Source organism: Streptomyces sp. NPDC097617, assembly GCF_044761485.1.
In the GTDB taxonomy this organism is placed as follows: Bacteria; Actinomycetota; Actinomycetes; order Streptomycetales; family Streptomycetaceae; genus Streptomyces.
In genome coordinates this window covers 56,912-98,611 of sequence record NZ_JBIWCL010000033.1, presented here as the reverse complement: position 1 = coordinate 98,611, position 41,700 = coordinate 56,912, and the positions used below count along the sequence as shown (strand labels likewise).

The 41,700-nt window shown below is 71.3% G+C and carries 32 protein-coding genes, 1 tRNA gene and 1 riboswitch (1 of these 34 running past the window's edge); of the genes, 22 read left to right on the top strand and 11 right to left on the bottom strand.

Annotated elements, in window-relative coordinates:
• The first annotated feature begins 330 nt into the window (after nucleotides 1-330).
• Nucleotides 331-1,107, top strand: coding sequence for an ABC transporter ATP-binding protein (locus ACIQZO_RS36035; RefSeq protein ID WP_374774331.1), 777 nt, complete (start codon nucleotides 331-333; stop codon nucleotides 1,105-1,107).
• Nucleotides 1,104-3,686, top strand: a complete 2,583-nt coding sequence (locus ACIQZO_RS36030; RefSeq protein WP_403634867.1) for an ABC transporter permease — start codon at nucleotides 1,104-1,106, stop codon at nucleotides 3,684-3,686. Before ACIQZO_RS36035 ends, ACIQZO_RS36030 begins: the two co-directional genes overlap by 4 nt.
• A gap of 99 nt (nucleotides 3,687-3,785) precedes the next feature.
• Here ACIQZO_RS36030 and ACIQZO_RS36025 read toward each other — a convergent pair whose 3' ends face one another.
• Nucleotides 3,786-5,192, bottom strand: coding sequence for a DUF2079 domain-containing protein (locus ACIQZO_RS36025; RefSeq protein ID WP_403634864.1), 1,407 nt, complete (start codon nucleotides 5,190-5,192; stop codon nucleotides 3,786-3,788).
• Between the two features lie 214 nt (nucleotides 5,193-5,406).
• Here ACIQZO_RS36025 and mfd point away from each other — a divergent pair, with 214 nt between their 5' ends.
• The 3 genes from mfd (at nucleotide 5,407) to ACIQZO_RS36010 (ending at nucleotide 11,301) form a co-directional block, all read left to right on the top strand.
• On the top strand, nucleotides 5,407-8,949 hold the full coding sequence (gene mfd / locus ACIQZO_RS36020) for a transcription-repair coupling factor (RefSeq protein WP_403634861.1): 3,543 nt from the start codon (nucleotides 5,407-5,409) through the stop codon (nucleotides 8,947-8,949).
• Nucleotides 8,950-9,220: 271 nt separating this feature from the next.
• Nucleotides 9,221-9,796: a hypothetical protein gene (locus tag ACIQZO_RS36015; RefSeq protein ID WP_403634858.1), complete on the top strand. Its 576-nt coding sequence runs from the start codon at nucleotides 9,221-9,223 to the stop codon at nucleotides 9,794-9,796.
• Nucleotides 9,793-11,301 (top strand): protein kinase, encoded by a 1,509-nt coding sequence (locus ACIQZO_RS36010; protein WP_403634856.1) that lies wholly within the window; start codon nucleotides 9,793-9,795, stop codon nucleotides 11,299-11,301. Before ACIQZO_RS36015 ends, ACIQZO_RS36010 begins: the two co-directional genes overlap by 4 nt.
• Here ACIQZO_RS36010 and ACIQZO_RS36005 read toward each other — a convergent pair.
• Nucleotides 11,285-13,669 (bottom strand): YfhO family protein, encoded by a 2,385-nt coding sequence (locus tag ACIQZO_RS36005; RefSeq protein WP_403634854.1) that lies wholly within the window; start codon nucleotides 13,667-13,669, stop codon nucleotides 11,285-11,287. The two genes, ACIQZO_RS36010 and ACIQZO_RS36005, sit on opposite strands and share 17 nt — an antisense overlap.
• Before the next feature lie 275 nt (nucleotides 13,670-13,944).
• Here ACIQZO_RS36005 and ACIQZO_RS36000 point away from each other — a divergent pair, with 275 nt between their 5' ends.
• Both ACIQZO_RS36000 and ACIQZO_RS35995 read left to right on the top strand, forming a co-directional pair.
• Nucleotides 13,945-14,565, top strand: a complete 621-nt coding sequence (locus ACIQZO_RS36000) for a SurA N-terminal domain-containing protein (RefSeq protein WP_403634852.1) — start codon at nucleotides 13,945-13,947, stop codon at nucleotides 14,563-14,565.
• Between the two features lie 124 nt (nucleotides 14,566-14,689).
• Nucleotides 14,690-15,703: a MazG family protein gene (locus ACIQZO_RS35995; protein WP_403634886.1), complete on the top strand. Its 1,014-nt coding sequence runs from the start codon at nucleotides 14,690-14,692 to the stop codon at nucleotides 15,701-15,703.
• A 42-nt stretch (nucleotides 15,704-15,745) separates the two neighbouring features.
• Here ACIQZO_RS35995 and ACIQZO_RS35990 read toward each other — a convergent pair whose 3' ends face one another.
• Nucleotides 15,746-16,942 (bottom strand): globin domain-containing protein, encoded by a 1,197-nt coding sequence (locus tag ACIQZO_RS35990; protein WP_403634850.1) that lies wholly within the window; start codon nucleotides 16,940-16,942, stop codon nucleotides 15,746-15,748.
• Between the two features lie 130 nt (nucleotides 16,943-17,072).
• Here ACIQZO_RS35990 and ACIQZO_RS35985 point away from each other — a divergent pair, with 130 nt between their 5' ends.
• From ACIQZO_RS35985 to ACIQZO_RS35945, 9 genes are all read left to right on the top strand, one after another.
• Entirely contained in the window at nucleotides 17,073-18,347 is a 1,275-nt protein-coding gene (locus ACIQZO_RS35985) for a cytochrome P450 (protein WP_403634847.1), read from the top strand.
• 103 nt (nucleotides 18,348-18,450) lie between these two features.
• A complete protein-coding gene (locus tag ACIQZO_RS35980) occupies nucleotides 18,451-19,485 on the top strand; it encodes a transglycosylase family protein (RefSeq protein WP_403634844.1) in 1,035 nt (344 codons plus the stop codon).
• Nucleotides 19,486-19,761: 276 nt separating this feature from the next.
• A riboswitch (cyclic di-AMP (ydaO/yuaA leader) is annotated at nucleotides 19,762-19,934 on the top strand.
• A gap of 3 nt (nucleotides 19,935-19,937) precedes the next feature.
• Nucleotides 19,938-20,633: a transglycosylase family protein gene (locus ACIQZO_RS35975; protein ID WP_403634842.1), complete on the top strand. Its 696-nt coding sequence runs from the start codon at nucleotides 19,938-19,940 to the stop codon at nucleotides 20,631-20,633.
• A 285-nt stretch (nucleotides 20,634-20,918) separates the two neighbouring features.
• On the top strand, nucleotides 20,919-22,205 hold the full coding sequence (gene eno, locus ACIQZO_RS35970; RefSeq protein ID WP_403634840.1) for a phosphopyruvate hydratase: 1,287 nt from the start codon (nucleotides 20,919-20,921) through the stop codon (nucleotides 22,203-22,205).
• A gap of 99 nt (nucleotides 22,206-22,304) precedes the next feature.
• Complete coding sequence (locus ACIQZO_RS35965; RefSeq protein WP_403634837.1) at nucleotides 22,305-22,793, top strand: septum formation initiator family protein; 489 nt, start codon at nucleotides 22,305-22,307, stop codon at nucleotides 22,791-22,793.
• 56 nt (nucleotides 22,794-22,849) lie between these two features.
• Nucleotides 22,850-23,401, top strand: coding sequence for a DUF501 domain-containing protein (locus tag ACIQZO_RS35960; RefSeq protein WP_403634834.1), 552 nt, complete (start codon nucleotides 22,850-22,852; stop codon nucleotides 23,399-23,401).
• The gene (locus ACIQZO_RS35955) at nucleotides 23,398-24,339 is read left to right on the top strand and encodes an exopolyphosphatase (RefSeq protein ID WP_403634831.1); all 942 of its coding nucleotides are present in this window, start codon (nucleotides 23,398-23,400) and stop codon (nucleotides 24,337-24,339) included. The genes ACIQZO_RS35960 and ACIQZO_RS35955 overlap by 4 nt, the downstream gene beginning before the upstream one ends.
• Before the next feature lie 401 nt (nucleotides 24,340-24,740).
• Entirely contained in the window at nucleotides 24,741-26,126 is a 1,386-nt protein-coding gene (locus tag ACIQZO_RS35950; protein WP_403634829.1) for an NAD(P)/FAD-dependent oxidoreductase, read from the top strand.
• 169 nt (nucleotides 26,127-26,295) lie between these two features.
• Entirely contained in the window at nucleotides 26,296-27,699 is a 1,404-nt protein-coding gene (locus tag ACIQZO_RS35945) for a class I SAM-dependent methyltransferase (RefSeq protein WP_403634826.1), read from the top strand.
• An 88-nt stretch (nucleotides 27,700-27,787) separates the two neighbouring features.
• Here the strand turns inward: ACIQZO_RS35945 and ACIQZO_RS35940 are convergent, their stop codons facing one another.
• Together ACIQZO_RS35940 and ACIQZO_RS35935 are read right to left on the bottom strand one after the other, a co-directional pair.
• Nucleotides 27,788-30,340, bottom strand: coding sequence for an ABC transporter permease (locus tag ACIQZO_RS35940; RefSeq protein WP_403634823.1), 2,553 nt, complete (start codon nucleotides 30,338-30,340; stop codon nucleotides 27,788-27,790).
• A gap of 55 nt (nucleotides 30,341-30,395) precedes the next feature.
• Nucleotides 30,396-31,160 (bottom strand): ABC transporter ATP-binding protein, encoded by a 765-nt coding sequence (locus ACIQZO_RS35935; RefSeq protein WP_403634884.1) that lies wholly within the window; start codon nucleotides 31,158-31,160, stop codon nucleotides 30,396-30,398.
• A gap of 409 nt (nucleotides 31,161-31,569) precedes the next feature.
• On the opposite strand from ACIQZO_RS35935, the gene ACIQZO_RS35930 reads away from it, so the two are divergent.
• Together ACIQZO_RS35930 and ACIQZO_RS35925 are read left to right on the top strand one after the other, a co-directional pair.
• A tRNA-Leu gene (locus ACIQZO_RS35930) sits at nucleotides 31,570-31,651 on the top strand.
• Between the two features lie 147 nt (nucleotides 31,652-31,798).
• Nucleotides 31,799-32,647 (top strand): Bax inhibitor-1/YccA family protein, encoded by an 849-nt coding sequence (locus ACIQZO_RS35925; RefSeq protein WP_403634820.1) that lies wholly within the window; start codon nucleotides 31,799-31,801, stop codon nucleotides 32,645-32,647.
• Nucleotides 32,648-32,787: 140 nt separating this feature from the next.
• Here ACIQZO_RS35925 and ACIQZO_RS35920 read toward each other — a convergent pair whose 3' ends face one another.
• Entirely contained in the window at nucleotides 32,788-33,018 is a 231-nt protein-coding gene (locus tag ACIQZO_RS35920; protein WP_399746273.1) for a DUF4287 domain-containing protein, read from the bottom strand.
• A gap of 101 nt (nucleotides 33,019-33,119) precedes the next feature.
• On the opposite strand from ACIQZO_RS35920, the gene ACIQZO_RS35915 reads away from it, so the two are divergent.
• Nucleotides 33,120-33,467 carry a hypothetical protein gene (locus tag ACIQZO_RS35915; RefSeq protein ID WP_403634817.1) on the top strand — a complete coding sequence of 116 codons (348 nt, stop codon included), beginning with the start codon at nucleotides 33,120-33,122 and terminating at the stop codon, nucleotides 33,465-33,467.
• Here ACIQZO_RS35915 and ACIQZO_RS35910 read toward each other — a convergent pair.
• The 3 genes from ACIQZO_RS35910 to ACIQZO_RS35900 form a co-directional block, all read right to left on the bottom strand.
• Nucleotides 33,451-34,266 carry a hypothetical protein gene (locus tag ACIQZO_RS35910; RefSeq protein WP_403634881.1) on the bottom strand — a complete coding sequence of 272 codons (816 nt, stop codon included), beginning with the start codon at nucleotides 34,264-34,266 and terminating at the stop codon, nucleotides 33,451-33,453. The two genes, ACIQZO_RS35915 and ACIQZO_RS35910, sit on opposite strands and share 17 nt — an antisense overlap.
• 498 nt (nucleotides 34,267-34,764) lie before the next feature.
• Complete coding sequence (locus ACIQZO_RS35905; RefSeq protein ID WP_403634814.1) at nucleotides 34,765-35,985, bottom strand: acetyl-CoA C-acetyltransferase; 1,221 nt, start codon at nucleotides 35,983-35,985, stop codon at nucleotides 34,765-34,767.
• A gap of 279 nt (nucleotides 35,986-36,264) precedes the next feature.
• Complete coding sequence (locus ACIQZO_RS35900; RefSeq protein WP_403634811.1) at nucleotides 36,265-37,263, bottom strand: SGNH/GDSL hydrolase family protein; 999 nt, start codon at nucleotides 37,261-37,263, stop codon at nucleotides 36,265-36,267.
• A 128-nt stretch (nucleotides 37,264-37,391) separates the two neighbouring features.
• On the opposite strand from ACIQZO_RS35900, the gene ACIQZO_RS35895 reads away from it, so the two are divergent.
• Complete coding sequence (locus ACIQZO_RS35895) at nucleotides 37,392-38,774, top strand: cystathionine beta-synthase (protein ID WP_403634878.1); 1,383 nt, start codon at nucleotides 37,392-37,394, stop codon at nucleotides 38,772-38,774.
• Nucleotides 38,775-39,157: 383 nt separating this feature from the next.
• Here the strand turns inward: ACIQZO_RS35895 and ACIQZO_RS35890 are convergent, their stop codons facing one another.
• Both ACIQZO_RS35890 and ACIQZO_RS35885 read right to left on the bottom strand, forming a co-directional pair.
• Nucleotides 39,158-39,541: a hypothetical protein gene (locus ACIQZO_RS35890; protein WP_403634809.1), complete on the bottom strand. Its 384-nt coding sequence runs from the start codon at nucleotides 39,539-39,541 to the stop codon at nucleotides 39,158-39,160.
• A gap of 148 nt (nucleotides 39,542-39,689) precedes the next feature.
• Nucleotides 39,690-40,430 (bottom strand): SDR family oxidoreductase, encoded by a 741-nt coding sequence (locus ACIQZO_RS35885; RefSeq protein ID WP_403634806.1) that lies wholly within the window; start codon nucleotides 40,428-40,430, stop codon nucleotides 39,690-39,692.
• A gap of 93 nt (nucleotides 40,431-40,523) precedes the next feature.
• On the opposite strand from ACIQZO_RS35885, the gene ACIQZO_RS35880 reads away from it, so the two are divergent.
• Together ACIQZO_RS35880 and ACIQZO_RS35875 are read left to right on the top strand one after the other, a co-directional pair.
• Complete coding sequence (locus ACIQZO_RS35880; protein ID WP_403634804.1) at nucleotides 40,524-41,387, top strand: LysR family transcriptional regulator; 864 nt, start codon at nucleotides 40,524-40,526, stop codon at nucleotides 41,385-41,387.
• A gap of 174 nt (nucleotides 41,388-41,561) precedes the next feature.
• A protein-coding gene (locus ACIQZO_RS35875; RefSeq protein WP_403634802.1) for a MurR/RpiR family transcriptional regulator crosses the window boundary here: on the top strand, nucleotides 41,562-41,700 show its 5' portion. It continues 704 nt past the right edge of the window; 139 of the gene's 843 nt are visible here — the first part of the coding sequence; its start codon is at nucleotides 41,562-41,564; its stop codon lies beyond the right edge, outside the window.

Sequence of the window (41,700 nt, the reverse complement as noted above, 5' to 3'; positions counted from 1 at the left end):
GCTGTCGCGAGGGTGTCCAAGTCGGTCTTCACACACAGACTCTGGACGCCCTCGTCCTATGTCCGCAGGTCATCCCTTGGACTCATTCATCTAGGGGTCCCTCCGCACAACGGGCCAGGGGCCGTTCCTCCCGGCGGAGGAGGTGGGGCGCCCCGATGCCTCCTTAACTGGAACCTACGGAACAGAGGCCGGGGGGTGGGGTTAACCCCCGGGCGGATACGGCGATGGGCACCAGCGCGCCGCGACACCGCCCGGCGGAGACTTCATGACGGCGACGCGCACCCATCTGACGCACGCATTCGAAGAAGGAGAAAGACCGTGACAACGGCTATGACCGAAACCAGGCACGGGGGTACTGGAGGGCATGCAGCCGTCGCGGCCCGGGCACGCAAGGTCGTCAAGGCCTATGGCTCCGGGGAGACGCGTGTCGTCGCCCTCGACGACGTGGACGTGGACATCATGAGCGGGCAGTTCACCGCGATCATGGGTCCCTCCGGCTCCGGCAAGTCCACGCTGATGCACTGCCTCGCCGGTCTCGACACGGTGACCAGCGGCCAGATCCACCTGGACGACACCGAGATCACCGGGCTGAAGGACAAGAAGCTCACGCAGCTGCGCCGCGACCGGATCGGCTTCATCTTCCAGGCCTTCAACCTGCTGCCCACGCTCAACGCCCTGGAGAACATCACGCTCCCCATGGACATCGCGGGCCGCAAGCCCGACGCGGAGTGGCTGAACCGGGTCGTGGAAACCGTGGGACTCGCCGGCCGCCTCAAGCACCGTCCGACCGAGCTGTCCGGCGGCCAGCAGCAGCGCGTGGCGGTCGCCCGCGCCCTCGCCGCCCGCCCGCAGATCATCTTCGGCGACGAGCCGACCGGAAACCTGGACTCCCGGGCGGGCGCCGAGGTCCTCGGCTTCCTGCGCCGCTCGGTGGACGAGCTCGGCCAGACGATTGTCATGGTCACGCACGACCCGGTGGCCGCCTCGTACGCGGACCGCGTCATCTTCCTCGCCGACGGCCGGATCGTCGACGAGATGTACGGGCCCACCGCCGAGCAGGTCCTGGACCGCATGAAGGACTTCGACGCGCGCGGGCGGACCTCATGAGTACCGTCCTGAAGACCTCGCGGCGCAACTTCGTCGCCCACAAGGGGCGGATGGCGCTCTCCGCCGTCGCGGTCCTGCTCTCCGTCGCCTTCGTCTGCGGCACCCTGGTGTTCACCGACACCATGAACACCACCTTCGACAAGCTGTTCGCCGTCACCAACGCCAATGTGACGGTCACCCCGAAGGAGGCCGAGGAAGGGGAGGAGACCTCTGCCCGCGGCCGCCCCGAGACGCTGTCCGGCTCGGCCGTCGAGCAGGTCCGCAAGGCCGAGGGCGTCAAGAGCGCCGAGGGCGGCGTCGTGTCGATGTCCGTCACGGTGGTCAACTCCAAGAACGAGAACATGGGCTCGACCACCGGCGCCCCGACCATCGCGGGCAACTGGAGCGACAACGAGCTCAAGTCCATGAAGATCACCTCGGGCAACGCACCGCGCGGCCCGACCGAGGTGATGGTCGACGCCGACACCGCCGAGAAGCACCACCTCAAGCTCGGTGACGAATTGCGCACCATCGCCATCACCGGCGACATCCGCGCCAGGATCAGCGGTATCGCCACCTTCACCGTCACCAACCCGGGTGCGGCGATCGTCTACTTCGACACCGCCACCTCGCAGCAGGCGCTGCTCGGCTCCCCGGGCGCCTTCACGCACGTCAACGTCACCGCCAAGGACGGGGTGAGCGACGAGCAGCTCAAGCAGCACGTCGCCACGGCCGTCGGCGCGGACACCTACAAGCTGCAGACCGCCAAGGAAGCCGCGGACGCCAACCGCAAGGACGTCGGCTCCTTCCTCGACGTCATGAAGTACGTGATGCTCGGCTTCGCCGGGATCGCCTTCCTCGTCGGCATCTTCCTGATCTTCAACACCTTCTCCATGCTGGTCGCCCAGCGCACCCGCGAGATCGGCCTGATGCGCGCCATCGGCGCCGACAGCGGGCAGGTCCTGAAGTCCGTGGTCGTCGAGGCCTTCCTGCTCGGTGTCGTCGGCTCGATCCTGGGCGTCGGGGCGGGTGTGGGGCTCGCGATCGGCCTGATGCAGCTCATGGGGTCCATGGGCATGCACCTGTCGACCGATGATCTGACCGTCGCCTGGACCACCCCGGTCGTCGGCATCGTCCTCGGCGTCATCGTCACCGTCGTCTCCGCCTTCGTCCCGGCCCGGCGGGCCGGCAAGGTCTCCCCGATGGCCGCGCTCCGCGAGTCCGGCACCCCGGGCGACAAGAAGGCCGGCGTCATCCGCGCCGTGCTCGGCCTGGTCCTCACCGGCATCGGCGGCGCCGGCCTCTACCTCGCCACGGCCGCCGAGAAGGCCGGACCCGGATCGCTCTGGCTGGCCCTGGGCGTCGTCTTCAGCCTCATCGGCTTCATCGTGATCGGCCCGCTGCTCGCCGCGGGCGTGGTGCGGGTGCTCTCCGGAGCGGTGCTGAGGCCCTTCGGGTCCGTGGGCCGGCTCGCCGAGCGCAACGCCCTGCGCAACCCGCGCCGCACCGGCGCCACCGCCGCCGCGCTGATGATCGGCCTCGCGCTGGTCGCCTGCCTGTCGGTGGTCGGCTCCTCGATGGTGGCCTCCGCGACCGAGGAGCTCGACAAGTCGGTCGGCGCGGACTACATCATCAACTCCGAGACCGGTCAGCCCGTACTGCCGCAGGCCGAGCAGGCCCTGCGCGCCACCGAAGGCCTCGACCACGTCACCGCCTACCGCGAGGTGGCGGCCAGGCTCACCGCCCCCGACGGCACCTCCGAGGAGGTGGGACTCGGCGCCACCGACCCGACGTACGCCAAGGACATCCGGCGCAAGATGGTCGCCGGCGAGCACGCGGCGGCGTACGCGGCGAACGCGATGGCGGTCGGTTCCGAATACGCCACGAAGCACGGGGTCAAGCTCGGCGACGAGCTGACGGTCGCCTTCACCGGTGGCAGCACGGTCAAGCTGAAGGTCGCCGCGATCACCAGCGACGAGGGCAACCTCGACAAGGGCATGAAGTACATCAGCACCGAGACGGCCCGGGCGAACGTCCCGGCGGACAAGCTGCCGCTCCCCTTCATGCTGCTGGCCAGCGCGCGGGACGGTAAGGCCGACGCCGCGGCGTACCAGTCGGTCAAGACGGCGATGGCCGAGTACCCGCAGTACAAGGTGCGCAACCAGACCGACTACAAGCAGGCCCTGAAGGACCAGGTCGGCCAGCTGCTGAACATGGTCTACGGGCTCCTCGGCCTCGCGATCATCGTCGCGGTCCTCGGCGTCGTGAACACCCTGGCCCTCTCGGTGGTCGAGCGGACCCGCGAGATCGGCCTGATGCGCGCCATCGGCCTCTCCCGCCGCCAGCTGCGCCGCATGATCCGCCTGGAGTCGGTGGTCATCGCCCTCTTCGGCGCCCTGCTCGGCCTCGGGCTGGGCATGGGCTGGGGGATCGGCGCCCAGCAGCTCCTGGCGCTCCAGGGCCTGAAGGTGCTGGAGATCCCGTGGCCGACGATCCTCGGGGTGTTCGCCGCCTCGGCCTTCGTGGGCCTGTTCGCCGCACTGGTCCCGGCCTTCCGGGCAGGGCGGATGAACGTACTGAACGCGATCGCGAGCGAGTAGCCGCTCACGATCGTTCGGGGGAATGCCGGTCCGGGACCTCAGGGTCCCGGACCGGCGTCGTTTCCGGGGCGGCCCGCTCTCCCCGTCACTCCCGCCGCGTCACCCCCGCTGCATCAGGACGATGCCGCCCGCCTCACCCACCAGGGTGAACTGCTCGCCGGGGTGGAGCTGGCGGGCGTAGTCGGTCGGGTCCTCGCCGGCCCACTTGGAGGAGTTGTCGATGGTGATCCAGTCGGGGACCACGCCCTTGCTGCCGCCGATCCACAGCACGCGGCAGCGGGAGGTCAGCCGGGTCAGCGGGGTGGTGTCGGCCTCCACGGTCGCCCCGTCGGGAATCCGGTCCAGGAGCCGCTCGATGGCCGTGACCCGCTCGGGCTTCTGGTACGTACGGGCCTCCGCGAGCTTGGCCGTCGGCATGGCGGTCGCGCTCAGGGCGAGGGCGGCCGCGAGCACCGCGGTCGGCAGCTGGAGGGCGTACGAGCGCAGCCGGGGCCGCTCGCCGCGCCGGACGATGTCGATGGCGTCGACCAGCGCGAGAGCCACGACCGGCATCAGTACGGCGCTGTAGTGCCAGTCGGTGGACCAGTAGTGGTCGTCCCCGGACAGGAACCGCCAGCCGAGGGTGGGCGCGGCGACCAGGAGCAGCGGAGAGCGCAGGGCGAGCAGCCCGGAGGTGGGGATCAGTACCCACGCCAGGGTGGTCAGCTTGGTGCCGATGCCGCCCAGCGGCCCCGCGCCGTCGATCTTGTCCCAGTAGCCGTAGCCCGCCGTGGCGAAGGCCGGTATGAGGACGGTGAACACCAGGACGGCGAAGACGCAGGCCGCGGCGGCGATGCCGAGCGCGGTCACGGCGGTCCGCCGGTCGGTGGTCCTGGCCCGCCAGGTCACGACCACGGCGAGCGCCGCGAGGGTGAAGCCGAGGTCCTCCTTGACCAGGATCAGCGGCGCCCCCCACAGCAGGGCGGCCCGCCAGCGCCGGGCGAGCACCGCCTCCAGGGCGAAGGCCAGCAGGGGCACCGCGAAGGCGATCTCGTGGAAGTCGAACTCCACGGCCCGCTGGATGCCCCAGGACAGCCCGTACGCGATGCCGACGGCGAACCCGCGCGGCCGGCCGAGGAAGCGGACGGCCGCCCGGGTGACGGGCACGGCGGACAGCGCGAACAGCGCGGACTGCACGACCAGCAGGGTGACGGGCCCGGGGAAGACCCGGTAGACGGGGGCGACCAGCGCGATGATCGGGCTGAAGTGGTCCCCGAGGATGTTGGCCCCCGGCCCCTTCAGATCGACGACGGGCACCTGCAAGTGCGCGTAGGCGCGGATCGCCTGCTCGAAGATCCCCAGGTCCCAGGAGGACCAGTCCATCCGCCGGAACCGCCCGACGGACAGGGCGAGGTAGACGACGAACAGTCCGGCGGCCACCAGCCAGGGCGGTGCCCACGGGTACCGGACCGGCCGGTCGGGTGCCGGTACCACCGGCGCCGGGCGGGCTATCGCATCGCTCGTCACGGACTCGTGCTCCTCCGGGAAAAGTCGTCTCCCCGGCGGAAGACGACGCGGCGAGCTCGGACAGTCACAACACGAACATCGTAAAGCGGTGCGAGGGGCGTCGTCGTAGGGTGGGAACCCCCGGCCCGTGCGACGTGTCGGGCCCTTCGCGTTGCCCGCTCCGCACCCCCGCACCTTCACACCCGCAGACCTCCACCGGACGGAAAGCCTCTTCATGAGCCTGCACGGACTGCTCGACGCCGTCACCCGTGACGCCGCCCTCGCCGAGGCGGTCTCCGCGGCCGGGGACGGCAAGCGCATGCACGTGGACCTGGTCGGCCCCGGCGCCGCGCGGCCCCTCGCGATCGCCGCGCTGGCCCGCGAGACCGGGCGGACCGTGCTGGCGGTCACCGCCACCGGGCGCGAGGCCGAGGACCTGGCCACCGCGCTGCGCTCGCTGATGCCGCCGGGCCGCCAGGACACCGTGGTGGACTATCCGTCCTGGGAGACGCTCCCGCACGAGCGGCTCAGCCCGCGCAGCGACACCATGGGCCGCCGGCTCGCCGTACTGCGCCGCCTGGTGCACCCGAGCAAGGACGACCCGGCCGCGGGGCCGGTGAGCGTGCTCGTCGCACCCATCCGGTCCGTGCTCCAGCCGCAGGTCAAGGGGCTCGGGGAGCTGGTCCCGGTCAGCCTGCGCCAGGGCGGCGGCGCCGACCTCGGGGAGATCACCGAGGCGCTGGCGGCCGCCGCGTACACGCGGGTCGAGCTCGTCGAGAAGCGCGGGGAGTTCGCCGTGCGCGGCGGCATCCTCGACGTGTTCCCGCCCACCGAGGAACACCCGCTGCGCATCGAGTTCTGGGGCGACGAGGTCGAGGAGATCCGTTACTTCAAGGTCGCCGACCAGCGCTCCCTGGAGATCGCCGAACACGGACTGTGGGCCCCGCCCTGCCGCGAGCTGCTGCTGACCGACGCGGTACGGGAGCGGGCCGCGGCCCTCGCCGAGGCCCATCCCGAGCTCGGCGAGCTGCTGCACAAGATCGCCGAGGGGATCGCGGTGGAGGGCATGGAGTCCCTCGCCCCGGTCCTCGTCGACGAGATGGAACTGCTCATCGACGTGCTGCCCGCCGGGTCGATGGCCGTGGTCTGCGACCCCGAGCGGGTCCGGACCCGGGCCGCCGACCTCGTGGCGACCAGCCAGGAGTTCCTGATGGCGTCCTGGGCGGCCACCGCGGGCGGCGGCGAGGCCCCCATCGATGTCGGCGCGGCCTCGCTCCGCGGGATCGCCGACGTCCGCGACCGGGCCCGCGAGCTCGGCATGATGTGGTGGTCGGTGTCCCCCTTCGCCGCCGACGAGAGCACGGGCGGCAGCGACACCCTGAAGCTCGGGATGCGGGCCCCGGAGGCCTACCGCGGCGACACCGCCCGGGCGCTCGCCGACACCAAGGGCTGGATCTCCGACGGCTGGAACACCGTCTACGTCACCGAGGGCCACGGCCCGGCCGCCCGTACCGTCGAGGTGCTCGGCGGCGAGGGCATCGCCGCCCGGCTGGAGCCGGAGCTGCGCACCCTGGAGCCGAGCCTGGTCCACGTCGCCTGCGGCTCGATCGACAACGGCTTCGTCGACCCGGTGCTGCGCCTGGCCGTCCTCACCGAGACCGACCTGACCGGCCAGCGCACCGCCACCAAGGACCTCGGCCGGATGCCGACCCGGCGCCGCAAGACGATCGACCCGCTGACCCTGGAAGCCGGCGACTACATCGTCCACGAGCAGCACGGCGTGGGCCGCTACGTCGAGATGGTCCAGCGGACGGTCCAGGGCGCCACCCGCGAGTACCTGCTCGTGGAGTACGCGCCGGCCAAGCGCGGGCAGCCCGGCGACCGGCTCTACATCCCCACCGACCAGCTGGAGCAGGTCACCAAGTACGTGGGCGGTGAGGCCCCGACCCTGCACCGGCTCGGCGGCGCCGACTGGACCAAGACCAAGGCGCGCGCCAAGAAGGCGGTCAAGGAGATCGCCGCCGACCTCATCAAGCTCTACAGCGCGCGCATGGCGGCCCCCGGCCACACCTTCGGGCCGGACACCCCCTGGCAGCGCGAGCTGGAGGACGCCTTCCCGTACGCGGAGACGCCCGACCAGCTCACCACCATCGCCGAGGTCAAGGAGGACATGGAGAAGTCGGTCCCCATGGACCGGCTGATCTGCGGCGACGTCGGCTACGGCAAGACCGAGATCGCGGTGCGGGCCGCCTTCAAGGCGGTCCAGGACGGCAAGCAGGTCGCCGTCCTCGTACCGACGACCCTCCTCGTGCAGCAGCACTTCGGCACCTTCTCCGAGCGGTACGCCCAGTTCCCGGTCAAGGTGAAGGCGCTGTCCCGCTTCCAGAGCGAGACGGAGTCGAAGGCCACCCTGGAGGGGCTGAAGGAGGGGTCGGTCGACCTCGTCATCGGCACCCACCGCCTCTTCTCGCAGGAGACGAAGTTCAAGGACCTGGGCCTGGTCATCGTCGACGAGGAGCAGCGCTTCGGCGTGGAGCACAAGGAGCAGCTGAAGAAGCTGCGGGCCAACGTCGACGTACTGACCATGTCCGCGACCCCGATCCCGCGCACCCTGGAGATGGCGGTGACCGGCATCCGCGAGATGTCGACGATCACCACCCCGCCGGAGGAGCGGCACCCGGTGCTCACCTTCGTCGGCCCGTACGAGGAGAAGCAGATCGGCGCGGCCATCCGCCGCGAACTGCTGCGCGAGGGCCAGTGCTTCTACATCCACAACCGGGTCGAGTCCATCGACCGGGCGGCCGCCAAGCTGCGCGAGATCGTGCCCGAGGCGCGGATCGCGACCGCCCACGGCCAGATGTCGGAGCAGGCCCTGGAGCAGGTCGTCGTCGACTTCTGGGAGAAGAAGTTCGACGTGCTCGTCTCGACCACGATCGTCGAGTCCGGCATCGACATCTCCAACGCCAACACCCTCATCGTCGAGCGCGGCGACAACTTCGGCCTGAGCCAGCTGCACCAGCTGCGCGGCCGCGTCGGGCGTGGCCGCGAGCGCGGGTACGCGTACTTCCTGTACCCGCCGGAGAAGCCGCTCACGGAGACGGCGCACGAGCGCCTCGCGACGATCGCCCAGCACACCGAGATGGGCGCGGGCATGTACGTGGCGATGAAGGACCTGGAGATCCGCGGTGCGGGCAACCTGCTCGGCGGCGAGCAGTCCGGCCACATCGCCGGCGTCGGCTTCGACCTCTACATCCGCATGGTCGGCGAGGCGGTGGCCGACTACCGGGCCGCGGTCGAGGGCCAGCCGGAGGAGGAGCCGCCGCTGGAGGTCAAGATCGAGCTGCCGGTCGACGCGCACGTCCCGCACGACTACGCGCCGGGCGAGCGGCTGCGCCTGCAGGCATACCGTTCCATCGCCTCCGCCAACTCCGAGGCCGACATCAAGGCCGTACGGGAGGAACTCACCGACCGCTACGGCAAACTGCCGGAGCCGGTGGAGAACCTGCTGCTGGTCGCCGGGCTGCGGATGCTGGCCCGGGCCTGCGGGGTCGGGGACATCACCCTCCAGGGCAACAACGTCCGCTTCGGGCCGGTGGAGCTGCGCGAGTCGCAGGAACTGCGCCTCAAGCGGCTCTACCCGCGGACCGTGCTCAAGCCGGCCACCTCACAGGTCCTGGTCCCGCGCCCGAAGGCGGGCAAGATCGGCGGCAAGCCGGTGGTCGGCCGGGAACTGCTGGCCTGGACCGGCGAGTTCCTCACGACGATCCTCGGCTCGTAGCGACGACGCCCGGACGGGCCCGGGACCCGGAGGTCCCGGGCCCGTCCGGGGGGACGCGTCGGCCGAGGTCGTGCGGGTCGCGGCGGCAACCCCGCCCGGCACGGGCGCCGTGCAGCGAGCGTGCAACGGTTGCGCGCATCCCCTCACTCCTGGCCGGGAACGCTGTATACCCTCAGAGCCGAAACCTCTTCCGCACGGCCCGTCAGGAGCAGCGATGCACGGCCCCGGCCTTCAGCCGCAGCACGGCCCCCAGTCCAATTCCGGGGGTGTGATGGCATTGCGCGTGGTGTTCATGCTGCTGCCCATCCTCAGCTGCGGCTTCCTCGCCTGGGGGTCGATGCTGCGGCTCGCGCTGGTCACCCGCAAGTCCCGTGACTGGATGCTGATGGTGGTCAGCGGCATCCTCGCCGTCGTGTGGATGACGTTCATCCAGATCGACCCCACACCCGACGTCAACGGCTGGCAGAGCAACCTGGGCGCCGGTGGCACGATCTTCACCGGCTTCGCGATCTGTGTGTACTTCCTCGTCGCCGACATCAAGCACCACGAGGCGCTCCGGACGGCGCCGACCGCCCAGTGGTACCCGCAGCCCGCTCCGTACACGCACCCGCAGCAGTCCGGGCCCGGCTACGGATACCCGCCCGCCACGGCGACCACCGTGCCCTCCACCCCGATGTCCACCCCGGCGCCCCCGCAGGTGCCGCCGCAGGCCACCCCGCCCCCGCGCATCGGACAGGTCCGCGCCGAGCTCGACGAGCTCAGTGAGCTGCTGCGCAAGCAGACCCCGCCGACCGGGGGCCCGCGTCACGATCCCCATCAGACCCCGTTCCAGGATCCGCACCAGTGACCGAACGCCTCATCGGCGACCGCTACCGGCTCGCGAGCATCCTCGGCCAGGGCGGCATGGGCCAGGTCTGGACGGCGTACGACCAGCGGCTCGACCGGCGTGTCGCCGTCAAGCTGCTGCGCCCCGACAAGGTCGCGGGCCCCGGCACGGTCGCCGAGGAGCTGCGGCGCCGCTTCGTGCGCGAGTGCCGGGTCACCGCGCAGGTCGACCACCCCGGCCTGGTCACCGTGCACGACGCGGGCAACGACGGCGACGAACTCTTCCTCGTCATGGGCTACGTGGAGGGCGCCGACCTCGCCGACCACCTCGCCGAGCACACCCCGTACCCGTGGCAGTGGGCGGTCGCCGTCGTCGCGCAGCTGTGCTCTGTCCTGTCGGCCGTGCACGCGGTGCCGATCGTGCACCGGGACCTGAAGCCCCGCAACGTGATGGTCCGCCCCGACGGCACCGTGCTCGTCCTGGACCTCGGCGTGGCCTCGGTGATGGACACCGACACCACCCGCCTCACCAGCACCGGCTCGCCCATCGGCAGCCCCGCCTACATGGCGCCCGAACAGGCCATAAGCGGCGCCGTGGGCCCGTACACCGACCTCTACGCCCTCGGCGTGCTGCTCTACGAACTCCTCAGCGGCAACGTCCCCTTCGTCGGATCCACCGCCCTCGGAGTCCTGCACCGACACCTGTACGAGCCCCCGGCCCCGGTCCGTCAACTGCGCCCGGAGATTCCGCAGGAGCTCGAGAACCTCCTGCTGAACCTCCTCGCCAAGGACCCGCAGGACCGGCCCGCCTCCGCCCAGGAGGTCTACGAGGCCCTCGCCCCGCTGCTGCCCGCCCGCGACAGCCGCACTCCGTCCGGCCCGCTCGACCCGACCCGGCCCTTCCTGCGCCCGCAGGCACCCTGGCCGGACCGGGCCTCGGTCGTCCCGCCCAGGCCCAGCACCCCGCCCGCGCCGCCGAAGGCCGACGTCCCCGGCGCCGTGGACGAGGCCCGCAAGCTCCTGGACCAGGGGCGGCTCACCCAGGCCGTGGACATCCTCGGCGGGATCCTCCCGGCGGCGGCCGCCGAGCACGGGGAGCGCTCCCCGGTGGTCCGCTCCCTGCGCAAGCAGTACGCCGCCACGCTGATGGACGACGGCCAGTACCGCCGCGCCCTGCCGGAACTGCGCCGCCTCGCCGACGAGTTCCCGGCCGGCGACCCCCAGTCCCTGCGCTTCCGCTACGACGCGGCCCAGTGCCTGGAGCAACTGGGCGAGCCGGCCGCCGCCCTGGCGGAGTACCGCTCGCTGCTCCCGTTCTTCGAGAACCACTACGCCAACCCGGACCCGGGCCTGCCGCTGGAGGTCCGCCGCCGGATAGCCCACCTGCTGCTCTCCCTCGGCGACCGCCAGGCCGCCCACGACACCCTGGCGCGCCTGCTGTTCGACGCGGAACGGCTGCACGGCCCGGCCCACCCCTTCCCCGCCGAGGTCCGCCGCACCCTGCACTGGCTCAGCCAGGTCCGCTGAGCCGCCGTCGGCGCCCCGCCACCCACAGCAGGGCCAGGACCAGCGCCGCCGACCCCGCCACGGCTGCTCCCGCCACCAGGCCCGGCGGGCGGAACGCGCAGTTCACGCGGGTGGTGCCGGCCGGGAGCGGGACCGCCACCAGGCCCAGATGGCTGGAGGCCGGGCGGTCGTTGCAGGTCCAGCCGGCGATCGCCGGCACCGAGAGGACCGCCGTACCGGTCGAGCCCGGCGGGAGCGTGGCGTGCACCTCGGAGGGGCCGACCCGGACCGAGGTCGCCGCCGCGGCCCGCAGGTCGGCCACCGCCGCGTCGAGCCGCGCCCGGTCCAGGCAGGACAGGGTCCACCGCGGGGGCGGGGCCGCGTCGAAGACCAGGGCCGAGGAGTCCCCGCGCGAGTGCCCCATCGGCTGGAGCGCCGCCCGGTTGCGGGGGGCGTTGCCGTTCAGGCGGAAGGCGGGCCCGTCCGCGAGGCGGGCCGTCGCGTTGTACTCCGGGGCCCACAGGTAGGCCTCCGTTCCCGCGCGGCAGACGCCGGGCGTGAGCGGGTCCTCGTAGACCCGGGCGCCCAGCAGCAGCTCCTGGTTGGCGAAGGGGGAGTCGTCGGCGTAGGAGAGGGGGACGCCGGGCGGCCGGGTCGTCACCAGCGGCGGTACCTGGGCGCGCCGCACCGTGCCGTCGGGCTGGAGGCGGGCGCCGACCGCGAAGACGGCGTCCGTCACCGGGTTGTCGATGCTCTGGACGTTGCGTCCGCGCGAGGTCCAGCCGGCGCCGAGCGCGACCATCGTGCGGGTGAACACGTCCGGGGTGTGGCTGCTGTAGTACGAGCCGCCCTCACCCCCGAGCAGCAGCGGATCGTTGCCCGACAGCGCGGGCCGGCTCGGATCGGTGCGGTACGCGGGCCAGCCCTCGGCGCCGGCCAGGGCCTCGGCGCGCGCGGTGTGCGTCCGCCCCCAGGACGGGTAGTCGTCCAGGCCGCCGAGCTTGCCCCGGTGACCGTAGGCGGTGGTCGCGGCGGCCTGCGCCAGCAGGACCACGGCCAGCAGCCCGGCGGCCGGCCACGCGAGCCGGCGGTGGCGCAGCGCCCACCAGGCCGCGCCCGCCAGCAGCAGGCCGCCGCCGAACAGCGCGTAGCCCGCCGCCGTCACCAGGGTGCTGTCGTGCGCCCACAGCACGGCGGCGGCCAGCAGGCCCGCACCCGCCGCCAGCGCGGGCGGTTTCGGCAGGCCCGCCGCCAGCCCGGTCCAGGCGGCGATGACCGCGATGCCGGCCAGTACGAAGGTCTGCCGGTACGGGCTTCCGTTCGGGGTGGCGAACAGGTGCCAGGCCAGGTGCGTGGGTGCCCATTGGAGGGAGAGCGCCACGGCTACGGTCAGCCCGGACCACCACAGCCGGGTGCGCGCAGGGACCGCCCGGTGGAAGGGGAACGCGGCCACCAGCAGCAGGGTCCCGGTGCCCACGAAGACGGCGGGGGAGGAGAAGGAGTACGTCCCCGGCAGCAGCCGGGCGAACAGGTCCGCCCAGGACACCGGCAGGAACTCCTTGACCCACCCGGGGTAGGCCCGTCCGGAGCTGAGGAAGAGGGGCAGGAGCACGGGCGCCGCGAGCGCGATCCCGAGCACGGTCGTCCCGGCCGCCCGCGCGATCACCGGCAGCCGGGTCCGGACGCCCTCCCGGGTGAGCACCACCCGTACCAGCAGAACCAGCGCCGCACCCAGCGTCGCCATGTAGGCGGTGTAGAAGTTCGCCGTCCAGCAGACCGCGACGACCAGCGGCGCGAGCAGGAGCCGCCGCCCGCGCAGGGCCCATTCACCGGTCAGGCACAGCAGCGGGAAGGCGATCAGCCCGTCCAGCCACATCGGGTTGTAGGAGGCCTCGATCACCGACCAGCCGCACAGCGCGTACGAGGCCCCCAGCAGGCCCGCCGCCCACCAGGGGCCACGGCGCTGCGTGCGCAGCAGCCAGCACATCGCCGCCGCCGCGGCCGACATCTTGAGCACGGTGACGACGTACACGGCGAGGTCTATGTCCGCGCGCGGGAACAGCCCGACCAGGACCGCGAAGGGGCTGGCCAGGTAGGTGCCCAGGTCCGGCAGGAAGCTCATGCCGTATCCGGAGCGCCAGTTGAACAGGAGTCCGCCCTCCGCGCGGCCGTGCAGGAGGTCCCACAGCTGCGCGTGGAAGGGGACGAACTGGTTGCCGAGGTCGTTGATGCTGCGGTGGCGCGATCCGTACGGGAAGACGCGGGCGGCGGCGTCCCCGGCACACACGGCCACCGCCGTGAGGAGGGCGGCGAGCGCCGAGCCGAGCAGACTGCGGCGCCGCGGTGAGCGGGGCGGCGAGGGGGGCGGCGAGGGGGGCGTGGTCGACATGGTGGGCCGACCTTGGCAGCGCCGGGTGGCCGAAGGGTGGCCTCAGGGTTGCGAGCGGCCTATCCGGTCGCCCGGGCGGCGAGGTCCCCAGGATGGGTGACGGGTGGCGCGGCGCGTGCGCCGATGCCCGCCGACTCGCTTATGAACGGTGCGTGTTCGGTCCGCGCGTGAATCGTTGGTCGAACCGGTGGTCCGGATCACCGTGACCTCATAACATCGATCACCGCACGGCCCCTTGTGCACCGACGCACAATCTCCCGGCCCTGGAGGCTCCTTTGCACCGTCGCACAGCGCTCTCCGTCTCCGCCGCCCTGCTCGTGGCGGCGCCCCTGCTGTCCGCCTGCTCGGGCCAGCCACGCCCCGGCACCGCGGCCGTCGTGGGCGGCGAACGCATCACCACCTCCGCGGTCCAGGCCCAGGTCAACGACGTCCGCGCGGCGCAGAACCGTTCCGGGCAGGCGGCCGCGGCACTCGTCGCGAGCACCCCCCACCTGGACCGCCAGAAGCTCGACGCGATCATCCAGAGCCGGATCATCGACAAGATGGCCGACACCGCGGGCATCACGGCGACCGACAAGGACATCGAGGACGAGCGCAGGGCGATGGCCGAGGAGCAGGGCGGCAACGACCAGCTGGAGGCGCTGTTCCTGCAGAAGGGCGCCATGTCCCCCGGCCAGATCGACCGCTCCCTGCGCAGCCAGGTCCTCTTCAACAAACTCGTCGCCAAGTACGGCGGGAAGGTGGAGGGGCCCATCCAGGCCGCCGTGAAGGACCTGCACATCGAGGTGAACCCGCGCTACGGCGCCTGGGACGCCGCCGAGAACAGGCTCGGCGGGGCGCAGCCGCCCTGGATCACTCAGAAGACCCGCACCGAGCAGGCCCCGGCCGGAGCCTGAGCCCCGGCCCCGGGCACCGGGCGGTGGACCGGTGGATCGGAGGTAGGTTCGGAGGGTGACCGACCACTGCGAACCCACCGCCGCCGACGCAGCCACCGACAGCGCCGACGGGCCCACCGGCCGTATCGTCCTGCTGACCACCAGCCACCGGGTCGCCCCCGGCGTGCTGTCCTGGCCGGCGTGGCAGACCCTGCACGCCGCGGACCGGGTGCTGTGCGCCGACCCCGGCCACCCGCAGCTGCCGTACCTGCGGGAGGCGGGCGTCGCGGTGGCGTTCGAGAGCCCGGACGCGCACGCGCTGGTCGAGGCCTGCGCGGGCGGTCGTACGGTCGTGGTGCTGCCGGGCGGTGAGGGCGACCAGCGGCTCACCGACGGGCTGGCCGGGCTGGCCGGCTCGGGCCGGGTCTCCATGCCCGACCTGGAGCTCCTGCCCGGCTCCTACGACCTGCCGGGCGCGCGCCTGCTCGACCTCGTCCAGGTGATGGACCGGGTCCGGCGCGAGTGCCCGTGGACCTCCCGGCAGACCCACCGGGGACTGGCCAAGTACGCGATCGAGGAGGCCTACGAGCTGGTCGAGGCCATCGAGGACGGGGACCGGAACGAGCTGCGCGAGGAGCTCGGGGACGTCCTGCTCCAGGTGGTCTTCCACGCGCGGATCGCCGAGGAGTACAGCGGGGACGGCGGGGACGGCGGGGACGGCGGGGACGGCGGGGACGGCGGGGACGGCGAGGACGCGGCGGAGGCCTTCTCCATCGACGACGTGGCCGGGGCCCTCGTGACGAAGCTGATCCACCGGCACCCGCACGTCTTCGGCGACGCCACGGCCGAGACCCCGCAGGACGTCAGCGCGCACTGGCAGCGCACCAAGGCGGTCGAGAAGCGGCGCGAGTCGGTCACCGACGGGATCCCGGTGGGCCAGCCCGGCCTGGCCCTCGCGGCCAAGCTCGCCGGCCGGGCCCGGACCGGCGGTGTGGCCGTGGAGCTGCCCCGGGGCGAGGGCATCGGGTACGAGCTGCTGCGACTCGCGGCGCGCGCCGAGGCGGAGGGGATCGACCCCGAGACCGCGCTGCGCGCGGCGGCCCGCGCCTACCGGGACGCGATCCGGGCGGCCGAGGGCCTCGCGGAGCCGGGCGAGTAGCTTCCCGGAGCACCGCCGGTACGCCGTCCCGTACCCGCTCGGCTAGTACGTCCTCGGCGCGCGGGCCGAGGGGTTGTGCCAGTGGGGCGCCGGGGGGTTCAGGAACCACTCCCCGAAGCCCAGCGGGCGCTCCCCGGGGGCGGGGCCGCGGGCCGGCACGGAGTCGTGGAAGAGGCGTCCGGGCCGGGCGCCCAGCTCCTGGAGCAGGTGGGCGGTCTCTTCGATGAACTGCGGCGGGCCGCTGAGGTAGACGTCCTGGTCCGGCCACAGGCCCCGGTGGCCGAGCGCGGTCGCGAGCCGGTCGGTGGCCTGGTTGCGGTGCCGGCCGGGGGCGGGCGTGATGTAGGTGACGGCGAGCCAGCCGCATCTGGCGGCGTACGCGTCGACGAGCGGGCGGTCGTAGAGGTGCGCGCCGTCCCGGGCCACGACGAAGAGCCGTACGTCCTGGTCGGGCGGATGCTCCGCGAGGTCCTCCAGCATGGCCCGGATCGGTGCCCAGCCGGTGCCCGCGGCGATGAGGCTGACCGGGCGGTCCTCGCGGCGGAGGGTCAGCTGCCCGCCGGCGGCGCCGAGCCGCAGCACGTCGCCCGGCCGGGTCTCGCGGACCAGGACGTTGCTCAGGCGCCCCCGGTCGATCCGGCTCACGTGCAGGTCGACGGTGCCGTCGGGGCGCGGTGCGTTGCCGATGGAGTACGTGCGCCACGTCGTCGGGACCCGCTCGCTGCTCACGCTCGTGTACTGGCCCGGGACATAGGGGAAGGGCAGGTGCGGTCGCAGCGTCAGGACGCCGATGTCCGGCCCGTACTGGAGGTGGCGCACCACCTCCGCGTCCCACCACGGCGGGTCCCCGCTCGCGTCGGCGCCGGCCGTCATGGCGTCGGCGATCACCTGGTAGGCCTCGGCCCAGGCCTTCTCGACCGAGGGGGTCCAGGCGTCCCCGGAGGTCTCCGCGAGCGCGGCGAGCAGGCTGGCGCCGACGGCCGCGTAGTGCTCGGGGCGGACCAGGAATTTGCGGTGGTCGCGACCCAGGTCGTACAGGTAGGGGCGCAGGGTCCCGTCGTCGAGGTGGGCGATGACGTGGGTGAGCGCGGCGAAGAGCCGGTCCCGCTGGCGCTCCATGTCGTGGAGGGAGTCCGGGAAGAGGGCGCGGATTCCGGGGTTGTGCCAGAAGAGGTGGGAGTAGAAGAACTTGACGGCGTGCTCGGCCCGTCTCTCCACCACCGCGAAACTGCTCTTCAAGATCCTCGCATCCACAAAACCGAAAGTAGGAATGTCACAGAAGGCCACGTCAAGGGATGGCCGATCTGCGGACAGCCGCGACGAACCGCCTATTTCGGATGGGGGCTCGGCGCCGGGATACGGTCTTCAGGTGCACGAGCAGACCTCCGCGAACCCGGCCGACACCCCTCCCACCGAGGGCCCCACCCTCTTCGACTGGGAGTTCGCGACCGACCCCTATCCGGCCTACGCGTGGTTGCGCGAGCACTCCCCGGTGCACCGCACGAAGCTGCCCAGCGGGGTCGAGGCCTGGCTCGTCACCCGGTACGCCGACGCCCGCCAGGCCCTCGCCGACCAGCGGCTCAGCAAGAACCCGGCGCACCACGCGGAGCCCGCGCACGCCAAGGGCAAGACCGGGATCCCCGGGGAGCGCAAGGCCGAGCTGATGACGCACCTGCTCAACATCGACCCGCCGGACCACACGCGGCTGCGGCGGCTGGTGTCGAAGGCGTTCACCCCGCGCAGGGTCGCCGAGTTCGCCCCGCGGGTTCAGGCGCTCACCGACCATCTGATCGACGCCTTCGCGGCCCGGGGTGAGGCGGACCTCATCCACGAGTTCGCCTTCCCGCTCCCCATCTACGCCATCTGCGAGATGCTCGGGGTGCCGCGCGAGGACCAGGACGACTTCCGCGACTGGGCCGGAATGATGATTCGCCACGGCGGCGGTCCGCGCGGCGGGGTCGCCCGGTCGGTCAAGCAGATGCGGACCTATCTCGGTGAACTCATTCACCGCAAAAGGGATGATCTGGGCGACGACCTGATTTCCGACCTGATCCGGGCGAGCGATCACGGCGACCATCTGACGGAGGGCGAGGCCACCGCCATGGCCTTCATCCTGCTCTTCGCGGGCTTCGAGACCACCGTGAACCTCATCGGCAACGGGGTCCACTCCCTCTTCATGAACCCCGGGCAGCGCGAGCGGCTCCAGCTCTCCCTCGCCGCCGGCGAGAGCTCCCTGCTGGCCACCGGGGTCGAGGAACTGCTGCGCTACGACGGCCCCGTGGAGCTGGCCACCTGGAGGTTCGCCACCGAGCCGCTGACCCTGGGCGGTATGTCCGTCGCCGCCGGCGATCCGGTCCTGGTCGTCCTCGCGGCGGCCGACCGGGATCCCGGGCGGTTCGCGGACCCGGATACCCTCGACCTCTCCCGGACGGACAACCAGCACCTCGGGTACGGCCACGGCATCCACTACTGCCTCGGCGCTCCGCTCGCCCGACTCGAGGGGCAGACCGCGCTCGCCACCCTGCTGACCCGCCTGCCCGATCTGGAACTCGCCGTTCCGACTCAAGACCTGCGCTGGCGTGGGGGGTTGATCATGCGAGGGCTTCGTACTCTTCCCGTTCGCTTCACGGCTCAAAACATTTGAGCGAGATCTGATTAAAAGTCAGATTCAGCTTGAACTTGTGACAATCGTTCGAAGGCCGCTAGGTTCTGCCGTTACCCCGCTGTTATGCGAAAGGTGAACCTACATGCGTTCCGGGAACGGCCGTCACAGACGCCCCCGCCAGGTCCCCGCGCTGGTCGTCACAGCCGGAGTCACTGGCTCCGCGCTGGCTCTGCCGCTGCTCGCGGCCACCAGCGCCACCGCCGCCGACACGTCCACGTGGGACAAGGTCGCCGAGTGCGAGAGCGGCGGCTCCTGGAGTGCCAACTTCGGCAGCGGAGCCTACGGCGGACTCCAGTTCACCCAGGAGGAGTGGCAGAGCGCCGGCGGTCTCGACTTCGCCGAGCGCCCCGACCTCGCGAGCCGGTCCCAGCAGATCGCGGTGGCCGAGCGGGTGCTGAACTCGACCGGACCGCAGGCGTGGCCGCTGTGCGCGGCCTCGGCCGGCCTGGACCGCCAGAGCCCCGCCGCACAGGTGGACCCCGGTCTGCCCGGCGGCCAGGGCCCCCTCCTCGCCTCGCCGTCCCGCCCGGACGATGCCGTTCCGTCCACCGCGGGCGAAAAGCCGTCCACCGACTACGGTTCGCCGACCCCGGTCCCGAGCCCGTTCGGCACCCCCTTCCTGATCCCCGACGCCCCGTCCGTCGGACTGCCCGTCATGCCCGCGCCGGACGTCCCGACGACGCCTCCGGTCGACCCGACGGCGCCGACCCTGCCGGGAGACCCGAGCACCACGCCGGCCCCGGTCGACCCGACGGCTCCCACGCTGCCGGTGGACCCGACCGCGCCGACCACGCCCGGACTGCCCCCGGTCGACCCGACGGCGCCCGTGACCCCCGGGACCCCCGGTACTCCGGAGACGACGGGGACCCTGGGTGCCACTCCCGCCGAGGGCGGCGGCAAGCACCGCGGTGCTCCGGCGGCCGAACCGTCGGGGCCCTCTGATGTCCCGTCGAACCTCACGTACACCGTTCGGGCGGGCGACAGCCTGGCGACCATCGCGGTCGCCAAGGGCGTGAAGGGCGGCTGGAACGGTCTCTACGAGGCCAACGAGCAGGTCATCGGCGAGGACGCCGATCTGATCAAGCCCGGTCAAAACCTGGATCTAACAGCAGAATAAGGACAGTTGAGATACCCGGTAAGAGTTGAATGTCGCTTTTCGGCAAGTGAGACATGCGTCTCTTCCGGTCAACTGGCGTGTCCCGCCCCGGGGCTTCCGCAAACCCTGTCCTCACCTGCGCAAACACCCCTGCGGGGAGCGCAAGTAGGGGCCGTTTCTCCCCGATGTTGCTCGTTGAACATCGGGGAGAGACCTGTCTACCTTCTGAATCGCTCGCCACCGCGGGCTCCTTCGACCGCATCGCCGAATCCTGCCGGCGGACGGGGGGAACAGTCGTCGCGTCAAGCGCCGAAGGCAGGAGCGGGGGAACCAAGGTAGGTGCCGGGAGCGGCCGTTGAGAGACGGTCACGCCACCGGCTTGGGGTTAAGACGTGCGCTAGGTCGCACGACCGGGCAACTCACTCGCCCGAACCCGACAGCTCACCTCGTAGGCGTCGGTGAGGAGAAACTCCATGCTGCTTTCCGGCAAGGGCAAGCACCGTCGCGGTTCCAAGGCTGTCCGCATCGTCACGCTCGCCGGTGTCGCCGGTGTGGCCGTGGCCGCCCCGCTGATGGCCGTGGGCTCCGCCAGCGCCGCCACCGCTTCCGAGTGGGACAAGGTCGCGCAGTGCGAGTCCGGTGGCAACTGGGCCATCAACACGGGCAACGGCTACTACGGCGGCCTGCAGTTCTCGCCCTCCACGTGGTCCGGCTACGGCGGCAAGTCGTACGCCCCGCAGGCCAACCAGGCCACCAAGGCGCAGCAGATAGCCGTCGCGGAGAAGGTCCTCAAGAGCCAGGGCAAGGGCGCCTGGCCGTCCTGCGGCAAGGGCCTGTCGGGCTCCTCCTACAACGGCGGCGGCTCCGAGACCCCGGCTCAGAACAAGCCGCAGTCGAAGCCGAAGACCGAGACGAAGAAGACCGAGACCAAGGTCGCGCCGAAGACCAAGCGCGCCGAGGCTCCGGTCACCCGCTCCGAGCGCACCGAGGCTCCGACCGCCCCGAAGACCGGCAACGGCTCGTACGAGGTCAAGCCGGGCGACACCCTGGGCACCATCGCCGAGGCCAACGGCGTCAAGGGCGGCTGGGAGAAGCTCTTCGAGCTGAACAAGGACATCGTCTCGGACGCCGACCTGATCTTCCCGGGTCAGAAGCTGAAGCTCAGCTGAACAGTGCGGCAAATGCCGCAAAACCCTGTGCGTGGCGTCGGCTGACGGCGTGCAGGATTTCACCGCCCGGTGCGTGCCCCACGCGCCGGGCGGTGCCGTGTCCGCCCCCTGAATGCCGGTGATCAAGGGACCTATGTCCCGGAAGAGGGGTATTCGGTCCCTTTTTCGTCCCAGGGTCCGGGCGGTCGGCCGGTCGAGTGCCCGGATCCGGTTAGGCTCTAGGCGGCAAGGCCATCCCACGGCCTGACACGCCACCGCACACCCAGCGTCACATCCCAGAAGGAGATGCTCGTGCCGTCCATCGACGTCGTCGTAGCCCGGGAAATCCTGGACTCCCGAGGCAACCCCACGGTCGAGGTCGAGGTGGGCCTCGACGATGGCAGCACCGGCCGTGCTGCCGTCCCGTCCGGCGCCTCCACCGGTGCATTCGAGGCCATCGAGCTCCGTGACGGTGACCCCGACCGTTACTTCGGCAAGGGTGTCGAGAAGGCCGTCCTCGCCGTCATCGAGCAGATCGGCCCGGAGCTCGTCGGCTACGACGCCACCGAGCAGCGGCTGATCGACCAGGCCATGTTCGACCTGGACGCCACCGACAACAAGGGCTCGCTCGGCGCCAACGCCATCCTCGGCGTGTCCCTGGCCGTCGCGCACGCCGCGTCCGAGGCCTCGGACCTCCCGCTCTTCCGCTACCTCGGCGGTCCGAACGCGCACCTGCTGCCCGTTCCGATGATGAACATCCTCAACGGTGGGTCGCACGCCGACTCCAACGTGGACATCCAGGAGTTCATGATCGCCCCCATCGGCGCGGAGTCCTTCTCCGAGGCGCTGCGCTGGGGTGCCGAGGTCTACCACACCCTCAAGAAGGTCCTCCACACCAAGGGCCTCTCCACCGGCCTGGGTGACGAGGGCGGCTTCGCCCCGAACCTGGAGTCCAACCGCGCCGCGCTCGACCTCATCGTCGAGGCCATCAAGCAGGCCGGCTACACCCCGGGCAAGGACATCGCGCTCGCGCTCGACGTCGCCGCGTCCGAGTTCTACAAGGACGGCAAGTACGAGTTCGAGGGCCAGTCCCGCTCGGCCGCCGAGATGACCGAGTACTACGAGGAGCTCGTCTCCGCGTACCCGATGGTCTCCATCGAGGACCCGCTGTACGAGGACGACTGGGCCGGCTGGAAGACCCTCACCGACCGCCTCGGCGCCAAGGTCCAGATCGTCGGTGACGACCTGTTCGTCACCAACCCGGAGCGTCTGGCCCGCGGCATCGAGGAGGGCTCCGCGAACGCCCTGCTCGTGAAGGTGAACCAGATCGGTTCGCTGACCGAGACCCTGGACGCCGTCGAGATGGCCCAGCGCAACGGCTTCAAGTGCATGATGTCCCACCGCTCCGGTGAGACCGAGGACGTCACCATCGCCGACCTCGCCGTCGCCGTGAACTGCGGTCAGATCAAGACCGGCGCCCCGGCCCGCTCGGACCGCGTCGCCAAGTACAACCAGTTGCTGCGCATCGAGGAGATCCTCGACGACGCCGCGGTGTACGCGGGCCGCAGCGCCTTCCCGCGGTTCAAGGGCTAATCACCCCCCTGAGGGGCTGGCCTCCGTACGTCCCCGCACTCGGTCCCGTACCGTGTGCGGGGACGTATTGCGTAGTGCGTACCTAGGGGAGGCGGACCAATGGCCGGGAGCCGGGATCGGTTCTCCACCTTCTCCACCGCGACCAGGCTCAAGCAGCTCGGCGAGCGGACCGCCGCCCACGTCTACCGGTCGCAGTCGCGGCGTCAGGTCCGCCGCAGCCGGCTCACCGGCCGCGCCGCGCTCCTGGTGCTCGTCCTCTGTACGCTGGTCGTCGCCCTCGCGTACCCGATGCGCCAGTACGTGTCCCAGCGCTCGGAGATCGCGGAGCAGCAGCGGGCCGCCGCGGCCGCGCGGGACCGCCTGGAGCGGCTCCGCGACGAGAAGGCCCGCTGGCAGGACGACTCCTACGCGGAGCAGCAGGCGCGCAAGCACCTGCACTTCCTGCGCCCGGGGGAGATCAGCTACATCATGAGCGACCCCGGGGCCCAGCCCCCCGAAGCGCACCGGACCGGCCACGCCGGCTCGGACCGCCCCTGGTACTCCAACGTCTGGGACGGCGTCGACAAGGCCGACCGCCCCGGCGAGTGACCCGTACCGCCGAACCGCAGCACCCATCCACGAGAACGAAGAGACTTCCTCCAGGCATGCAGACGCCCCCGCCCCAGACCGACCGGACCGAGCCGACCGACGCGGACATCGAGGCGTTCGAGCAGCAGCTCGGCCGCCCGCCGCGCGGGCTGCGCGCCATCGCGCACCGCTGCCCCTGCGGGCAGCCGGACGTGGTGGAGACCGCCCCTCGGCTCCCCGACGGCACCCCCTTCCCGACGCTGTACTACCTGACGTGCCCGCGCGCGGCCTCCGCGATCGGCACGCTCGAGGCCAACGGCGTGATGAAGGAGATGCAGGCCCGGCTCGCCGAGGACAAGGAACTGGCCGCCGCCTACCAGGCCGCACACGAGGACTACATCGAGCGGCGCGACGCCATCGAGGTGCTCCAGGGCTTCCCCAGCGCCGGCGGTATGCCGGACCGGGTGAAGTGCCTGCACGTGCTGGTCGGCCACTCCCTGGCCGCCGGCCCCGGGGTGAACCCGTTCGGCGACGAGGCCCTGGCGATGCTGCCGCAGTGGTGGGCCAAGGGCGCCTGCGTCGTCCCCTGTGCGGAGAAGAAGACGGACGACGAGGGGTCGCCGGCGTGACCCGGGTCGCCGCCGTCGACTGCGGCACGAACTCCATCCGGCTGCTCGTGGCGGACTGCGACCCGGCCACCGGCGAGCTCGTCGAGCTGGACCGCCGGATGACCATCGTCCGGCTCGGCCAGGGCGTGGACCGGACCGGGCGGCTGGCTCCGGAGGCGCTGGAGCGCACCTTCGCCGCCTGCCGCGAGTACGCGGGGCTCATCAAGGAGTTCGGCGCGGAGCGGGTGCGTTTCGTGGCCACCTCGGCCTCCCGGGACGCCGAGAACCGGGCGGACTTCGTCCGGGGCGTCCTGGACATCCTGGGCGTCGAGCCCGAGGTGATCTCCGGTGACCAGGAGGCGGAGTTCTCCTTCACCGGCGCCACCAAAGAGCTCACGGCCCACGACCAGCTCGAGCGGCCGTTCCTGGTGGTGGACATCGGCGGCGGCTCGACCGAGTTCGTGGTCGGCGAGGAGCACGTACGGGCCGCCCGTTCCGTGGACATCGGCTGCGTGCGGATGACCGAGCGCCACCTGGTGGTGGACGGGGTCGTCAGCGACCCGCCGACCGCGGAGCAGGTCGCCGCGATCCGGGCCGACATCGAGGCGGCGCTGGACCTGGCCGCCGAGAGCGTCCCGCTGTCCGAGGCGCGCACGCTGGTGGGCCTGGCCGGCTCGGTGACCACGGTCGCAGGGATCGCGCTGGGGCTGCCGGAGTACCTCTCGTCGGCCGTCCACCACTCCCGGATCTCCTACGAGCAGGTGCGGGAGATCAGCGAGCGGATGCTGACGGCGACGCACGCCGAGCGCGCGGCGATCCCCGTGATGCATCCGGGCCGGGTGGACGTGATCGGCGCGGGCGCGCTGGTGCTTTTGGCGATCATGGAACGGATCGGGGCTTCCGAGGTTGTCGTGTCGGAGCACGACATCCTCGATGGAATCGCTTGGTCCATCGCTTGAACGACCTTCGAAGCAGGTTGTGAGGGGCTGTTCGGCCGGTGTTGCCACCGTGGCCCGAACGAACTTCGTGAAGTTCTTCACAAGGAAAAGGGGCCTGTTGGGTCGACGGAAGGGTTCTTTGGGGCCCTCCGGAGGTCCACCGGCCCTTTTTCGCGTGCGTTCGTGCGATCGGCGGAGGCGACGGGATCCGTGTCGGAGGTATGGACGAAGCCCGGTGGTCCAGTCCGCTTTCGGCCTTGGAGGCCAGTTCAGGACGGGTGAACAACGACTCCGGACACCTGCTGGTTCCCGTCGCGCGCCATGACCTCCGTCACGTGGGCGGCGGAGTGTAGCAGAGGGTCTCCCAGTCCTTGTGAAGGGGCTCACGAGCGACACCCCTTTGGGTGCTGGATACTCGTTCCATGAGCACCACGGAGCGTCCCAGGATCCTCGTTGTAGGAGGTGGGTACGTAGGCCTGTACGCAGCCAAGCGCATCATGAAGAAGATGCGCTACGGCGAGGCGACCGTCACGGTCGTCGACCCGCGCTCGTACATGACCTACCAGCCCTTCCTCCCTGAAGTGGCCGCAGGCAGCATCTCGCCTCGGCACGTCGTCGTCCCGCTGCGACGCGTGCTGCCCAAGGCAGAGGTTCTCACCGGCCGGGTCACCAGCATCGACCAGGACCGCAAGGTCGCCGTCGTCACGCCGCTGGTCGGCGAGGCGTACGAGCTGCCCTTCGACTACCTGGTGATCGCGCTCGGCGCCGTCTCCCGCACCTTCCCGATCCCCGGCCTCGCCGAACAGGGCATCGGTATGAAGGGCGTCGAAGAGGGCATCGGCCTGCGCAACCACGTCCTCGAGCAGCTCGACAAGGCCGAGTCCACGACGGACGAGAACGTCCGCCGCAAGGCCCTCACCTTCGTCTTCGTCGGCGGCGGCTTCGCCGGCGCGGAGACCATAGGCGAGGTCGAGGACATGGCCCGCGACGCCGCGAAGTACTACTCCACGATCAAGCGCGAGGACATGCGCTTCATCCTGGTCGACGCGGCCGACAAGATCCTTCCCGAGGTCGGGCCCAAGCTCGGCACCTGGGGCAAGGAGCACCTCGAGTCCCGCGGCATCGAGATCTACCTCAACACCTCCATGGACTCCTGCGTGGACGGCCACGTGGTGCTGAAGAACGGCCTCGAGGTCGACTCCAACACCATCGTCTGGACCGCCGGCGTCAAGCCGAACCCGGTGCTGGCCCGCTACGGCCTGCCGCTGGGCCCCCGCGGCCACGTGGACGCCCAGCCGACCCTCCAGGTCACGGGCACGGACTACATCTGGACCGCCGGCGACAACGCCCAGGTCCCGGACGTCGCCTCCCGCAAGGCCGGCGTCGAGAACGCCTGGTGCCCGCCGAACGCCCAGCACGCGCTGCGCCAGGCCAAGGTCCTCGGCGACAACGTCATCTCGGGCATGCGGGGCTTCCCGCAGGCCGAGTACTCGCACTCCAACAAGGGTGCGGTGGCGGGCCTCGGCCTCCACAAGGGCGTCGCGATGATCGTCATGGGCAAGACGAAGATCAAGCTCAAGGGCCGGCTCGCCTGGTACATGCACCGTGGCTACCACGGCATGGCCATGCCGACCTGGAACCGCAAGATCCGCGTCTTCGCCGACTGGACCCTCGCCATGTTCCTCAAGCGCGAGGTCGTCTCCCTCGGCGCGCTGGAGACCCCCCGCGAGGAGTTCTACGAGGCCGCCAAGCCGGCGCCGGCCCCGGCCGCCGCCGCTGCCCCGGCCGCGAAGGCCAAGGCCTCCTGACCGGTGTGACCGGCGGGATCTGAGCTCCACCCGCTCCACTCGCTTCACCTGTACGACCTGCACGTCCCCGAAGGGGCCGCCCGCCATCCGTGGTGCGGGAGGCCCCTTCGGCGTACCCGGGGCCCGGGATGGGTAGACGGATGGGTCGGAGCTTTTGTGGAGGTGCGCCATGACCGACGCCGCGCCGCGGCTCGCCGTTGTTGCCGAAAGACTTCTGGGTGCCCCGCTGCCGGTACGCGTCCGGGCCTGGGACGGCAGCGAGGCGGGCCCGCCCGACGGCCCCGTGCTCGTCATCCACGACCGCCGCGCCGTGCGGCGGATGCTGTGGAGGCCCGGCGAGCTCGGGCTCGCGCGCGCATGGGTGGCAGGGGAACTGACGGTCGAGGGCAATCTGTTCGACCTCCTGGACCGGGTGGCGGGGCTGCTGTGGGAACGGGAGCCGGACCGGCCGCCCGTCGGCCCCGCCGTCTCCACGGCCCAGGGTGGTCCCGGGCCGATCGCCGCCCTCGGGGGCCTGGCGCGCCGCGCCGGGCTGCCCGCACTGTCCGGCCTGCCGGGGGCGAGGTGGCGCGACCCGGCCCTGCGGGCCGCCGCGCGCGAGCTGATCGCCCTCGCCGGACCGCTGCCTCCGCCAGCGCCCCCCGCCGAGGAGGCGGCGTCCCGGCGGGCCGGGACGCGCCACAGCAAGAGCCGCGACCGACGGGCCGTCAGCCACCACTACGACGTCGGCAACGACTTCTACGAGCGGGTGCTCGGCCCCTCGATGGTGTACTCCTGCGCCTACTGGAGCCCCGGCTCCACCCTGGAGGAGGCCCAGCGCGACAAGCTCGACCTGGTCTGCCGCAAACTCGCCCTGCGGCCGGGGGAGCGGCTGCTCGACGTCGGATGCGGCTGGGGCTCCATGGCGCTGCACGCCGCCCGCGAGTACGGCGTCCGGGTCACCGGGGTCACGCTCTCCCACGAGCAGGCCGCGTACGCCCGCAAACGGGTCGCGGACGCGGGGCTGACCGAGCAGGTGGACATCCGGATCCAGGACTACCGGGACGTCAAGGACGGACCGTACGAGGCCATTTCCTCCATCGGGATGGCCGAACACGTCGGCGCCGACCTCTACCGGGACTACGCCCGCACCCTGCACGCCCTCCTGCGCCCGGGCGGGCGGCTGCTGAACCACCAGATCGCCCGCCGGCCGGATCCGGACGAAGACTCCTACCGGATCGACGAGTTCATCGACGCCTACGTCTTTCCCGACGGGGAGCTCTCCCCGCTCGGCACCACCGTGGGCGAACTGGAGCGGGCCGGCTTCGAGGTCCGCGACGTGGAGGCGCTGCGCGAGCACTACGGGATGACCCTGCGGGCCTGGGTGACCCGGCTGGAGGAGCACTGGACCGAGGCGGTCCGGCTGACCTCGCCCGGCCGGGCCCGGGTCTGGCAGCTCTACATGGCCGCCTGCGCCCTCGGCTTCGAGCGGGGCCGACTGGGCGTCAACCAGGTGCTGGCGGTGCGTCCCGCGGCCGCCGGGGACTCCCGGCTGCCGCTGCGGCTGCGCACCTGGAACGCAGAAACGGTCTAGCGGCCGGTCCAGCAGGGCGTCGACACGGCGCGAGGGGCTCCAGGCGATGCCTGGAGCCCCTCGCGTGTCCGTCACCGCTGCCGCGGAGCTACTCCGTCTTGATGGCGGTCAGCATGTTCAGGCGGGCGGCGCTGCGGGCCGGCCACATGGCGGCCAGGACACCGACCACGGCGGCCAGCAGGAGGAAGATGCCGATCCGGTCCCACGGGAGGATCAGTTCGTAGTTCGGCATGGACTTCGCGATGGTGCTGCCGACCGCCCAGGCGAGGAAGACGCCGATGGCGACACCGAGCGCCGCGCCGAAGAGCGAGATCGCCACGGCCTCCAGGCGGATCATGTTCTTGACCCGGCCCCGGTCGAGGCCGATCGCCCGCAGCATGCCGATCTCCTGGGTCCGCTCGAAGACGGACATCGCCAGGGTGTTGACCACACCGAGCACCGAGATGAGCAGCGCCATGCCGAGCAGGCCGTACATGATGTTCAGCATCAGGTTGATCTGGCCGCCCATCTCGTTGCGCATGTCCTGCTGGGTGGCGACGTTGATGGCCGGGTTCTTGCCCAGGGCGTCGACGACCTTCTGCTGGCCGGCCTTGGACGACCCGCCCTCGACGTTGACGTACACCTCGGAGACGGCGCTCTCCTCGGTGTGCTGGGTGAGGATCTTGTCGTCGAGGACGTACGGGGAGAGCAGGCCCTCCATGTCCTTGTAGACCGCGCCGACCTTGAGGGTGGCCTGCTGGCCGTCCTCGTACTTCACGTTGATCGTGGAGCCGACGGCGAGGTCCGCCTTCTTCGCGGTCTTCTCGGCGACCAGGACCTCGCCCTTGCCGAGGGAGTCCACCGAGCCGCTGACGGTCTCGATGTTCAGCAGCTGGCCGATGGCGGCCGGGGTGACGCCAGAGGCGGACCGGAAGTCGTCGCCGACCATGAAGTAGCCGGCCGTCTGAGGGGAGACCGCCTTGATGCCGGGGGTCTTGGCCAGGGTCTCGGCCACCGACTTGTCGAGGTAGCCCATGCCGCCGGCCATGGAGACCTTGTAGTCGGCCTTGAGCTTCTCGGTGCTCATCCGGTCGACGACCTTGCCGATGGTGATGCCGAGCACCGACAGGGTGGTGACCAGGGTCAGGCCGATCGCCAGGGAGGCGGCCGTGACGGCGGTGCGGCGCGGGTTGCGGACGGCGTTCTGGGAGGCCAGCTTGCCGGGGATCCCGAACACCTTCTGCAGCAGCGGGCGGACGGTCCCGATGACCGGCTTGGCGAGCAGCGGCAGCAGCACGATCATGCCGATCAGCATGAAGAAGGCGCCCGCACCGATGGACATGCGGCCGTTGTTGCCGCCCGTGGAGACCCCGAGCAGGACCAGGCCGATGCCGATGACGCTGATGATCGAGCCGATGATGTTGCGCACGACCAGGGACTTCGCGGTGGCCGGCAGGTGGGCGCTGCCCATGGCGGCGACCGGGGCGATCCGGCCGGTGCGCCAGGCCGGCAGCACCGCGGCGACCGTGGTGACCATGACGCCGATGACCAGGGCCGCGACGATGGTGCCCGGGGCGATCACGAGGTCGCCGCCCGGGAGCTTGGCGCCGAAGGATTCGAGTACGGAGCGCATGGCGACCGCCAGGCCGACACCGCTGAGCAGGCCGACGACGGCGGACAGGGCGCCGACGACCAGGGCCTCGGCGAGCACCGAGCGCATGACCTGGCCCCGGTTGGCGCCGACGGCGCGCAGCAGGGCCAGTTCCTTGGTGCGCTGGGCGACCAGCATGGTGAAGGTGTTGTAGATCAGGAAGATCCCGACGAAGAGCGAGATGCCGGCGAAGACGAGCAGCATGGTGCCCATCTGGCCGAGGCCCCGCTCGATGTCCTTGGCCTGCTTCTGGGCGAGCGCGGCGCCCGTCTGCGCCTTGGCGTGCTTGCTGTCGATCAGCGGCTCGATGTCGGCGAGCAGCTTGTCGGCGGAGGTGCCGGCCTTGGCCGCGACCGACATCTCCAGGAAGTAGCCGGGCGTGAGGTAGAGCTCCTGGGCGACCTTGGTCTCGAAGAGCACCAGGCTGCCGCCGGCCTGGACGGCGCCGTCCTCGGTGGTGAAGACACCGGCGAGGGAGTACTCCTTGACCGGGCCGTTGGTGGCGACGCGGACCTTGTCGCCGACCTGGTACTTGCCCGCCTCGGCGGTCGCCCTGTCGAGCGCGACCTCGCCGGCCTTGGCCGGGCCGGCGCCCTGGACGAAGGTGTAGCGCGGGTCCTTGCCGTCCGTGACGGGCGTGTAGTTGGCGCCCTGGTTGGACCAGCCGGAGCCGATCAGCTTGCCGTTCTCGTCGCCGACGCCGGCGAAGCCGGTGACGCGTCCGGAGACGGAGGCGACGCCCGGGAGCGCCTTGACCTTGTCGAGGGTGGCCTGGCCGAGGCCCGGTTCGCCCTCCTTCTCGCCCTGTTCGCTGCGGCCCTGGCCGTACGAGGTGACGGAGACGGCGACGCCCGCGTAGTCCTTGGCGGACTGGCTGGAGAGGGACTTCTTCAGGGTGTCGGTGAAGACGAGGGTGCCGGAGACGAAGGCGACGCCGAGGGTGACGGCGAGCACCGTCATCAGCAGCCGGGCCTTGTGCGCGAGGACGTTGCGCAGGGCTGTACGGAACATGGGATTCGAGTCCTGGGGCTGGAAGTCTGGAGGAGGGCTGCGGAGGTGGCCCGGGTCAGCTCGTGCGGCCCTTGGCGTCGAAGGACTTCATACGGTCCAGCACGCTGTCGGCGGTGGGGTGGAGCATCTCGTAGACGATCTCGCCGTCGGCGAGGAAGATGACGCGGTCCGCGTAGGAGGCGGCGACCGGGTCGTGGGTGACCATCACCACGGTCTGGCCGAGCTCGCGCACCGAGTTGCGCAGGAAGCCGAGGACCTCCGCGCCGGAGCGAGAGTCGAGGTTTCCGGTGGGCTCGTCACCGAAGATGATCTCGGGCCGGGAGGCCAGGGCGCGGGCCACGGCCACGCGCTGCTGCTGGCCGCCGGAGAGCTGGGTGGGGCGGTGGGAGAGGCGGCCCGAGAGGCCGACCATGCTGATCACGTCGTCCAGCCACTGCTTGTCGGGCTTGCGGCCGGCGATGTCCATGGGGAGCGTGATGTTCTCCAGGGCCGTCAGGGTCGGCAGCAGGTTGAAGGCCTGGAAGATGAAGCCGATCTTGTCCCGGCGGAGCTGGGTGAGCTGCTTGTCCTTGAGGCTGCCCAGCTCGGTGTCGCCGATGCGGACGGAGCCCGCGGAGAAGGTGTCCAGGCCGGCGACGCAGTGCATCAGGGTGGACTTGCCGGAGCCCGAGGGGCCCATGATCGCGGTGAACTGGCCCTGCTCGAAGTCCACGGTGACGTTGTTGAGCGCGACCACCTGGGTCTCGCCCTGGCCGTACACCTTGGAGAGGCCGGTGGCGCGGGCGGCCACGGCCTGTGCGGTGTGCGGGGCGTAGTTCATGGTGGTCACGGGACGGCTCCTCGGTCTGCGGTGCGGGGACGATTCCATCCTCGCCGTGTGCATGCCCGTTGCGGATCAGCCGCCGTGCCTGTTCCCCGGCCCACTGGAGTCTGACGGCGGGCGGGTGCGTCTCCTCCTTTGGTATGACGGAGGGCCTGATCGACGGGCTGCGGCCCGGGGTGGCGCGGAGGGTGGCGCGAGGGGTGGCGCGAGCCATCGAAATCCCGTCATTCCCGTACCGGCGGTGATCGACGTCCAGAACGGGCCCACCGTGCAATCTCGGGTCTGACGAACCCTCAAGCGCCAATAAAATCAGACAACATCGGATAGGCGGCCGATCGGCGGGCGGGCCGTTCCGGATAGGCTCGGCTCAGCGTTCAAGGCTTTTTGACGGGGGCCGCCACGCCTTGCCCGGATGGTGGAATGCAGACACGGCGAGCTTAAACCTCGCTGGCCTTCGGGCCGTGCCGGTTCAAGTCCGGCTCCGGGCACTCCGCAGCTCTCGCGGGGATCCCCTCATTTAACTCCTGCGCTTCGCCACGCCTTCTCCTAAGATCCTCCTCCAGCAGTAGGGTGCTTTCTTTGCGAGCGCATTACTCTTGTTGCAAGGCCGCGCTCGGTGGCCACGGAGGAGTGAGATGAGGAGCAGTAACCCGGTCTTCTCGCGACGGGGGTTCAGCCGCGACAACGGCGGCTACGCGGGGTTTGACGCGCAGCCGCAGCAGGCCGGGACGAACCCGTACGCGACGAACCCGTACGCGACCGACCCGACCACGGGCATGCCGCAGGCCCCGGCCCGCGCCAACGTGATGACCATGGACGACGTCGTGAGCCGTACGGCCATGACGCTCGGCACGCTCATCGTGACGGCGACCCTTTCCTGGGTGCTGCTGCCGGTCGACCCGGCCAACCTCGGAATGTCGTACGGCATCGCGATCGGCGCCGCCCTCGTGGCGTTCGTCTTCGCGATCATCCAGTCGTTCAAGAGCAAGCCCGTCCCGGCCCTGATCCTGGCCTACGCGGCCTTCGAGGGCGTGTTCCTCGGCGTCATCAGCGCCGCGGTCAGCACCTACCTCGGCCCCGGCGTGGTCATGCAGGCCGTGATGGGCACGATGTGCGTCTTCGCCGCCGTGCTCTTCGCGTACAAGATGCGCTGGATCCGCGTCACCCGCCGCTTCTACGGCTTCGTGATGGCGGCGACGCTCGGCTTCATCCTCCTGATGCTCGTGAACACGCTGTTCGCGGTCTTCGGCGGCGGTGACGGCCTCGGCTTCCGCAGCGGCGGCCTCGGCCTCCTGTTCGGCGCCATCGGAGTCATCCTCGGCGCCTGCTTCCTCGCCCTCGACTTCAAGCAGGTCGAGGACGGCATCACCTACGGTGCCCCCCGCGAGGAGTCCTGGCTGGCGGCCTTCGCCCTGACGATGACCCTGGTCTGGATCTACGTGGAGATGCTGCGCATCTTCTCGATCCTCTCGGGCGACGACTAGCAGGACCCGCAGGCCGACCGACCGGCCCGCGCACAGCATGGGGAAGGCCCCGCGAGCACACCGCTCGCGGGGCCTTCCCGCATCCAGGGTGCGGGAACGTGATCGAGGGATCCGGGGATCGGGGGATCGGGGGAGAGGGCTCAGCCGAACCGGCGCGCGGCTCTGCGCAGGTCGTACTCGTGGATGATCGCCTTGGCCTGGCCGTACGACAGTTCGTGCGCGCCGCGCAGCCAGCTGACCTTCTCCTCGAACCGGACGAGTGAGGGGCCGTCGTCCACGGTGCGGAGCCAGTCGGAGACTTCACGACCGGTGGTCTGGGGGATTCTGTCGATCATGTTGCGGTGGGTGTGTTCGGAGAACTCTACGGACATGGGCGCCTCCGGAGGTATCGCCGTGCTGTTCTCTTCACGCCACCGTGCCGGAGAGTTCGCCCGTTGGCAATGGTGCCCGGGCGGCGCGTAGGGTCGGCCGCGTGCTTGATACTTCGCCCCTGAGCGCCGTCGTGGAACGTTTCGCCGACCGGCTGCGGGCCGCGCCGCAGAGCCGGCTGCAGCAGGGCGCCGCCGCCGCGGCGCTCGACCTCGCCCGCGAACTCTCCGTACGCGCCCAGCGGATCGAGACGCCCGGGCAGCCGCCGAAGGAGGTGCCGGACGCGGGGATCTTCGTGGTCGGCGACCAGGTGGCGGTGACCGGGCTGGACCTCGCGGAGGCGCTGCACGCCGCGCACGCCGCCACCCCGGACAGCGCGAAGGCCCCGTCCGCGTTGCTGGACGAGGCCGTGCGGCTGGTGGAGCAGGCGGAGATCAGAGCGATGCGATGACGCGGTCCGCGAGGATGTAGACGTTGCTGTCGGGGTCCTCGCTGTCGCCGCAGGAGAAGGTCAGCGCGTAGGCGCCGGAAATGCCCGAGCCGCCCAGCAGCACCGGCGCGGTGCCGGCGCGCAGGGCCTCGGCGAGGCGCTCCGCGGTCTCCCGGTGGCCGGGCGTCATGCACAGCGTCGTGCCGTCCGTGAAGACGTACACGTCGAGCGTGCCCAGCGGGCCCGGGCGGACGTCCGCGAGGGCCGTACGGGCCTCCGCGAGTTCCTCCAGGCGGTTCACGGTGCGCTCGTGGTCGGCGCCGGGGTGCGAGGCCTGGACGGGGACGAAGTCGGGGTGCGAGGGGTGGCGCCGGCGCGCGGCGGCCAGCTCGGCCGAATCCTCGGGGTACCCGGGAAGCTCGTCGAGGACGTCCTCGCCCATGACGGGCTCCAGACCCACCAGGTCGGCCTGCCGGGGCAGGAAGACCGGGCTGTCCTCGCCGAGCCCGGGCAGGCCGCCCAGCAGCGAGGGGGCGTCGGCGGCGTCACGGGCCTCCTGCGCGGCCCAGAAGGCCCGCGCCTCGGCGAGCTCGCGCTCGCGCTCCTCGGCGAGGGCTTCGGCCACGGCGGCTCGTATCTCCGCGGCGGGCGATTCCACGGCGCTGCGGGCGTGCGGGACGGTCGCACCGCGGGGGTGGACCGGCGCCGCCAGCTCAGTGCGCAGGGCGGTGACCTGCTTGCGCAGACCATGGACGGCGTGCAGCGCAGCAGCGCCCACGGCGGTGGCAGCGGCCGTGGTCAGCAGCAGGGCAAGAGACATGGCGCTCACTGACTAACTCCTGAGGTGATTCGATCCCCCGACTTCCTACATCAGAGTGTCCCGACCTGGGAATGCCGTGCAGTGCATTACGTCACGAAATGGACAGGGCTTTCGTCACACAGGCAGCACCTGTACCGGCTGTGACCTGCGTAAACACCGATCCCCCAGGAGATAGGTCACATCCTGGGGGAAATTTGGTCACAGGTCGGCCGCGAGCGGGTTAGATCCGGCGTCAGTACGCCGCAAGGGATCCGGCCGAATCCCTTGCGGCGTCTGGGTTCAACTCTTGATCGAATGAGCTCGGCCGCGCGTTTTCTCGGTCGCGCTGTGCTTCGCCACCGCTGCGGGCAGGTGTCGTCCCTCGTGCCTCGGGGCGACCCCTACCCTCCGCTACGGCTCAGCTCAGCCGCTCGTTTTCTTGGTCGCGCTGTGCTTCGCCACCGCTGCGGGCAGGTGTCGTCCCTCGTGCCTCGGGGCGACCCCTACCCTCCGCTACGGCTAGCTCAGCCGCTCGATGACCATGGCCATGCCCTGGCCGCCGCCCACGCACATCGTCTCGAGGCCGAACTGCTTGTCGTGGAACTGCAGGCTGTTGATCAGAGTGCCGGTGATGCGCGCACCGGTCATCCCGAAGGGGTGACCGACGGCGATGGCTCCACCGTTGACGTTCAGCTTCTCCAGCGGGATCTCCAGGTCCCGGTACGACGGGATGACCTGGGCCGCGAAGGCCTCGTTGATCTCGAAGAGGTCGATGTCGCCGACGGTGAGGCCGGCCCGCTTCAGGGCCTGCTTCGACGCCTCGACCGGGCCCAGGCCCATGATCTCGGGGGAGAGGCCGGTGACGCCGGTGGAGACGATCCGGGCCAGCGGGGTCAGACCCAGCTCGCGGGCCTTGGTGTCGCTCATGATGACCAGCGCCGCGGCGCCGTCGTTGAGCGGACAGCAGTTGGCGGCCGTGACCAGGCCGTCGGGGCGGAAGACGGGCTTGAGGCCCTGCACGCCCTCCAGGGTCACGCCGGCGCGCGGGCCGTCGTCCGTGGAGACGACGGTGCCGTCCGGGGTGGTGATCGGGGTGATCTCGCGGGCCCAGAAGCCATTCTTGATGGCCTCTTCCGCGAGGTTCTGCGAGCGGACGCCGAACTCGTCCATGTCCTGGCGGGTCACGCCCTTGATGCGGGCCAGGTTCTCGGCGGTCTGCCCCATCGAGATGTACGCGTCCGGGACCAGGCCGTCCTCGCGCGGGTCCTGCCAGCTGGAGCCGGTCGACTCGGCGACGGCCGCCGTACGGGCCTCGGCCTCGGTGAACAGCGGGTTGTGGGTGTCGGGCCAGGAGTCCGAGTTGCCCTTGGCGAACCGCGACACCATCTCGACACCGGCCGAGATGAAGACGTCGCCCTCGCCCGCCTTGATGGCGTGCAGCGCCATCCGGGAGGTCTGCAGCGAGGAGGAGCAGTAGCGGGTGATCGTGGTGCCGGGCAGGAAGTCCATGCCCATCTGCACCGCCACGATGCGGGCCAGGTTGTTGCCCTGCTCGCCGCCGGGCAGGCCGCAGCCGAGCATCAGGTCGTCGATCTCGCGCGGGTCCAGCCCGGGGACCTTGGCCAGGGCGGCCTGGATGATCGTCGCGGTCAGGTCGTCCGGCCGCACGTCCTTGAGGGACCCCTTGAAGGCGCGCCCGATGGGGGAGCGGGCAGTGGAAACGATGACGGCTTCGGGCATCGGGACTCCAAGGGGTGTGTTGCGGCTCTGAGCGGGACCGCAAGCGAAGTTACCGCCCCGTACGGTCCAGGTCACCGGCCGGGGCGTGTGACACGGGCCGCACTCGCCCGCGGCGTCCGACCGTACGCGCGCGACGCGACGGTGCGCCGCCGCGTCGCTGCGGCCTTGCGGACGGCCTTGCGGACGGCCTTGCGGACGGGCCTCGAGGGCGGCGTCGTGCCGGCCCGTGCCGGGCGCCGTGCCGGGCCCGTGAGCCCGTGCGGGTCGCCCGGCCCGGGGCTACGGCACCACGGGCTGCGCCGGGTCCGTGGCCGGCACCCGCCGCCTGCGGCGGTGCTTGAGCAGTACCCAGGGGCCGCGGACCGCGGTGACCTCCGTACCCGCCTGGCCCGCTGCGGCCGACGCGGCCTTCGCCACCGGCAGCATGTCCTCGTCGCGGGACACGTCCAGCCGGTCCGACTCCGGCCACAGGCCGAGCGCCGCGCACAGGGTGGGCAGCATGGCCATGGCGGCGGTCGCGTACCCCTCCGCCGACGGGTGGTAGGAGTCCGGGCCGAACATCTCGCGCGGGTTCGCGGCGAACTCGGGGCCCAGCAGGTCCCCCATGGAGACCGTACGGGCGCCCAGCGCGACCACTCCTATGGTCTGCGCGGCGGCCAGCTGGCGCGAGACGCGGCGGGCCATCCAGCGCAGCGGCTGGTACACCGGCTCGATCGTGCCGAGGTCCGGGCAGGTGCCCACGACGACCTCGGAGCCGGCCATGCGCAGTCTGCGCACGGCCGAGGTCAGCAGCCGCACCGACTGGGTGGGCGGCATCCGGCGGGTCACGTCGTTCGCGCCGATCATGATCACGCAGACGTCCGGGGGCGGCACGACGCCGTCCAGCAGCAGGCCGGCCTGCCGGTCCAGATCGTCGGACATGGCGCCCGAAAGGGCCACGTTGCGCAGCTCCACCGGCCGCTCGGCCACCGCCGCCAGACCGGAGGCCAGCAGGGCCGCCGGAGTCTGCCGGGCCCGCCGTACGCCCAGCCCGGCGGCCGTGGAGTCGCCCAGCATGCCCAGGCGCACGGGGCCCGGGCTCTGCTCCGGCCCGCCGAACTCGCTCCCGTACAGCCCGTCGGCGCGTGGCGGGTCCGGCAGCCCGGACCCGACCGCCCGCCTGGCGAACTGCATCTCGGCCACCACGAGCCCGACCGCGGCGGCCCCGACCAGCCCGAGGCCGCCTCCGCCGTACGCCGCCCCCGCCGCGATCCGGCGGGCTGTTCTCGCCCTGGACATCCTTCAGGCCACCTCCTCGGTCCTCATTGACCCCTACCTGCCCCGTACGGACGGTCGGCCAATCCCTTTCCGCATACTCTGGCCGGACCTCCCGGAGAACCCGTGGAGTCCCCTCCTTGGAGAACATGGTGCAATTCCACGACTCGATGATCAGCCTCGTCGGCAACACCCCGCTGGTGAAGCTCAACCGTGTGACCGAAGGCCTGCAGGCCACCGTCCTTGCGAAGGTCGAGTACTTCAATCCCGGTGGATCCGTGAAGGACCGGATCGCCGTACGGATGATCGAGGCCGCCGAGCAGAGCGGAGCCCTCAAGCCCGGCGGCACCATCGTGGAGCCGACCAGCGGCAACACGGGTGTAGGACTCGCCATCGTGGCCCAGCAGAAGGGCTACAAGTGCATCTTCGTCTGCCCTGACAAGGTGTCCATGGACAAGATCAACGTGATGCGCGCGTACGGCGCCGACGTCGTCGTCTGCCCGACCGCGGTGGACCCCGAGCACCCGGACTCGTACTACAACGTGTCCGACCGCCTCGCGCGCGAGCCCGGCGCCTGGAAGCCGGACCAGTACAGCAACCCGAACAACCCCCGTTCGCACTACGAGACCACCGGTCCCGAGCTGTGGGACCAGACGGACGGGAAGATCACCCACTTCGTCGCCGGTGTCGGCACGGGCGGCACGATTTCCGGTACCGGCAACTACCTCAAGGAGGTCAGCGGCGGGAAGGTCAAGGTCATCGGCGCCGACCCCGAGGGCTCGGTCTACTCCGGCGGCTCCGGCCGTCCGTACCTGGTGGAGGGCGTGGGCGAGGACTTCTGGCCGACCGCCTACGACCCGGACGTCACCGACGAGATCATCGCGGTGTCCGACAAGGACTCCTTCCAGATGACCCGCCGCCTCGCCAAGGAGGAGGGCCTGCTCGTCGGCGGCTCCTGCGGCATGGCGGTCGTCGCCGCCCTGCGCGCGGCCGAGGGCCTCGGCCCGGACGACGTGGTCGTCGTCCTGCTGCCGGACAGCGGCCGCGGCTACCTCAGCAAGATCTTCAGCGACGAGTGGATGGCGGGACACGGCTTCCTGGAGGACGCCGGACCCGCCGCGCGCATCGGCGACGTGCTCAGGGACAAGGAGGGCGGCATCCCGTCCCTCGTCCACATGCACCCCGAGGAGACCGTCGGCGAGGCCATCGAGGTCCTGCGCGAGTACGGCGTCTCGCAGATGCCCATCGTCAAGCCGGGCGCCGGTCACCCGGACGTGATGGCCGCCGAGGTCATCGGCTCCGTGGTCGAGAAGGAGCTGCTGGCGGCGCTGTTCGCCCAGCGGGCGGCGCTGACCGACCCGCTGGAGAAGCACATGAGCTCCCCGCTGCCGCAGGTCGGCTCCGGCGAGCCGGTGTCCGAGCTGATGGCGGTGCTCGGCGAGGCGGACGCGGCGATCGTGCTGGTCGAGGGCAAGCCCACCGGTGTGGTGAGCCGTCAGGACCTGCTGGCCTTCCTGGCCAAGACCGCGAAGTAGCCCGTAGGCGCAGGGAGCCGCTCACGGCCTTCGCGCAATCGGTACGGGCCCGACACGTGACGGCAGCACCGGCTTAACACGGCCGGGGCACAGTGGTGGTTGTCGGCAGGGAGGACCGGGAGACCGGAGCCCGGCCGGCACCACCGAACGGCGTACGCGCACCTCCGGAGCGGCTCCCGGATTGCGCGAGCGCCATGGACGCGGACGGCCCTGACCCGGCCGTGTCCTTCGCGGGGACCGCCGTCGTCCCGCCCCCCGGGCAACCGGGGGTGCGGCGGTCCCCGCGCAATACTTCAGCCCCGCCATCCAGCCCCGCCGGCCCTCGCGGCGCGGGGGTTCGGGGCAGCGCGCCCGCAGCGGACCCGCGCCCGGCCGACGGCCGGTCAGTCCAGGGAATCCCGCGTACCGCGCCGGAGGCGAGCGGCGTGGATGAAGTTCACGCCCACGATCCCCGCCCAGGCGACGATCAGCCCCGGCAGCCGGGCCTGTGCGACGGCGACCGCCGACAGCGGGATCGCCAGCACCAGCGTGATGATCGCGAAGCCGAAGCGTTCGCCGAAGTTCCCGTCCCCCGTGGCGGCGGAGTGCCCGCGGCCGTCGCCGCGGGCCGCGGCCAGGCGTTCCTCCGCGAGCCGGCGCCGGACCTGGGTGTCGACCTTCTCGACGAACGAGTCCACCAGCGCGGCCTCGTACTCCGGGCCCAGCTCGCGCCGGGCGTCCATCGTCGCGTCGAATTCCTTCTTCAGCTCTTGGGCGTGGGCGTCCATGTCCCCACCGTAGGAACCCCCGCGGGCCCCGGCACTGGGGCTATCCCCCGAATCGCCGGGAGCGGTAGTGCCCCCGCGCACCGGCCTCCGTATCCGCGGTCGCGTCGAGCACGCCAGGGCCTACGGCGTGATCACGACAGGGTCGGGGTCACCAGGGGATGACGCCGGCGTCGTTGAAGAACGAGCCGGTGGGGCCGCCGTCGGGCAGCGTGGCGAGACGAATGGCTGTGGCCGCGCCCTGCTCGGGAGTGCGGGACCCGTAGAAGCCGTTGAAGTCGGTCGCGACCAGGCCCGGGCAGGCGGCGTTGATCAGGATGTTCGTGCCGGCGAACTGCCGGGCGTAATGCACGGTTACGGCGTTGAGGAACGACTTCGTCGGCGAGTAGGCCGCCATGATCGGGCCGATGTCGATGTCGGGGTCCGCCTGCAAGGTCAGGGAGCCGACGGAACTGGAGGCGTTCACGATGCGCGGCGACGTCGAGCGCATCAGCAGCGGCAGCATCGCGTTGGTCACCCGGATGACACCGATGACGTTGGTCTCCACGACCGTACGGACCACGTCGAGGTCGAGAACGGTCGGGTCCTGCCCCCACCCCGGACCCGTAGGCGGTCCTGAGATGCCGGCGTTGTTGACCAGCACGTCCAGGCGCCCGGACTGCCGTTCGATCAGTTCCGCGGCATCGGTGACGCTCTGATCGCCGGTCACGTCCAGCGGCACCGCGAACGCGTCCACCCCGGCGCCGCGCAGCTTCTGGGCGGCGTCCTCGCGCCGGTCCTCATCACGGGCCCCCACGCCCACGCGGTACCCGAGGGCGCCGAGCCCGGCCGCGATTTCGTACCCGATTCCCTTGTTCGCGCCGGTCACCAGCGCGATCCTCGTTTCGCTCATGTCGTTGATGCTCGCTCGTGGACGAGCGGCGCATCCAACACCCATACGGTGCCCTGTGATACCCGGTAGGTATCACCGACGTACGCTGTGGCCGTGGACACCTTGGAGACTCGCGAGCTGAAGTACTTCACGGCCGTTGCTGAGGAACTGCACTTCGGCCGCGCCGCCGAGCGCCTCGGCATGGCCCAGCCACCGCTGTCCCGGGCGATCCAGCAGCTCGAGCGGCGCCTCGGTGTCTGCCTGCTGGAACGCAACCGCCGCGGCGTCTCCCTGACCGGCGCCGGAGAGGTGCTGCTGCACGAGGGCCGCGCAGCCCTCGACGCGACCACCGCTGCCGCTCGCCGCACCCGTCGCGCCGGTGGCACCGACGGTCCGGGCGGCCTCCGCAACCGCCTGGTGCTGGCAGTGAAGGCCGCCGCGTCTCACGAACTGCTGCAGAAGCTCCTCGACGCCTACGCGGCCGAGCCCGACGCCGCCGAGATCGAGGTGCTGCCGAGCGGCATGTGCGGGCAGGAAGAAATGCTGCGCGACGGCCGCGCTGATGTGGCGCTCATGTACACGCCGTACAACTCCCTCGCCGGGTTCGACAGCGAGGAACTGCTGACCGAGGGGCAGATCGCCATCCTGCCCGCCGGGCACCCCCTCGCCGCGCACAAGACTTTGTCGCTGGCCGACGTCAGCGACATCCCCGGCCTTCCGCTCGCCCGCTGGCCCCGCAACGGCACGTACCCACCCGGCCCGGGCCCCGAGATCCACGACCAGACGCAACTGGCCCAACTGATCGCCCTCGGACGCACCATGGCCATCTTCCCCGACTCCGCCCGCGCCCGGCTATGGGCCGAGCACACCGCCGTCCCTCTGACCGACGCACGCCCCATCGGCACCCACATCGTCTGGCCCCCGCACAGCCGCTCCCTCGCCCTCGCCGGGCTGATCCGCACGGCCGTACAGCTATGACCCTCGGCCTTCCCGCTCCGTCATCACCCTGACGACACGCTGAGCAACTTGTCGCTTCGCGGCAGCTTCGGCAGAACAGGGCCGTATCCGCATCGCGGGCACGGCTTGCCCCGCTGCATAACCGCATGCAAAGTGCTCCGTGACTGAATAATTCACCGGGACGGAGGGGACGGGATGAGTGACAGCCCGGCCGCGCGGCTGCAGAAGCTGTTCGAGGGGCACCGGCTGACGCCGACCCAGCGGCGGATCGCGCACTGCATGGTGCGCGGGGCGGCGGAGGTGCCCTTCCTGTCGAGCGTCGAGCTCGCCGACC

What these genes read in the sequence shown, in the direction of transcription:
- ACIQZO_RS36035 (WP_374774331.1), top strand. Translation starts at nt 331, where the DNA reads ATGACCGAAACCAGGCACGGGGGTACTGGAGGGCATGCAGCCGTCGCG.
- ACIQZO_RS36005 (WP_403634854.1), bottom strand. Translation starts at nt 13,669, where the DNA reads ATGTCGACCACGCCCCCCTCGCCGCCCCCCTCGCCGCCCCGCTCACCG.
- ACIQZO_RS35885 (WP_403634806.1), bottom strand. Translation starts at nt 40,430, where the DNA reads ATGAGCGAAACGAGGATCGCGCTGGTGACCGGCGCGAACAAGGGAATC.
- ACIQZO_RS35920 (WP_399746273.1), bottom strand. Translation starts at nt 33,018, where the DNA reads ATGTCCGTAGAGTTCTCCGAACACACCCACCGCAACATGATCGACAGA.
- ACIQZO_RS35890 (WP_403634809.1), bottom strand. Translation starts at nt 39,541, where the DNA reads ATGGACGCCCACGCCCAAGAGCTGAAGAAGGAATTCGACGCGACGATG.
- ACIQZO_RS35905 (WP_403634814.1), bottom strand. Translation starts at nt 35,985, where the DNA reads ATGCCCGAAGCCGTCATCGTTTCCACTGCCCGCTCCCCCATCGGGCGC.
- ACIQZO_RS35980 (WP_403634844.1), top strand. Translation starts at nt 18,451, where the DNA reads ATGCGTTCCGGGAACGGCCGTCACAGACGCCCCCGCCAGGTCCCCGCG.
- ACIQZO_RS35935 (WP_403634884.1), bottom strand. Translation starts at nt 31,160, where the DNA reads ATGAACTACGCCCCGCACACCGCACAGGCCGTGGCCGCCCGCGCCACC.
- ACIQZO_RS35945 (WP_403634826.1), top strand. Translation starts at nt 26,296, where the DNA reads ATGACCGACGCCGCGCCGCGGCTCGCCGTTGTTGCCGAAAGACTTCTG.
- ACIQZO_RS35965 (WP_403634837.1), top strand. Translation starts at nt 22,305, where the DNA reads ATGGCCGGGAGCCGGGATCGGTTCTCCACCTTCTCCACCGCGACCAGG.
- ACIQZO_RS35950 (WP_403634829.1), top strand. Translation starts at nt 24,741, where the DNA reads ATGAGCACCACGGAGCGTCCCAGGATCCTCGTTGTAGGAGGTGGGTAC.
- mfd (WP_403634861.1), top strand. Translation starts at nt 5,407, where the DNA reads ATGAGCCTGCACGGACTGCTCGACGCCGTCACCCGTGACGCCGCCCTC.
- ACIQZO_RS35925 (WP_403634820.1), top strand. Translation starts at nt 31,799, where the DNA reads ATGAGGAGCAGTAACCCGGTCTTCTCGCGACGGGGGTTCAGCCGCGAC.
- eno (WP_403634840.1), top strand. Translation starts at nt 20,919, where the DNA reads ATGCTCGTGCCGTCCATCGACGTCGTCGTAGCCCGGGAAATCCTGGAC.
- ACIQZO_RS35940 (WP_403634823.1), bottom strand. Translation starts at nt 30,340, where the DNA reads ATGTTCCGTACAGCCCTGCGCAACGTCCTCGCGCACAAGGCCCGGCTG.
- ACIQZO_RS36030 (WP_403634867.1), top strand. Translation starts at nt 1,104, where the DNA reads ATGAGTACCGTCCTGAAGACCTCGCGGCGCAACTTCGTCGCCCACAAG.
- ACIQZO_RS36015 (WP_403634858.1), top strand. Translation starts at nt 9,221, where the DNA reads ATGGCATTGCGCGTGGTGTTCATGCTGCTGCCCATCCTCAGCTGCGGC.
- ACIQZO_RS35960 (WP_403634834.1), top strand. Translation starts at nt 22,850, where the DNA reads ATGCAGACGCCCCCGCCCCAGACCGACCGGACCGAGCCGACCGACGCG.
- ACIQZO_RS35975 (WP_403634842.1), top strand. Translation starts at nt 19,938, where the DNA reads ATGCTGCTTTCCGGCAAGGGCAAGCACCGTCGCGGTTCCAAGGCTGTC.
- ACIQZO_RS35910 (WP_403634881.1), bottom strand. Translation starts at nt 34,266, where the DNA reads ATGTCTCTTGCCCTGCTGCTGACCACGGCCGCTGCCACCGCCGTGGGC.
- ACIQZO_RS35900 (WP_403634811.1), bottom strand. Translation starts at nt 37,263, where the DNA reads ATGTCCAGGGCGAGAACAGCCCGCCGGATCGCGGCGGGGGCGGCGTAC.